We start from the raw sequence: 56,541 nt of genomic DNA on the forward strand, positions 1-56,541 counted from the left end.
ACGGGTGTCTTCCGCACGCTCTTCTACCTGCCCTACCTCGCCCCGCCGGTGGCCGCCACCATGGCCTTCGCCTTCCTGCTCAACCCCGGTACGGGACCCGTCAACTCGATCCTGGAGAAGGCGGGCATCACGGCCCCCGGCTGGTTCAACGACCCTTCGTGGTCCAAGCCCGCCCTGACCCTGCTGGCCCTGTGGGGCATCGGCGACCTCATGGTCATCTTCATGGCCGCCCTGCTGGACGTACCGACGGAGCAGTACGAGGCCGCCGAACTGGACGGCGCCTCGGCCTGGCAGCGCTTCCGGTACGTCACCCTGCCGAACATCTCGCCCATCGTGATGTTCGCCGTGGTCACCGGGGTCATCCAGACCATGCAGTACTACACGCAGCCGCTGATCGCCGGGAAGGTCGCCTCGGGCGTCATCCAGGGCGCCGGCACGCAGTTCGAGCCCGGCTACCCCGACAAGTCGACGCTCACCCTGCCCCAGCTCGTCTACAACCTCGGCTTCCAGCGCTTCGACTACGGCTCCGCCTGTGTGGTCGCGCTCGTGCTGTTCGCCCTGTCCATGGTGTTCACCGCGTTCCTGATGCGGCGCCGGGGCGGTCTCATCCAGGCAGGTGACTGACCGATGACCCAAGTACTCGACACACCGGTGGAGTTGACGGCCGCCGTCTCCCCCGCCGAGCGAACCGCCCGCCGCCGGGCGCTCCTTGAGTGGATCGCGGTCCACTCCCTCGGCGTCGCGGCCGCCCTCTTCTTCGTCCTGCCCTTCGTGTTCGTGTTCCTGACCTCGCTCATGAGCGACACCCAGGCGCTCAGCCGGGACCTGATCCCGCACACCTGGGAGTGGGGCAACTACAGGAAGGTCTTCGACACCCCGGGCTTCCTCACCTGGTGGAAGAACACCCTGCTGTACGCCGGCTTCGGCACGGTGCTCACCGTCGTCTCGTCGATCCCGGTCGCCTACGCCCTGGCCAAGTTCCGCTTCCGCGGCCGGAATCTGTCGCTGATGCTGGTCATCTCGATGATGATGCTGCCGCCGCAGGTCGTGATCATCCCGATGTACCTGTTCTGGGCCAAGCAGCTCGACCTGTCCGGCACCCTGTGGCCGCTGATCATCCCGATGGCGTTCGGCGACGCGTTCTCCATCTTCCTGCTGCGCCAGTTCCTGATGACCATCCCGAACGAGTACCTGGACGCCGCCAAGGTCGACGGCTGCGGGGACCTGCGGACCCTGCTGAAGGTCGTCCTGCCGATGGCGAAGCCGGGCATCGCGGCCGTCGCGCTCTTCCAGTTCTTCTACGCCTGGAACGACTACTTCGGCCCCCAGATCTACACGTCCGAGAACCCGGGGGCCTGGACACTGAGCTACGGCCTGGAGTCGTTCAAGGGCGCGCACCACACCGACTGGAATCTCACCATGGCCGCGACCGTCCTGGTCATGGCCCCCGTGATCCTCGTGTTCTTCTTCGCGCAGAAGGCGTTCGTCGAGGGTGTCACACTCACCGGAGTGAAGGGTTAACCATGAAACTCACCGTGGTCGGCGGAGGGTCGACCTACACCCCCGAACTCATCGACGGCTTCGCCCGGCTCAGGGACACCCTGCCCGTCGAGGAACTGGTCCTCGTGGACCCGGCCGCCGAGCGCCTGGAGCTGGTGGGCGGCCTGGCGCGGCGCATCTTCGCCAAGCAGGGCCACCCCGGCCGGATCGTCACCACGTCCGACCTGGACGCGGGGGTCGAGGGCGCCGACGCCGTGCTCCTCCAGCTGCGCGTCGGCGGCCAGGCGGCCCGCGAACAGGACGAGACCTGGCCGCTGGAGTGCGGCTGCGTCGGGCAGGAGACGACCGGCGCGGGCGGCCTGGCCAAGGCGCTGCGCACGGTTCCGGTGGTCCTCGACATCGCCGAGCGGGTCCGCCGCACCAACCCCGACGCGTGGATCATCGACTTCACCAACCCGGTGGGCATCGTGACGCGCGCCCTGCTCCAGGCCGGCCACAAGGCGGTCGGCCTGTGCAACGTGGCGATCGGCTTCCAGCGGAAGTTCGCCGGACTGCTGGGGGTCTCCCCCACCGATGTGCATCTCGACCATGTGGGCCTCAACCACCTCACCTGGGAGACAGGTGTGCGCCTGGGCGGCCCCACGGGCGAGAACGTCCTGCCCCGGCTGCTCGCCGAGCACGGCGACGCCGTCGCCGCGGACCTGCGTCTGCCCCTCTCCCTGGTCGAGCGCCTCGGCGTGGTCCCCTCGTACTACCTGCGCTACTTCTACGCGCACGACGAGGTCGTCCGGGAACTGCGCACCAAGCCCTCCCGCGCCGCCGAAGTGGCGGAGATGGAGCGGCAACTGCTCACCATGTACGGCGACCCGGCGCTCGACGAGAAGCCGGAGCTGCTGGCGAAGCGGGGCGGCGCGTACTACTCCGAGGCGGCCGTCGACCTCGCCGCCGCGCTGCTCGGCGGGGGCGGCAGCCCCTACCAGGTGGTGAACACGTACAACCGGGGAACCCTGCCGTTCCTGCCGGACGACGCGGTGATCGAGGTACAGGCCGCGGTCGGCGCCAAGGGGCCCGCCCCGCTGCCGGTGCCGGCCGTGGACCCGCTCTACGCCGGTCTCATGGCGAACGTGACCGCGTACGAGGATCTCGCCCTGGACGCCGCCCTGCGCGGCGGACACGACCGGGTCTTCCGGGCGCTGCTCGCCCACCCCCTGGTCGGCCAGCACGCCCTGGCCGACACCCTGACCGACCAGCTGATCGCGCACAACCGGGAGCACCTCGCGTGGGCATGACGTCGACGGAGACCGGTGCCGGGACGGCCGCCGGGTCCGGACCCGCGGGCCTCGTGCTGGCCATCGACGCGGGGAACAGCAAGACCGACGTCGCCGTGGTGGCACCGGACGGCACGGTGACGGGCACCGCGCGCGGGGGTGGGTTCCGGCCCCCGGCGGTCGGCGTCGAGACGGCGGTGGACGCGGTCGCCGACGCCGTGCGGCGGGCGTTCGCCGAGGCGGGCGTCACCTCCGTCCGCCATGTCTCCGCCTGCCTCGCCAACGCCGATCTGCCGGTGGAGGAGGAGCAGTTGGCGGCCGCGCTGCACGCGCGCGCGTGGGGCGCCGGGGTGGAGGTGCGCAACGACACCTTCGCGGTCCTGCGGGCCGGGATCGCCGAACCGCGCGGTGTCGCCGTGGTCTGCGGGGCCGGCATCAACTGTGTCGGCATGCGGCCCGACGGCCGCACCGCCCGCTTCCCCGCCATCGGCCGCATCTCCGGCGACTGGGGCGGCGGCTGGGGCCTGGCGGAGGAGGCCCTGTGGCACGCGGCACGGGCCGAGGACGGCCGCGGCGGGGACACCGCCCTGGCCCGCACCCTGCCCGCGCACTTCGGCCTGGACTCCATGCACGCGCTCATCGCGGCGCTGCACCTGGAGCACATCCCGAACGCGCGGCGCCACGAGCTGACCCCGGTCCTGTTCGCCACGGCCGCGGACGGCGACCCGGTGGCCCGCGGACTCGTCGACCGGCTCGCGGACGAGGTGGCCGCGATGGCGACCGTGGCCCTGACACGCCTCGGACTGCTCGCCGAGGAGACCCCGGTCCTCCTCGGCGGCAGCATCCTCGCCGCCCGCCATCCCCTGCTCGACGACCGCGTCCACGAGATCCTGGCCGTCCGCGCGCCCAAGGCGGTCCCCCGGGTGGTCACCGCCCCGCCGGTCCTGGGCGCGGCACTCCTTGGCCTGGACCACGTACGGGCCACGGGCGAGATCCACGCGCGCGTACGGGCGTTCTACGAACGGGGCTGAGGAGGTCCTCGGGGCAGGCGGCGCCCAGCGCACCGGGACCGTCCATGACCTGGAGCGAAGGGGCGGGAACCAAACGGATCCGGAACACGTGTTCATGAGAAGGGGGGTGGCACGGGGGAATCGTGCTGCGCCGTGATCCGAACAAGATCCAGGCAAGGCCTGTGCGGATGCCGGTACGGGCGGCGATACTTGCCGCCGTGCACGTACACCGGCCGGCCGCGCCCACCGTGTTCCGCGGTGAGCGCGACCGAGCGGATGACCATGGGGGAGGTCGACAGTGACACACCCGCCGAAGGGCAGCGCGGCGCCACCGGGGCAGGGCACGCCCACGATGCCGGCCGTGCCGGCACAGTCCGGATCTCCCCGGCCGCCGGGCGGATCCCCCATGCCCCGGGGCGGGTTCGGGGCCCCGCGGAACGCTCCCCCGGCTCCCGGCGCGGCACCGCGGCGCACGGCGTGGGCCGAGGGTGTGGACCGGCTGCGCGCCGCGGCGACGACGGAGCCGGGGCGGCTGCGGATCATCGGCGCCGTCCTCGCCCTGCTGGTCATCGCGTTCGGCGCGGTCACCGCCTGGCAGATGACGGAGCGTTCGGCCGCCGCGGACAACGTGCTGCACAGCAGCCAGCCGCTGAGCGCGAGCGCCGCCGACATCTACCGCTCGCTCGCCGACGCCAACACCACCGCCTCCAGCGGCTTCCTGGCGGGCGGTCAGGAGACACAGGACACCCGCGACCGGTACGAGCGGGACATCAGGACGGCGGCCGCGAAGCTGATCACCGCGGCCAACAGCTCCGAGCCGGGCTCGCCCTCGGCCGGGACCATCTCCCAGCTCAACGAACTGCTGCCCGAGTACAAGGGCCTGATCGAGCGGGCCCGCGCCAACAACCGGCAGGGCTACCCGCTGGGCGGCGCGTATCTGCGGTACGCGAACGAGAAGATGCAGCACGAGATGCTCCCGAAGGCCGAGCAGCTCTACAACCGGGAGAACCAGCGGCTGAGCGCCGACTACGCCGACGCCAAGCCCTACCCGTGGGCCGCGATCGCGCTCGGAGTCGTCGCGCTCGGCGCCCTCGCCTGGGCCCAGCGGCGCAACTACCACCGTACGAACCGGGTGCTGAACCAGGGCATGGCCGCCGCCACCGCGGCGTCGCTGGCCGTGCTTCTGTGGCTCACCGTCGGCCACACGGTAGCCCGGTCCGGGCTGAACGAGTCCTACGACCACGGGGTCCGTTCCCTGAACGTGCTGCACAGTGCCCAGATCGCGTCCCTGAAGGCCCGCGGCAACGAGAACCTCACCCTGGTCAGCCGGGGCGCCGAGACCAAGACCCTGCCCGACAAGACGAGTGTCGACCTGTACGACTACGACTTCGACCGGGACATGAAGACGCTCACGAAGGGCCTCGCCGAGGCGGCGGACCTCGCGAACGACCGGTCGGGCGAGCAGCCCGTACAGGTCGCGACCGCCAGCATGAAGGTCTGGGTGCAGCGTCACGCGGAAGCCCGTAAGGCCGACAACAACGGCGAGTACCAGCTCGCGCTGGACCGGGTCATCGGTTCCGCCGACAAGAAGCCCACGGGTGAGTGCTTCGACGCCGTCGACACGAACCTGAAGGACGCGCTGACGCACGAGGAGAGCGAGTTCCAGCGGGCGGCGAACGACGGCCTCGGCGCCATGACCGGCCTCCCGGTCGGCGCCGCCGTCCTCGCCGTGCTGGCCGGCGCGGGCGCGGTGCTCGGCATCGGCCGCAGGCTTTCGGAGTACCGGTGAGAGGGGGAGCGGCGATGATCGCACGACGTCTGAGGGCGAGCCTGAAGGGCTGGGGCGGCGTGGGCGCGATGGCGCTCGCCTGTGCGACAGCCCTGGTCTTCGCTCTGCTGCTGCCCGACTCCGCGCTCGGGGACGGCGGCACGGGTGTCGGCGGGCAGGGCGTGGCCCGTGGCACGCAGGCCAAGGCCCCCGAATGCACCGACCCGCAGAACCTGAGCCCGGCCCCGTCGAGCGCGGACGGGCCGACGATCGACGCCATCAAGAACCGCAAGGACCGGCGGCTGATCGTCGGCGTCGACCAGAACAGCTACCACTGGGGCTACCGCGACCCGAACAACCCGGAGGCCGGCAGCAACCTGGAGGGCTTCGACATCGACCTGGTCCACGCGATCGCCAAGAACATCCTGGGCGACCCCGACGCCGTCCAGTTCCGGGCGATTCCGACCAGCCAGCGCATCCCCGCGATCCAGGGCGGCAAGGTCGACATGGTCGTGCGCACCATGACGATCACCTGCAAGCGGCTCGATCAGGTCGCGTTCTCCGCGCCCTACTTCAAGACCGGTCAGCAGGTGCTCGCCCCGGTGAGCTCCGACGTCACCGGGTACGACAAGAGCCTCGCCGGCAAGAGGATCTGCTCGGCCTCGGGGTCCACCGCGAACGAGCGCCTGACGGCGGACCGGGCCCACGGCGGGCTCGTCTCCTCCGCCGTCGTCAGCCCTCCCGTGCCCAACCAGCTCGACTGCCTGGTGCGTCTCCAGCTCGGCGAGGCCGACGCGGTGGTGACGGACGGCGCGCTCGCGGCGAGCCAGGCCGCCCAGGACCCCTCGGTCGAGCTCAAGGGCGGCACCTTCACCACCGAGTTCTACGGCGTGGCGATGAAGAAGGGTTCGGACGACGACCTGGTACGCCGGGTCAACCAGGTCCTCGCCGACTACCGCAAGGACGGCTGGCGGCAGTCGTACGACAAATGGCTCGCCCCGACCCTCGGGCCCGACTCCCCCTCGGAGAACCCGCCCGTTGCCCAGTACAGGCAAGCGACCTGATACGACTGGAGAGTTACCCGGCCGCACCTACCGAGCCGCCGGGAACCGCACGAGAACGAGAGGTGATCGATGGGCGTCACGGGACCCCCCGGGCCGGTGATGGACCGGGACGAGGCGGACCGTGCGCTGGCGCGCCTCGGCGCGGAGCACGAGGCCATCGAGACCTCGCTCCTCGCCCTTCAGGACCACGCGGGCCGCAGACTCCTGGAAGGCGCCGAACTCACCGGCTCGACCAAGGAGCGCTGGGCGGTCGCGGAGGCGTCGATCACCTTGCTGTGGGCGTACTTCGACGCCTACGCGGACGCGCTGCGCTCCGCGCGCGAGATCCGCTCCCGCAGACGCTGGTCCAGCCGTGAGGACCTGGTCGAACTGACCGAGCTGCTGCGCGGTTCGGGCATCACGGTCGCCGGTTCGGCCACGGCCACCGCGAACGCGCCGACCCTGGCCGGCACCGGCAAGCTCAGCGAGCGGTTCTCGCTGGCCGCCCTGGTGGACCGGATGAACGAGCTGTACGCGGCCTCGCTCGACATGGTCGTGACCGCGGACGCCGTGTGGTCCGCGCTGCCCGCCCGGATAGATTTACTGGCCGCTGAGCTCCAGCGCACCCGCGCGCTCGCGCACTCCGTGGGCGTGCGTCCCGGCGAGCACCCCTCGGGCGACGACCTGGAGCGGATCACCCGGACCCTGACCGCCCTGCGCGAGCGTGTGGTCTCCGACCCGCTCGGCTTCTGGGTTCCCGCGCAGGGGAGTTCGGCCCCGGGCGGCGGCCGCCCGGACACCACGGTGTACGACCGGGAGGCGCGCGCCCTGGAGGAGGTGCGCCGGGAGATCGACGCGGTGCTCACCGTGCGGCAGGACGCGGAGGCGCGGCTGGTGAAGCTGCGGGACGTGCTCAGCCGCGCGGACCGCACGCTCGCCGAGGCGCGCAGTGCCCGCGGCGAGGTCCTCGCGAAGATCGCCGCGTCCGAGGTGCCGGCCGTCAGCGGCCCGCCGACGGCGTTGCAGGAGCAGCTGGCGACGGCCGCGGAGTACCGCAGGCACGCGCAGTGGCACCGCCTCTCGCCGCTCCTGGAGGCGCTGGAGGAGAAGGCGGAGGACGAACTCCTGCGTGCCCGCGAGTCGTTGACGGCGGTCACCCAGCCGCTGGCGATCCGTGCGGAGCTGCGCGGCCGCCTCGACGCGTACAAGGCGAAGGTCGCCCGGCACGGCTTCGCCGAGGACCCGTTCCTGGTGGAGCGCTACGACGCGGCCCGGCGCATGCTGTGGAGCGCCCCCTGTGATCTGCGGGTGGCGGAGGAGGCGGTGCTGCGCTATCAGCGGGCGGCGGCCGAGCTGCTGAGCCCGCAGGTGCCCGAGCGGAGCGGGCCCGAGGACCGTGCGGACCGGAGGGGGCCCGACGCGTGAGCGTTGAAGGGGATGCGGGTGTGAGCGAGCAGCCGGTGAGTGAGCGGAACACGTGCGGTCGGCCCGGTTGCGAGGGGTCGTACGAGGACATGGGAGGCGGCGAGCTGTACTGCGACACGTGCGGCCTCGCCCCGGCCGTACCGGCGCCGGGACCTGGTGCGGGCGAACAGCCGGCGGGTGAGCCGCTCACGTGCGATCGGCCCGGTTGTGAAGGGTCCTACGAGGACATGGGAGGCGGCGAGCTGTACTGCGACACGTGCGGCCTCGCCCCGGCCGTACGGGCGCCGGGGTCCTCCCGGTCCGGGAGCGGCCCGCGAGCCGGTGCCGGAGCGGCGGGTCCGGCGTCGTCCGGCGCCCTCGGGGGCGGCCGCGGTTCGCGTGGCTCCGACAGCGCCGGCGTGCGCGGCGGCTCACCCTCCAGCTCGCGTACGTCGTCACGTACGTCGCGCTCCTCGCAGTCGCGGCGCTCGGTCTCCGGCCGCCTGTCGCGGTCGCTGTCGGGCCGCTCGACGGGCCGTTCGGTGTCGGTGCGCAGCTCCGGCTCGGCGGCGTCCTCCTCCGGGCGGGGCCGCCTCGGCGCCGGGCTCGTCGAGGTCCCCGGGGTGCCGCGGCCCGACCCGCGCGGGATGGTCCTGGAGAACCCGGAGGTGCCCGAGCGCAAACGGTTCTGTTCGCGCTCCGACTGCGGTGCGCCGGTGGGGCGTTCGCGCGGCGAGGTGCCCGGCCGCACCGAGGGGTTCTGCACGAAGTGCGGCCACCCGTACTCGTTCGTGCCGAAGCTGCGCACCGGTGACATCGTGCACGGCCAGTACGAGGTGATGGGCTGTCTGGCGCACGGCGGGCTCGGCTGGGTGTACCTCGCCGTCGACCGCGCGGTGTCCGACCGGTGGGTGGTCCTGAAGGGTCTGCTCGACACGGGCGACCAGGACGCGATGGCGGCCGCGATCTCCGAGCGGCGCTTCCTCGCGGAGATCGAGCACGCCAACATCGTGCGGATCTACAACTTCGTCGAGCACCTCGACCAGCGCACGGGTTCGCTGGACGGGTACATCGTCATGGAGTACGTGGGCGGCAAGTCGCTCAAGGAGCTCGCCAACGGGCGCCGCACGGCGGACGGCAAGCGCGATCCGCTCCCGGTGGAGCAGGCCTGCGCGTACGGCATCGAGGCCCTGGAGGCCCTCGGCCATCTGCACAGCCGCAACCTGCTGTACTGCGACTTCAAGGTCGACAACGCGATCCAGACCGAGGACCAGCTCAAGCTGATCGACATGGGCGCGGTGCGCAGGATGGACGACGACGAGTCGGCCATCTACGGCACCGTGGGCTACCAGGCCCCCGAGGTCGCCGAGGTGGGCCCCTCGGTCGCCTCCGACCTCTACACGGTCGCCCGGACGCTCGCCGTCCTCGCCTTCGACTTCCAGGGCTACACGAACGTCTTCGTGGACTCCCTGCCCGACCCGGACAACATCGAGGTCTTCCGTCAGTACGAGTCGTTCTACCGGCTTCTCGTCCGGGCCACCGACCCCGACCCGGCCCGCCGTTTCGCCTCGGCGCAGGAGATGTCCGAGCAGCTGACGGGCGTGCTGCGCGAGGTGGTCTCGCTCCAGACGGGGCGTGCGCGTCCGGCGCTGTCGACCCTGTTCGGGCCGGAGACCAGGGTCACCGACACCGAGCTGTTCGGGAAGGCAGCCGAGGACGTGTCGCGGCTGGGGGCCCGCGTGGTCCCCGTACGGGCGAGGAAGGGCGCGGCCGCGCTGCCCGCGGGGACGAACGGGACCGGGCCGCTGCCGCCCGGTCCGCCGTCCTCCGCCACCCTGGTCAGGCCCGTCGCGGCGGCGGCCACCGCGCTCGCCCTGCCCGTGCCGCGGGTGGACCCGGGCGACCCGAACGCCGGTTTCCTCGCGGGGCTCATCGCGTCCGCGCCCGCGGAGCTGATCGCCGCGCTGCGGGCGGCACCGGCCGCCTCCACGGAGCTGCGGCTGCGGGAGCTGCGGGCCCGCCTGGAGATGGGCGAAACGAACGAGGCCGGCTCGGCCGTCGACGCGCTGGAGGCCGATCACCCGGACGACTGGCGGGTGGTCTGGTACCGCGGCGTCACGGCACTGGCGAGCGGCGAGAACGAGATCGCGGCGCTGTCCTTCGACGCGGTCTACGACGCCTTCCCCGGTGAGCCCGCGCCCAAGCTGGCCCTCGGCGTGTGCGCGGAGGTGCTCGGCCAGCTCGACAACGCCGCCGAGTACTACCGGCTGGTGTGGACGACCGACCCCAGCTATGTGAGCGCGGCGTTCGGGCTGGCCAGGGTGCAGCTCGCGGCGGGGGACCGCCGTGGTGCCGTACGTACCCTGGAATCCGTGCCGGAGTCGTCGATCCACTACACGGCGGCCCGGGTCGCCGCCGTGCGGGCGCGGCTGCGGCAGCGGCCGGTCACGGAGACGGCGGCGCCGCTCCTGGACGATCTGACGGCGGCGGCCGGGCAGGTGGAGGCGCTCGACGGCTTCGGTCTGGACGCGGTGCGGCGCGAGCAGTTGTCGACGGAGGTCCTCGGCTGCGCGCTGGACTGGGTACTCTCCGGTAGCCAGGGTTCCGCTCCGGCTTCCGGACGCGGAACCGCGCTGCTCGGCAGCGAGTTGGACGAACGTGGCCTCCGTTTCGGCCTCGAACGTTCGTACCGGACGCTGGCCCGGCTCGCGCGGGGCGGCGAGGAAAGGATCGACCTGGTGGAACGCGCAAACCGTTACCGCCCCCGGACGTGGGTGTGATTGATGTCCCAGATGCCCCAGCCGACGGCCCTTTCGCGGTGCCCCAGTTGCGAGGAGCCGCTGGACGCGGCTGACCGTTTCTGCGGTGCCTGCGGCTACGACCTGTCGACGGTGTCCGCACCGCCGCGGGATCACCCCACGATCGCCATGAACGGCACATCGGCCGGCCCACCGCCGGCCGCCCCGTCCATGGACTGGCCCCTGGCACACGAGGCCGGCGGCACGGACACGCCCGCGCCGGTCCACCGCGCCGCCGACATCCCGGGCACCGATTCGGGTGGTTCCGAACTGCCGCATCCGGAGCACCCCGAGCACCCCGAAAACTCCGAGCACTCCGAGCACCCCGAGGGGGATCCGGCGGCCGTCCGGCCGGCCGGAGCCAAGCGGCCCGCCGGGCAGCCCTCGGGCGTACGGTTCGACCGGCCGTCGGAGCCCGACGAGTACCCGCTCGCCCCTCCGGCCGACGGCCCGGAACGCGAGGTGCCCGCCGATCCCCGGACCGGCGACCTCCCGGTTCCCCCCGCGGGCGCCAAGCTGTGTGTGGCCTGCCGTTCGGGCCAGGTGGACACCGACGGCTACTGCGAGCACTGCGGGCACGCGCAGCCACGGGAACGGGACCACATGGAACAGGAGTTGGGCGCGGTCGCCGCGGTCAGCGACCGGGGTCTGCGCCACCACCGCAACGAGGACGCGTTCGCGATCTCCTCGACCGCGCTGCCCGACGGCTCCCCCGTGGTCGTCGCGATCGTCTGCGACGGGGTCTCCTCCGCGACCCGCCCCGACGAGGCCTCGCTCGCCGCCTCCCACGCGGCGAACGAGTCGCTCCTCGCGGCCCTTCCGCTGGGAACGCATCCGCAGCAGGCCATGCACGAGGCGATCGTCGCCGCCTCGGAGGCGGTCAACGCGCTGGCCAGCCCGTCCACCGCACAGGGCGAGCACGCACCGCACGTGAACGCGCCCGCCTGCACCATCGTCGGCGCCCTCGTGACGTCCTCCCTGCTGATCGTCGGCTGGGTCGGCGACAGCCGGGTCTACTGGATTCCCGTCGACCGCTCCTCACTGCCGGCCCGGCTCACCGAGGACGACTCGTGGGCCGCGCAGATGGTCGCCGCGGGCCTGATGAACGAGGCGGAGGCGTACGCCGACGAGCGCGCCCACGCGATCACCGGCTGGCTCGGCGCCGACGCCTACGAACTGGAGCCGCACACCGTCTCGTTCAAGCCGGACCGGCCGGGTGTGGTCGTGGTGTGCACCGACGGACTGTGGAACTACGCGGAGTCGGCGGAGGAGATGGCCGAGGCCGTTCCCCTCGACGCCGCCGAGAGGCCGCTGCAGAGTGCCCAGGTTCTGGTCGGCCACGCCCTGGACGGCGGGGGCCACGACAACGTAACAGTGGCCGTCCTGCCGTTCCCCGCCCCCTCCCAGGGGGCAGGATCGGCCTGAGGCCGCGAACGAACGGGGGCGGCCGCGGACCGGAGGGGACCGGTCCGCACACAGTCAGCACCTCCGCCGGGGGCGGAGGCCCGAGGGGGACAAAAGGGCATGGCCAATTTCTCGAAGTCGAACGTGCCGCAGTTCTCGGTCGACGTGTACCAGAACGAGTACCTGCCGGAGGGCGGTCGCGAGGTCAACGCGATCGTCACGGTGAGCGCGACCGGTGGCGGCACCGTCGGAAGCGCGGTCGCCTCGCCGCACCTGTACACGCCGGGCCAGGGACCGGACGCCGCCGTGGCGATCATGGTCGACTGTTCGGGCTCGATGGACTACCCGCCGGCCAAGATGCGCAACGCCCGCGACGCGACGGCCGCCGCGATCGACACCCTGCGCGACGGGGTCCACTTCGCGGTGATCGGCGGCACACACGTCGCCAAGGAGGTCTACCCGGGTGGCGGGCGGCTCGCCGTGGCGGACGCCTCCACCCGCGACCAGGCCAAGCAGGCGCTGCGCAAGCTGAGCGCGGGCGGCGGTACGGCGATCGGCACCTGGCTGCGGCTCGCCGACCGGCTGCTGTCCTCCGCGGAGGTGTCGATCCGGCACGGCATCCTGCTCACCGACGGCCGCAACGAACACGAGTCGCCCGAGGACCTGCGGGCCGCGCTGGACTCCTGTGCCGGACGCTTCACCTGCGACGCGCGGGGCGTCGGCACCGACTGGGAGGTCAAGGAGGTCACCGGGATCGCCTCGGCGCTGCTCGGCACCGCCGACATCGTCGCCGACCCCGCCGCCCTCGCCGCCGACTTCACGCACATGATGGAGACGGCCATGGGCAAGGAGGTCGCCGACGTGGCCCTGCGGGTGTGGACGCCGGTCGGCACCGAGATCAAGTTCGTCAAGCAAGTGGCGCCCACGGTCGGGGACCTGACGGACCGGCGGACCGAGGCCGGACCCCGCGCGGGCGACTACCCGACGGGCTCCTGGGGCGACGAGTCCCGCGACTACCACGTGTGCGTCCAGGTCCCGACGGCCGGGATCGGCCAGGAGATGCTGGCCGCCCGGGTCTCGCTGGTGATCCCGCAGAGCGACGGCAGCGTGCAGAACCTCGGCGCGCAGGGGCTCGTACGGGCCGTGTGGACCGACGACATGACCGCCTCGACCTCCATCAATCCGCAGGTCGCGCACTACACCGGCCAGGCCGAACTGGCACAGGTCATCCAACAAGGTCTGGATCTTCGCAAAGCGGGAGATGTCGACGGAGCAACGGCCAAGCTGGGACGGGCCGTACAGCTCGCCGGAGCCTCCGGAAACGCCGATACTGCGAAACTCCTCGCGAAGGTGGTGGACGTGGTCGACGTCGCGGCAGGTACTGTGCGATTGAAAGCACGTGTCGCGGAGGCCGACGAAATGACCCTCGAGACACGGTCCACAAAGACTGTTCGTGTAAAGAAGTAGCGGGAAGTAGCGAGCCCGGTTCCCGCTGGGATCCGGAGAAACCCGGTCATGACGACCGGAAAAGGAAGGGGGAAGCGCCGACATGCCGACATGCCCGAACGGACACCAGTCGGGTTCCGACGATTGGTGCGAGGTCTGCGGTCACCGCATGGCCGGTACCGTGCCCCCGCTCCCCCCACCGCCGCCGCCCGGCGCCGGTTACGGATACCCGGCGCCCGGTTCGCCGCCGCCGGCCCCCGGCGGCCGGTCCGGCGTGCCCGACGCCAACGCCGAGTTCTGCCCGCAGTGCCGTACGCCCCGTGAGGGCGCGGCGCCGTTCTGTGAGGAGTGCCGGTGGAACTTCCTGACCAACACCGCCACCTCGTACACACCGGCGGCACCGCGTCCGCCGGCCGGCGGTCCGGGCGGTCCCGGCGGGCAGTCGCCGTACGGCGGTCCCGGCGGGCAGTCTCCATACGGTGATCCCGGCGCTCCCGGCGGCCAGAATCCGGCGCCGCGGTTCCCGCAGCCCGGACCGGGACAGCAGGGCGGTCCGGGTGCCGGCGGCCCCGGTCACGACCCGTTCGAGTACCAGAGCTCGCGGCCCTCGCAGATGAACCGGCCCGCCGAACCGATCCCTCCGGGCCCCCAGGCCCAGCCGTACGGCGGCCCCCAGGGCTTCGGCGACCCCCAGGGTTTCGGCGAGCCCTCGCGCCAGGCGGCGCCGTCCGCGCCCGGCGGCCCCGGTGCTCCGCAGCAGGCCTACACCCAGCAGCCCTCCCCGCCGCCCTTCACCCAGGGCGGACCGCCTCGGCAGGGCGGCCCGCAGCCCGGCGGCCCGGCCTTCGGCGGCGGTGAGGACGACTGGGTGATCCCCCCGCCGTCGTCCGGCACGCCCGGCGGTCAGGGCGGTCAGGGCGGCCCGGGCCAGGCAAGCGGCTACGGCTACCAGCAGCCCGGCGCCACCCAGGCTCCGCCCGGTCCCGGCTACCAGCAGCCTCAGCAGCCTCAGCAGCCTCAGCAGCAGCAGCAACAGTCGTTGTCCTGGAGTGCGACCATCGCGCCGGACCGCGAGTACTTCATGGCGATGATGCAGCGCTCCGGTCCCGAGGCCGCGGGCCTGAACCTGCCCGCGTACTCGCCGGAGCTTCAGCGTCCGCTCCTCGGCAACCAGATCACCATCGGCCGCCGCCGGCACTCCACCGGCGAATCCCCGGACATCGACCTGTCGGTGCCCCCGGAGGACCCGGGTGTCTCGCACCAGCACGCGGTCCTGGTCCAGCAGCCCGACAGCACCTGGGCGGTCGTCGACCAGAACTCGACGAACGGGACCACGGTCAACGGCGGCGAGGAGCCCATCCAGCCGTTCGTGCCGGTGCCGCTTCAGGACGGCGACCGGGTGCACGTGGGCGCCTGGACGACGATCACGATCCGACGCGGCTGAGCACCGTCCTGCCGGGCCCGGCACAGTGGCCCGGCAGGTCTCCCGCGCCGGGCCGCCCCTGAGCGCTCCCGGACGCTCGGGACCCCGCGCTCGCACGGCTCAGGGCAGCGGCCAGGTGTACGGACCCTCGGGGTCGTCCAGCCACGCCCGGGCACCCTCCTCGCCGACCGTGACCCCGTACCGCTCGCGCTGCGGCTGTCCCTCGCGCTCCCACAGCGTGCAGGCGTCCTGCGGGTCCAGCCGGCCCGCCGTGAGGGCGAGCAGGAAACGGAACAGATCGTGGCCGCGGGCCCGGCGCGGCACCCCGCCGGTCCGGGCCGGCTCCGGCTCCGGTCCGGGCCGGGTGGCACCGCGCAGCGGCACGAAGAAGGCTGACGTGTGCAGGAAGCGTCCCTCGGCATGACCGGAGTCCCGGACCTCCAGCGCGATCAGGCCGGTGGCCAGCGGCGCGAGGACGCGGGCCCCGGGGCCGCACTGGGCCAGCCAGGGGCGCGGGATCGTGGTCAGCGTGCAGGTGGCGATGATCCGGTCGAAGGGGGCGCGCTCGGGGACCCCGCGCGCTCCGTCGCCGGTGACGACGGTCGGGTGGTACCCGGCGATGTCCAGATGCCGGCGAGCGGCCTCCGTGATCTCCACGTCGAGGTCGACCGTGGTCACCAGGCCGTCGCCGAGACGGTACGCGAGCAGGGCCGCGTTGTAGCCGGTCCCCGCGCCGATCTCCAGGACCGTGTCCCCGTCCCGTACCTCCAGCTCGGCCAGCATCTTGGCCATCAGCGACGGCTGGCTGCTGGAGGAGACCAGTTCCCCGTCCCGTACCCGGGTGGCCAGCGGGGCGTCCGCGTACGCGCCGCGCAGCCAGCGGTCCCGGACCCCCGGGTCCGGGTCCTCGCCCCACAGACGCTCGTAGCCGCCGATCCCGCCGAGGTAGTAGTACGGCACGAACAGGTGGCGCGGGACGGCCTCGAAGGCCTCCCGCCAGACGGGATCGCTCTCCCAGGCCCCGCTCCGCTCGATCACGCGCACCAGGGACGCCCGCGCCGCGTCGGCGAGGTCGTCGGGGCCGGGACCGGTTTCGAGAGCGTGCGCGCCCATACCTCCACTGTGCTGCCGAACGGGCCACGAGGCGAGCGCCGGCCCGTCCGGTCCGGAACCGCCGCGTCCGCCGCGTCGGCTTCGCCGGGTGTGGACCTAAGCCTTGAGTCCTCGGTCGCACCGTCTGAGAACATGGGGACGTGAAAGAGATTCGGCGCGGCACGCTTCAGGAGCAGACCTTCTACGAGCAGGTCGGCGGCGAGGAGACCTTCCGGCGCCTCGTACACCGTTTCTACGAGGGTGTCGCCGGGGATCCGCTGCTGAAGCCCATGTATCCCGAGGAGGACCTGGGCCCGGCCGAGGAGCGCCTCACGCTGTTCCTGATCCAGTACTGGGGCGGCCCGACGACGTACAGCGAGAACCGCGGCCACCCCCGGCTGCGGATGCGGCACGCCCCGTTCGAGGTCGACCAGGCGGCGCACGACGCCTGGCTGAAGCACATGCGGGTGGCCGTCGACGAGCTCGGCCTCTCCGAGGAGCACGAGCACACGCTGTGGAACTACCTGACGTACGCGGCCGCGTCGATGGTGAACACGGCGGGCTGACCGTCGGCCCGCGGCGCCGGACACCGCGCGCCGCGGGCCGGACTGCGGCACTCGGCGCCCAGGATCAGTGAACGCTGACGCCCAGCGAGCCAAGTCCCGCCCGGCGGACGGCGATCGAGCCGAACGGCGTCCGCAGGCGCAGCCACGCACCGGACGAGTACAGCGCCAACGGGCTGTCGCCCGAGGGGACCTGTCCCCCGGCGGAGGCGGGCGCGGGCGGCACGGGCCGCAGGAATCCCAGTGCCTGCGCGGCGTGCGCGGCCCGCACGGGAAGTCCGGTGTCACCGATCGGCCGGGACCATATCTCCCGCCCGACCCGGTCGAGTTCGGCACGGGTACGCAGCTCGGGGGCCAACTCCTCGGTGCGCGACCGGAATTCGGCCACGGCCGCGGCGACCTTCGCCCGCACGGCGTCCGGGGCGGGCAGTCCCGGCTCCGGCCGCCAGCCGCCGCGGGGCGGCAGGACGCCGGCCCACGGGGGCCCGGTGACGGGGGCCGGGACGCCGACGGTGGCGGCCTGCTCCTCGACGGACTCCAGCAGTTCACCGGCGGAGACGGTCACGTCGAGGGTGACGTCGAGCCCGTTCTCGTACGGCTTGGCGAGCCGTGCCGTACGGATCGCGAGGACCTCGAACGACGGCGGCCGGCCGAAGACCGCGAGCGTGGTGCCGTGCGCCTTCAGGCGCACGGCGGCCGCGCGGTCGTAGTGGACGAGCCGGGAGAGGAAGGCGGCCAGATCGGCCGCCTCCCCCGCGTCGGCGAGGTGCAGGACGGTCATGCCGCGACGGCCTCGTCCGCGTCGTCGCGGTACGACTCCAGGAAGTCGCGCTCCTCGGCGGTGATCCGGCGCGGGCGCTGCTGCTCGAAGTCGAACGGCACGATCACCGTCGAGGCCGTGACGTAGACCTGATCAGGGTCCTTGACCTCGTAGGTGATCGTGAAGGACGCCGCCCGGATCTGCGTCACCCACATCTCGATGTCCACCGGCGTGTGCCGGTGGACCAGCTGCCGCTTGTAGTCGATCTCGTGGCGCGCCACCACGGACCCCTGCTTGAAGTCCTTGTCCGGGCGGAACAGAAAGTTGATACGGGCTTCCTCCAGGTAGCGGAGGAACACCACGTTGTTGACGTGGCCGTACGCGTCCATGTCCGCCCAGCGCAGCGGGCAGCTGTAGATGTGGCGCAAGACCGATCAGCCCCGGGTCAGCTTCTTGTAGGTGGCACGGTGCGGGCGCGTGGCGTCCGCGCCGAGGCGCTCGATCTTGTTCTTCTCGTACGACTCGAAGTTGCCCTCGAACCAGTACCACCGCGACTCGCCCTCGTACGCGAGGATGTGCGTCGCGACCCGGTCCAGGAACCAGCGGTCGTGGGAGATGACCACGGCCGCGCCGGGGAACTCCAGCAGCGCGTTCTCGAGCGAGGACAGGGTCTCCACGTCGAGGTCGTTGGTGGGCTCGTCGAGGAGCAGCAGGTTGCCGCCCTCCTTGAGGGTCAGCGCCAGGTTCAGCCGGTTGCGCTCACCACCGGAGAGGACACCCGCGGGCTTCTGCTGGTCCGGGCCCTTGAAGCCGAAGGCGGACACGTAAGCCCGCGACGGCATCTCGACCTGGCCGACGTTGATGTAGTCGAGCTCGTCGGAGACGACGGCCCACAGCGTCTTCTTGGGGTCGATGTTGGCGCGGCTCTGGTCGACGTAACTGATCTTGACCGTCTCGCCGACCTTGATCGCGCCGGAGTCCGGCGTCTCCAGGCCCTGGATCATCTTGAACAGCGTGGTCTTGCCGGCGCCGTTCGGGCCGATGATGCCGACGATGCCGTTGCGCGGCAGCGTGAAGCTGAGGTCGTCGATGAGGACCTTGTCACCGAACGCCTTGGAGAGGTTCTCGACCTCCACGACGATGGAGCCCAGTCGCGGGCCCGGCGGGATCTGGATCTCCTCGAAGTCCAGCTTCCGCATCTTGTCGGCCTCGGCCGCCATCTCCTCGTAACGGGCGAGGCGGGCCTTGGACTTGGTCTGACGGCCCTTGGCGTTGGAGCGGACCCACTCCAGCTCTTCCTTGAGCCGCTTCTGGCGCTTCTCGTCCTTGCGGCCCTCGACCTTGAGGCGGGTGGACTTCTTGTCGAGGTACGTGGAGTAGTTGCCCTCGTAGGGGATCGCGCGGCCGCGGTCCAGTTCGAGGATCCACTCGGCGACGTTGTTCAGGAAGTACCGGTCGTGCGTGACGGCGACGACGGCGCCCGCGTACTTCTGGAGGTGCTGCTCCAGCCAGTTCACCGACTCGGCGTCGAGGTGGTTGGTGGGCTCGTCGAGGAGGAGCAGGTCCGGAGCCTCGATCAGCAGCTTGCAGAGCGCCACGCGGCGCTTCTCGCCACCGGAGAGGTTGGTGACCGGCCAGTCGCCGGGCGGGCAGCCCAGCGCGTCCATGGCCTGCTCGAGCTGCGCGTCGAGGTCCCAGGCGTTGGAGTGGTCCAGGTCGTCCTGGAGCTTCCCCATCTCCTCCATGAGCGCGTCCGAGTAGTCGGTCGCCATCAACTCGGCGACCTCGTTGAAGCGGGCGAGCTTGCTCATCTGCTCGGCGGCACCGTCCTGGACGTTCTCCAGCACCGTCTTGGACTCGTCCAGCTGCGGCTCCTGCATGAGGATGCCGACGCTGAAACCGGGCGACAGGAACGCGTCACCGTTGGAGGGCTGCTCGATGCCCGCCATGATCTTGAGAACGGTGGACTTACCGGCACCGTTCGGACCGACCACACCGATCTTCGCACCCGGGAGGAAGCTCAGGGTGACGTCGTCGAGGATCACCTTGTCGCCGTGCGCCTTGCGCGTCTTGCGCATGGTGTAAATGAACTCAGCCAAGAGAAACCGTCCGGACGCTTGAAATCGGCAGTGGGCAGATACACCCCATCTTGCCTGACGGCTACCCCTCGGGGGAAACCCGTTCGGCGGGGGCGCCCTGACCTGGGGTTCCGCCGTCGAGGTCTGTGGCATGTCTGTCACTGTCGGTCGCCACCGGTCGTCCTCGGCGACCCTCGGACGGCCCAGGGACGGCCCAGCCCTGGCGCACCCGGCTGACGGCAGCACCTTCGACACGCCCCGCTTGAACCTCAGCCGACGACAGTCAGCCACGACGGCGGGCGCGCCGACCGACCACGCACGCGTATGCCTCGCTCAGCCCTCACGGGCCTCAGCCACGCTGTCGCTGCCGTCGACCAGAGCAAGCCGCGACGGCCGGCCCGCGACGACAGAGCCCTCGGCGTGTCGCGGCCAAGGAGCTCGCATACCTTCACGTCATGGACTTCAACATCACCGCGGGGGAGGAAGCCGTCGTGTTCCACGTGGCGAGCCTCGTCCAGGATGGCCTCTCCCCCACGGATGACGACTTGGCGAAGGAGCTGGGTGAAGAGGTTCGCCCAATGCTGCAATCGCTCCTGGGCAAGGGTTGGCTTGTGGTTGACGAGGATCGTGAGCTGGCCTTGTCCCCGATCGCACGGCACGTCGTGTCCAGCCGCAGGGACGCCGAGGGGCCGCAAGCGTCCCAATAGATATGAGCTGTCCAAACCGCTGAGCCATCAGCTTGGGAAGCTGCGGCCATTTGGGGTTGATCCGGGCGCTGACTTGGGTATACGGCCTGGCCGTGGTCTCGTCGGGCTCCGCTGCTCTCACCGTGATTCCCCGCTGTTCCCCGCTCGATCTGGGACGCTGGACGAGCGGCACCTGTGGAGGAACCCGAGCACCTGACGAGGCTACGGCTGACCGCAAGATCCGGGACTTGGCTCTGTCGAGGATCTTGTGAATTCCGCCGATCGAGCATCCTGAGCAGGATCATTGTTGTCCGGTACTACGCAGTGCCACCGCGATGTGGCTATAGCTGGGTATGGAAACTCCGTTGGCCTGCTCGTAACGGACTACCTGTGCGAGCCCGAGCTTCTCCCCAGTGGACAGGGTCCGGTTCCCTGTCCACAAAAGCACCTTCAGTTGCTCGTTCTGGATGGTGAGAAGCGGTTCGACAGGCTCCAACGGCAGGCCGGTACGGACGCACCAATCGGCCACTGCGGTCCAGTAGTCGGTCAGGGTGCTCCAGCAGACTGCACTGCGGGGACCTAGCAGGGCGTACACCTCGTCGGGCGACCAGAGCGTGTCGAGACCGTGCGACACAAGGTTCTGGATGTTCTCCAGCAGCGAGGTGACGAACTCGTAGTTCGCCTCGTCCCCGAGCAGTTCCTCCACGATCGCCAGAACCTCGGTGACCGCGTCGGAGTTGCGCTGGGCGACTCGATAGGCGACCTCTCGACAGACGTCCTGGTCGTTGCCGTCATCTGTCGATCCGGGCCTGATCCCTGCAGCGTCAAGCAGTCGCCGAGATCGCTCGGCCGGCCGTCGGCGCCATGGAAATCGCATCGTGTCTTCTCGTCTTCCGCAGACTCTTCCAAAGACCGTGCGGCCCTGGCGGCCGCTCATCATGACAGGGCTCCCCCGCAGGCCCTATGCCGGGTGGGAGGTTCGGGCGCTGTTGACGATCTTGAGACATCGCAAAGTTCATGGGCTCTGAGGTACGCGTCTGCGCGGGAGATCGTGAGAGTGGCGGGCGCGGACGGTTTCGAACCGCCGACATCCGCCTTGTAAGTTCGGTCGAGCGGCTCCATCTGCCCTGTACGTCGGAGCGGGAAGGCAGCATCGGATCCATGCAGGGCTGCCTCGGTACGTCTCTGTCTCTGCTCGTTGATGTCAGCGATGGATGTCATTGGCTCGTCCGAACATGGTTCGTACGAACCGGCCGCGTGCGGCTGCCTCGTATGGAAGGCTGCGGTGATTCAGCGGCGAAGGGGGAATTGTGTACGTGCCGTCAGAGGGGCCCGTGGACCGCTTCGTGCCGCCGCCTGGACGCCTGCATCTTCTCCACCTCGTCGAGTACCAAGGCGGCCTTCGGCTGTGTGAGGACGCTACGGGCCTGCTTGTCGGTCCGACCGACCGGCGGCTTCAGCGCGCTGGTCTCTACGTGACGAACCTTAGAGGTGTGACGTACCACCAGGCGGCGGCAAGACAAGCTGATCTGCGCCCAGGCCAGCCCTTGCGTCTGGTGCCTGAGCCCGACAACCCTCACGACGCCCATGCTGTAGCGGTCTACCCCAATGGTGAGAGCGACCCAATTGGCTACGTCAACAAGCAGAAAGCCCGTGTTTGGTCTGGGTTGATCGCCGAGGGGGCACAGCTCTCAGCAGTGAGCCTGAGAGGGACGGGTCCGGGAATTAAGTGTGAGGCAGTGGCTGTCCTGGCCGCCGAGCCAAGGGTGGTCGCCCACCTTCTGTCACCACGGCCTGCCTCGCTCCCTCGGCCGGCCTTCCTCCTGTAGTGATCCAGGGACACGCGCTCGACACCATCAGCTTGGGAAGCTGCGGGCTTTTGAGGGTGGTTCGAGCGTTGACCTGGGCGAACAGCCGGGATGCGACTTCGGCTGGCTCGACTGATTTCACCGTGGTTCCCCGCTGTGACCCGCACGATCTGGTGCGGTTGTGGTGCGAGCCGCACAGCGGCGGAGATCGCGCCCGCCTGTTGAGGGAAATGAAGCGGGAGCACACAGCTCCGTCCGCTCGACTCATGGGCAGCGTCTCTGGCAGATCCGCCCAAAGCCGGTGGTATGCGGGCTAGCCTGCTACTCCAATGCTTTGGGGGATGTATGGGACTGCGCATCAACAAGTCGTTCAAGATCGCGCCAGGCGTGCGCATTCGACTCGGCAGCAAGTCGAGCAGCCTGAGTGTCGGAGGCAAGGCCGGGCGGGTCACCGTGAACAGTCGCGGGCGTCGGACCACGACAGTGCGCCTTGCCCCTGGAGTGTCGTACTCCACCTCCACCTCCACCTCTAGCTCTCGCTCGGGCTCTAGCCACACAAAGCCCAAGTCGGCCCGCTCTGTTCCAGAAACCCCAGCGGCCCCTACAGTGAGCGCTCCCCTTGGCCCGCACATCGCACCACGCCGAAAGACGATTGACGGCTGGGTTGCGGCAGACCTTCGTGGCGTCGTCTTCCACCGGCGGGCCCTCGATGACGTGCGCATCCCGTTGGCCCAGCTCATCAGCGCAGAGCTGGACGGTAAGGAACTGACTCTGAAAACTTCAGACGGGGTGACGTATCGCCTGATGCTAAGCACGTTCTCCGCCGCGCGGGATCTCCACTTCGTAGAGACCTTGGCTCGTGCCGCGCGATTGACTCAGAGCTGACCGCAGCAACAATTCGGTCTCCTGCGACACCCGCATTAGGAGTTCGATCGAGCGGCTCTCATACGGCCCTCTTGCCCCTACCGATACGGCGGGCGCGATCACTCAAGGCTGCTTGCGTACAGGGTCGTTGATGTCAGCTGGTGATGTCACGCAGAGGTGATCCAAACGGCTGGCGCTTCCGCAGGGAGTAACGCTGACGAGTTGGTGCGGGGAAGTAGCCCCAGACATCTCAGCACTGGGGGGCATATGAGTGGGATAGTTGATCAGCTGCCAACGCTGATAGGCGTGGTAGTCGGTGGTCTGATGTCCTATGTGGTTGGGGCGCTGACCGAGCGCAGCCGATGGCGTAGACAGCAGGAGACACGGTGGGATGGCCAACTCTTTCAGGCCTACAACGATTACAGCCATGCCGTGAAGGAGTGTGCTGATCGCTACGAACGGCTTGCCGCTTACCGCGGTCTCACTGACCATCCGGCGCCCCTTGAGCCGACTGAGGTGGAACTGGAGCAGGCTGCGAACATCGAAGGCAGGCGGTCGTCCATGGTGGAGGCCCTGAGTCTCCTCACCAACACTGAGACGGCCGAGGCGGTGCAAAGACTCAACAGGTGCGTTTGGCATCTTGAGTGGCTCGCCCGCGGACAGTTGGTTGGTGATCCAGCATCCTGGGCGCAGGCTTTCAGCGACTACCGAGCTGCCCGTGTCACGTTTTACCAGAATGCTCGCCGGAGCCTGCGGATAGTAGAGATTGGTTCCTTGCGCCAGGCACCTTGGCCTCCACCCTGGCGACCGGTTCGAAACCCTTCTGATCCGTAGCTCTAGCCAGTTCGGTCAGCGACGGTCATTCCGGTCGCTCCGAGGACTCTGAGGGACGCCAATGGGCGGTGGCAGTCGCTGGGGTTGCGGTACCGCGCTGCTATACGGCTTGCTTCGCTGCCAGATTCCGGGCGTGAGCTTCGCGTCGTAGTCGGCGATCTGACGGGCCACCGGGACGCTGGTGGTCGTTCGGATCAACCGCTCGTTTCACGATCCACTAGCCTCGGGCTTTCATGAGCCGGCTGAGGGTGGCCAACATGTCCAGGAGTGCTTTGACCTGGGGCGATAGGGCATTCCTGGGTCCTGCTGGGCAGTGAGGGGACCTTCACTCCTCGGGTGAAGACCAGTAGCGGGTGATCGTCGACTGGGGTGTCGGCCCGGAGGTTCCCGGTAACTCTGTGAGGGTCGACCGGTGGGACAGGTGTCCCTGCGACAAAACTCCTTGCTGAGCGGTGGGATGGCGACCTACCGTCGGTCGGCCCACACCGCTCCAGACCCGAAGGACATAGATGTCTTTCCGCCCCGCCGTCGCCGGCGACGCCGACTTCCTCTGGCGCATCCTGCTCGAGGCATACAACTGGAACGGCGATCAGCGGTTCACTGCCGAGCAGCTCGCCGCTGAGCCGCACGCCGCGCGCTACCTCGTCGGCTGGCAGCGCAGGGACGACTTCGGGGTTATTGCAGAGACCGACGCCGGCGAACCGGTCGGTGCGGCCTGGGCGCGGCACCTCCCCGAGAGTGAACCCGGGTACGGTTTCGTCGCTGCGGACGTTCCCGAGCTGACCCTCGGCCTGTTGCCCGAACACCGCGGCCTCGGGCACGGCCGGGCTTTGATGGAGGCGCTGATCCGGGCCGCCGCCGCAGGACCGGCCCCGGTCGCTCGGCTCAGCCTGAGCGTCGAGGACGGCAACCCCGCCGTGCACCTCTACACTGCCCTCGGCTTCACCCGGGTCGGGCGTAGCGGCAACTCGGACACCATGGTTCTGGACGTCCAGACCTGCCCCACGCCACTGAACAATCGTTGATTCCCGCGCCCCGCTTTGCACTTGGTCCGCTTCCTTATCAGGTCGATCGCGGGCCATCATCGCCAGAGGTCGAGCCTTGCTCTGCCTCGGCCGGCCAACCGCTGACGTTCGCCGTTGGCCCCTGCAGTTCGGGCTTGTTGGTGTCAGCCAGTGATCTCAAGAGTCGGGTCGCTTTTGGTATTGACCCGCCGAGAAACTGAAGCACCGCGCCACTCACGAGGAGAGTCACGGCTACGCCAGCAAGGCCCGCGCCCACTGCGAAGGACAACCCGGCAGGCCTCGGCCCGCCATCCAAGGCGAAGCCAGCACCGATCAGGATGAAACCCCAACCAGCCTTCCCGGGGTGCTTGTACTGCGCCCTATGCCGACCGTTCAAGGTCAACATTCCTATGAATGCTATCGAGCAACCGCAAGCCAACATGATCCACGAAGTCATGGCACCCTCCGCGGGGAGAGTACCTCGCCGGTGCCGGAGTCTCTGTGGGGCCCGTGAGCGGTCTTGAAAACCGTCGTGGCGCGAGTCACCGTGGGTTCAAATCCCACACCCACCGCAGATGAACGGCCCCTGACCAGGTAACTCGATCAGGGGCCGTTCACGTGAGCGTTGTCCGCCAGCGACCGCTGTTCCCCGCTGTTTCCCGACCGAACGGGCACGGGAGGGGCACGCGGTCTGAGCAGGTTGGTGGGTGGCAGTGGGGTAGCGCTTGCGCTGGCTTACCCTGATCGGCGTGCTTCTCGCCAATGCCCCGCAGACCAACGACGACCCGATAGCTGGAGGCCTGGGCTTCTTGCTTATCGGCACACTCATGCTGATCTTCGCGTTCTTTACTCGTCGTGCGAGGTGGAAGGCGCTCCGGAAGAAGGGCCCACGATCCGTTCGCGATGGCCTACTGGTCCAGGGCTTTGGTGTGATCGCTGTCGGCCTGGCCATGCTGGTGTACGGCGCTGCAACGCGGTGAACAACTCCGCTGCGGAGTCTCAGTGCCTGGCCCGCCGGGACTGAAGGTCCTGCGTCCTCTCTGCCCCTCGATGCGAACTATGGGCGGGTCGGTCGCTGAGGTCTCCTGAGCTGGTGAACTGGTCATCGAGCGCTGGTAACGGTCGGCTGCGGTCGCCGCAGTTGCTGTACATCCGTGCTGTATTACAGAGGTTCCGGAGTCAGCGGGCCGTCTTCGTGTGCGGGAACCGGCCACTCGTTCACCGCGTCAAGTCCAACTGGTAGAGAGAAGGCGCGCATGAAGAAATTGGCTGTCTCGCTCGGCAGCGGCCTGCTGGTCGCCGGGATCACCGCAGGGGTGTGGTGGAACTGGTTCCACGAGCCCTATGCCCTGGCCGACGCGCCCAAGGTCGACGTGACGGTGCGCGCGGAAAAGTCCAGGTACCCCGACGTACAGGAGACAGCCGAGGACGTCGACACTCTCGTACGGGTCTACGTGCAGCGGCTCAAGGACGGAGACGCGAAGGGAATCGCCGATCTGGCCGGGCCCGCTTTCAAGCAGCCCGGGCCCACCGCAGCCAAGCACGTGCGCGAGTACGGCCGGGCAGCGGGCGGCCCCGTCGAAGTCACCGTGCTGGAGGGAGTCGTCCCATACTTCAACCCGGTGACAGTGACGTACGAACAAACGGGCCAGCGGCAGGAGCTGCTACTGGTGAAGGACGACGGGCACTGGTGGATAGGCCTCGGCGACGGCGACCCCGCGGCGGGCATGTAGTGATAACTGCGGAACTTTGACGTGCAGCCTCATCTTTATCAGGTCGATGACGGGGTCTTGGGGGACTCGAACAACGCGTGCTGAACCTCGATTGGCCATCCCCTGAGATTCGGCGCCGACCGCCGCTGGTCGTCCTTGTTGGTGTCAGCGCTGATGTCAGTTGCCGCACGCGATCTTGACAAGGGCTGCCTTCTACGGACCGCAGCCAGACAGCGGCTGCCTTCTGATTCCGAGCTCCATCGGGAAGGTCGGACAAGTTGGGCCTAGTTTTGATCGCTCGACGGGGTCCCGCGGTAGAGGACACCCGTGCCGTAGTGCGGAGCGATGTCCGGGTGCTCCTCCGGTCGCGGCGCACGTACCTGTGGCGAGAAACGCCCGCTGCATGAGCCAGTAGCTTCGAAGTTCCGCCGTGCCTCAGTCAGGCTGAGCCGGCCGTTCGGGCCGCCTCGGCACTCGTCTGCATCGTGGTCATCCTGACCGTCGTCCTCCCAGAAGCAGACCGGACAGATCTCGTACATTGCACGCTCAGCGAGAGTGACGAAGCCGCAGCAAGGGCAGCAATACGGACCGTTCTCAGCTCGGCCTATGACATCCGCGAACACCATGAGTGCATTGTGCTGTGCGATCGCGCTGCCCTGTGGCCAGGGCAGGCATCCTCGGCTTGTCAGCCCGACGAGACGTGCTCCGTGCACACCCCTTGACCCACGATTCACCCCAGCTCCCATCCCGTCCGCCGTCGACCCACACACCGTGGAGCGGGCGTGGTTCATGGCGTCCAGGTGGAGCGCCCTGCTGGACGAACGACCTGGACGCCATGGGCCGCGTCTGCTCGGCTTTGCCTGGGTTGACGGTGGACGGGATGGGAGCCCCCAACGCTCGCCACGATGTGCCCGCGGCCGGGAGCGGCGCCCCCTTCCACCCGGTGCCGGCCGATCCCCCGCCGGAGGCATGGTCCGTGACCGTGAGCCGCGTACGTCGGGTGCTCGACTCATGACCTCCGGGCCTATCCACAGTGGGCGGGCGTCGGCGCAGCCGGGGCGGAGCGGGCCGAAGGCAGGAGCGGCGCCCCGAGCGGAGCCGGGAGCGCGCCCGGCGGAGCGGAGCGCAGCCGGGGCTTGAACCAGTAGAGAAAATTTGAATCACGTCTTGCTCGCAGGGCCTGGCCTGGGTCAGGCGCTATCGCCGGTTGGTCGACCGGAGGCATCCAGGGCCGAGCGCCTGAGCTGGCACTATGTCCTCTGTGGAAGCTGATGACTCGCGGGAATCCATACCGACGGTGAATATCAGCCTGTGGCACGCGGATGCCGTCGTGCTGTACGACTGGCTAATGAGCACCGATCTGAACACGGTGCCGATCACGCACCCCGCGCAGAAGCAGGCGTTGACGGATCTTCTAGACCGCTTTGAGTGGGCCGCTGACGTCGATGTCACGGCGTGCACGGCTCAGGAGGTCTCTGCTGCGCAAGCGGAGGTTGCCAAGGACATGGGCTGGTAGGGGCTCGGCTGATCCGCATGAATCGGATGGCGCCCCGGTGCTTGCAGTCTGTGCTCGCGTAGGTCAGCGTGCTTTCTGAGCTGGGTGCTTGCCTGGGCTTGGTGTAGAACGCTGGGTATGGGGAGTGAGCGGCAGGAGCGAATGCGGACGCTGGGGGCACGTCTTCGGGCTCTGCGCGTGGATGTCGGCCTGACTGGTGCCGTGTTGGCGCAGCGGGCTGGAGTGGGTCAGCCGACGGTGTCGAAGGTGGAGAACGGGCGGATGGTTCCCAGCCGTGACGTCCTCGACCGTCTGTCCGGAGCTCTCGGCCTGGATGCCTCTGTTGTCGCGGAGTTGCGGGTGGCCCTCGCCGGAGTCGAGTCGGCTCCGTCTGTGGGCGCAGACGACACCCTGTCGGGCTCGAGCCTTTCCGCGAATGCCGTTGTCGACCTGGCGGTGCGCGAGGCCCGGCTCGTTCGGTCGTTCCAGTGCGTTGTCCTGCCGGCCATGCTCCAGAGTGCGGAGTACGCCCGGCACGTCTTCGCGAGCACGCCCGGTGCGGAGGTTGCCGAGGTGGGCAAGGCTGTCGCGGCTCGGGTGGAGCGGCAGAGCGTCTTGTACGAGCCCGGACGGGAATCCGTCTTCGTAGCGACTGAGGGCGCGCTCCGGACGTGGCCCGGCAGTCCGGCCCTGATGCTTGCTCAGCTCGACCGGCTGCTCGCGGTGGCGAGCCTGACCACTGTGCGGTTCGGAGTCCTTCCGTGGGACCGGCCGGTGCCGGGTGTGCCGCGGCACGGCTTCACCTTGTGCGACCAGGAGACGGTGGTCGTGGAGACCTTCCGGGACGAGCGGGCGGAGAAGGATCCGGATGTGTTCGCCTCGTACGAGGAGGCGTTCGCCCAGTTCGAGAGCGCGGCTGTCTTCGGCGATGGAGCGCGGGAACTGCTGATGCGGATCATGAGGGATCTGCGAGTCCTGGCTGAGGACGTCACTCCATAGAGGAATAATTCCTCTGAATGCCTAGAAGCCTGACCACCTCTAGGAATACTCTGCCTGCGTGCTGTCTAGCCCTCTAGACGAGGAGTGTTCCTCTTGCTTGCGAAGTGGTGCCGTCCGTTCCCTGGCCTGCCGCAACAGGTCGCTGAAGCCCGTTACTTCGTCGCCGCTCTGATGGAGGCCGAGGGTCCCCGCATGGTGGAGAACGCTGTCCTGATCGTCAGTGAGTTGGCGTCCAATGCCGTCCGGCACTCCCGGAGCGGCCGCAAGGGCGGCTGGTTCCTCGTGATCGTCGTTCTCGACGACGACCGAGTGCGCATCGAGGTGATCGACGAGGGCGGCTATGACAGGCCGCAGCTGCTCGCCGCCAATGACTGGGAGGAGGAAGGCGGGCGTGGGCTGTTGCTGATGGCGACCTGCGCCAAGGACTGGGGAGTGAAGGAACGGACGCACGGTCGGTGCGTCTGGGCCGAGCTCGCGCGAGCCGGCGCATGATCCCCGCCACTTTGGGCGGCCGCCTTATGTGCCCCGCGGGCGGCGGGTGGTGAGCCCTCGCGGGGTCCCTGGCTATCGGTCCGGCTTCTATGTGGTTGATGTTCGAACGGGGCAGCGTCTCCCGCCCGAACCGTCTAGAGCCCTAGACTCCTGGGTGCGTCTAGGAGGTGTGGGCATGTCGAACGAGTTGCAGCGGATCGCGGCGATCGATGATCCGTACTTGCTGCTGCGTGAGGTCACGACCAGGTTGGCCGACGCGCAGCAGGAAGTTACGGAACTCGCTCGGCTGCGTCGGCGCGTGGTCCAGGACCTGCACGCGCAGGGGCTGTCGTATGCGCAGATCGCCGAAAAGGCAGGTCTGAGCCGCGGGCGGATTCACCAGATCCGGCACACCGGGCCTGCACCGGAGGGCGCCTTCCTGGGCGCGGGCGCCGTCACTGTCGTCACTCCGTTGCGGTGGGACGGCGAGAAGAAGCGGCCGGTCGTCGCCATGGCCGACATGAACTCCGGGAAGAGGCTCGAAGAGCTGGCCAAGTCCTACGGGCTCGATGTCAGCTCCGGGCACGTACAGGTCGGCGGTGAAGTCGACCTCAACCGTGACGGCCTGGTCGTCGTCTGCGGGCCGGGCATGTCCGAGGCCATGAGCGACTTGTACGCCCAGGACCCCGTCCTTGCCTGGGAGCATCCGGACAGTGAGCCGTGGGCCCTGGTGGACCGTCGTACCGGCACGTCGTACGGCGCCGGAGCGGACACCGAGCCATACCGCCCACATGACGTCGGATATCTCGGCCGACTGCCCCGTCCCGACGGGAAGGGCTCGGTGCTCGCCATCGCCGGCATCCACACCGCGGGCTCCCTCGGCGTCGTCCATCTACTCACCTCCGACCTCAACACGCTCTGGGGGCAGGTCGGCGAGCGACACTTCTCCACGCTGGTGAGCGTCGACTACGACCCCGAGACCGACGAGCCGCGGTCCGTCGAACTGCTCTGTCCCCTCTACCTGCACGACGAGGGGGCGACGGCGTGAAGGTCCTCCTCGGCTCGCAGCCGGCCGGACCGTCGCGGGAGAACGAGGATTTCGCCGCCGCCGTTCCCGGTGCAGCCGTCCTCCTCGACGGGGCCGGTGTGGCTGGGGCAGAGACCGGATGCACGCACGGCATCGCGTGGTTCTCCGCGACCCTGGGCGGCCTTCTGCTGAGCGCCATCACCACGCAATCCGCCCGGCCGCTCTCCGAGTGCCTGGCCGACTCGATCCGGGCCGTTCGCTCCCTGCACGGGGACACCTGCGACCTGGCCCACCGGGCCAGCCCGACCAGTACGGTCGTCGCCGTCCGGGCCAGTGCGGGAGTTCTGGAATACCTCGTACTGGGTGACTCGACGCTTCTCCTCGCCGACCTGGACGGGAAAGCGACCGCCGTCACGGACCAACGGTTGGACGAGGTGGGCAAGCGTCTTCGCGCGCCGGTCGACGCGCTGTCCACCGGTTCACCTGAACACGTGGCCGCCCTGGCGGAGTACCGCGACGCCCTGACGAGACTGCGGAATCAGCCGGACGGTTTCTGGATCGCCGGGCCTGACCCGCTGGCGGCCGAGCACGCCTTCACCGGGACGGCGCCAGTGGAGTCACTGACCTCGGTGACGCTGCTGAGTGATGGCGCGACGCGACTCGTCGACCTCTTCGAACTCGCCACCTGGCACGACACGTTGGCAGATGTCGGGTCAGTCGGGCCCGATGGGCTGATCCGCCGTGTGCGGGAGGCAGAGGCGGGCGACCCGGACGGGCGGCGTTGGCCGCGAGGCAAGGCGCAGGATGACGCGACGGTCCTGCATTGGGTTCTGTCGTAACGCCGCTTCCCATGGGTGAATGTGTGACGTCGAGGTGCGGTTCAACGTGGGAACGATGCCTCTTCGCCGACGGAGGCGAGGAGTTCGAACGGGAACTCTGTGTCGACCTGCCCGATCATCAGCCCGAGCCAGCGGTCGGTGGACGGTATCCGCCACGCCAGCATGCTGACGGCGAGACCGCACAAGGAGAACAAAGGCTCGGGAACGGGCTCGGTGTCGGGATAGTCAGGGTCGTCGAGTCCGAGGTACGGCCATAGATCGACCGTGGTCGGATCTCCCCAACGCTTGCTCAGAACGGCAGCCACTGCGGTGAGCTCGACCTCCAGTTCCTGCAGCGCCGCCTCGCTGTCGCCGGGGGTGCGATCCCCCCAGAAATCCTGGGTCGCCCGCAGGATGGCTATGTGGAAGCCGGCCCCGCCCCAGCCGAGTTCCGTCTTCATGTCCCCCTTCCCCTCGGGGAACGGCTGGGTGATCAGAGTGTCGATGATCGACAACTGTTCACGAGTGGAGCCTGCGGGCTGGTTCTGAAGCGGCATGGGGCTGGAGTGTAGGGCTGGCGGCGCAGGGGGTGTCGTTCTGTAGTCACTCGCCGATCCGGTCGGCGCCTCGATGATGCGCTCCGACACTTCGTATACCCCCCTAGACAATTGACGGGGTGTCGGCCTACAGTTGCCGTCAACCCCCCTAGACAGTCAGGGAGGCCCCCCCTTGCGTTGTCTAGGGGGGTATCCAGCCGAGATGGCGCCGAAAAAGCGGCGTCACCGACTCAGTGAGGTCAACAGAATGCGTGTCATCCCCGTGGATACTTCGGCCGCGACGCTGCTCGTCACCAAGCTGCCCGAGGTGAAGGTGAAGGACCGGCAGACGGGCGAGATCGCCGTGGACCCGGTGACCAACGACCGGTTGATGGTGCTGGAGGTGGTGTTCATCGCCCAGGGCGGCTCGGACATGGTCAAGGTGACCGTGCCGGCCAAGGGTGTCGGCGAGGGCCTGGTCATGGGTACGCCGGTGATCCTTTCCGGCTTGGTCGCACGGCCGTGGGAGAGCGAGTTCGGCGGTCGTGCCCGGCACGGGATCGCCTACCGGGCCGATGCCGTCATGGCCAACGTCCCCGCCTCGGTGCAGGGCTGAGCGTCGTGACCGACTCCGTGTGGACGCTGCTCTTAGGGCTGGTGGCCCTGGCCGTGATCTTGCAGGTGCTGCGGCACCGCTTGCCGGTCGTCTTCTGGTGGCTCATCGGCTATCCGGTCATCGCGCTGCGCGTGCTCGCCACCTATCGCGCCACCATGGACGCGTGCGGTCTGACCGTTCCGGCTTCGGCTGTACGGCGAGCGACTGCTCGGATGATGGGGCGGGAGGCGGCGCCCGTTCCGCCGCGCCGGTCGCTTCCCCTGCCCACGGGTTCGGGGCTCGTGATGCGACTGCGCATGGCGACCGGACAGGCTCCGGAGGACTTCGCGGCCTCCGCCGACCGGTTGCGCCACGCTTGGGCGGCACACGCTGTCCACATCCGCCCGACCAAGCCGGGGCGCCTCGAACTGCGGCTCATCGGCTGGGACGTACTGGCGAACGTGCGTCCCGCCCGGCGCCGGCTCTCTGGCGGACCGCTGACTCTGCCTCTCGCCCTGCGGGACGACGGGAGTTGGCACGTGCGGGACTTCCGAACGGTGCCGCACGAACTGATCCTCGGTGCCACTCAGTCGGGCAAGTCCGTCTACCTGCGCAACCTGCTGTGCGGTCTGGCCCGGCAACGGGTCGTCCTCGTCGGCATCGACTGCAAGTGGGGCGTCGAACTGGCGCCGTTCGCGCCCCGGTTGTCCGCGCTCGCCGATACCTCGGACCGTGCGAACGAACTCCTGGACGTCCTCCTGGAGGAGATGGAGGAGCGGTTCCGGCTGATCGGCGTCACCTCCGGAGCGGGCCCGGACGCCGTGCTCACCTCCGACGTGTGGGGCCTACCCGACGCGGTGAGGCCCGTGCCGGTCGTGGTCGTCGTCGACGAAGTTGCGGAACTCTTCCTCGCCGCGAGCCGCGATGACGAGAAGCGCCGGGACGCCATGGTTACCAAGCTGATCCGCATCGCCCAGCTCGGCCGCGCCGCGGGCATCTATCTGGAGGTGTGCGGACAGCGCTTCGGATCCGAACTCGGTAAGGGCGCCACCATGCTGCGGGCCCAGCTCACCGGCCGCGTCTGCCACCGGGTCAACGACGAGTCCTCCGCCAACATGGCCCTTGCCGACATCTCCCCGGAAGCCGCGCTCGCCGCGACCGGCATTCCCGCCGACCGGCCCGGTGTGGCCGTCGTCGGCGACTCCTCGGGCGGCTGGTCCCGCGCCCGCTCACCGCACCTCACGCTGGACGACGCCGCGGCCGTCTGCCGAGCCACCGCGGACCTGGTCCCGGCCCTGCCTCGCCTTGCTGCCTTCCGGAGGGCCGTTGCTCCGCAGGCCGTGGAGAAGCCCACGCCCTCCACCGCTACCGCCCCGCGCCCGGTGACCGAGTAGCAGCACCGCTTCCCCGGTCGGCGTGACCGCCTCGCGCCGCGTCCCTACCCCTCCCATGCCTCGAACCGGAAGGAGTCCGTGCCGATGCGAGCCTTCCCGGCCCGTGTAGACGCCGTGATCATCCAAGCCGTCATCGCAGGCGCCCTGTCCTTCTCCCACCTGCACGACCTGGCCGAAGCGGCCGGACAGGGCGGCTGGAAGGCGTGGGCCTACCCCGTCTCCGTCGACCTGCTTCTCGTCGCTGCCTGGCGGCGGATGCGCGAACAGCAACGTGCCGGGCTCCCGGCCGGTGGGCCTCGGCTGTGGTTCCTGGTCGCCCTCGCGGCGTCCCTCGGCGCGAACATCGCCACCGCCGGACTCCTCGACCTGGATCACGTCCCCGCCCTGCTCCGCGTGGTCGTCGCGGGCTGGCCGGCGGTGGCCTTCTTCGGCGGCACGCTGCTGGCCCACACGCCCCGCACCTCGGACGGCGCCGACCGTAGTGCGTCGACTGGGTCCGAGGTGGGGGAGTCGATGCCGCTCGTCCCCACTCCTGCGATCGTCGAACCGACAGTCAGCGGCCGGGCAGAGCCCGACCCCATTCCGGTCCTGGAGCCCGCGGCCGACTTGGGCCCGGCACCGGTGCCCGCCTCGACCGTCCACCTTCCGCCCGCCCTCGTCGACCGTGCCCAAGCGCTCGCCCGAGAGCTCCACTCTCGTACCGGCGAACCTGCCGACCCCGACACCGTCCGTGCCCGGCTCGGCCTGCCCGCGTCCATGACGCCAGCCGTCGCCGCGCACCTCTGACCAGGGAGACGCCCGCCATGACCCCGCGCTTCCGAGACGTCCGCCGCATCGGCCCCGTACAGGTCGCCTCGTACCTCTCCCGAGGCCGTACGCGACACGTCGCCGCCTGCGCGGCCCCGCGCTGTGACTTCTCCGCCGAGTACGACAGCCGCGCCGCCGCCGAACTCGCCGCCCGCATCCACCGCTGCCGCGCCTGACAGGAGACGACAGACATGCACGTCCCGCTCTGGCTCGCCCTCCTCGCCGTCGGGGCCCTCGGCGTCCGGCTCGCCCGCCCACCGTGGTGGCTGGTCGTCGTGCTCCTCCTAGGCGGCTACCTCGCCGCCGGGAGCTTCCTCGCCCCCGCCATCGACCCCGCCCTCAAGTAGCCCGTACAGAAGGGAGTCCGTTCCATGTTCAAGCCCAAGTACCCGCCCATGGAAACCGCCCCGGTACCCGCCGCGCCGCGCTCGACCGTCCACAGTCCGGTTCCCCTCCAGCATGCTGCGCCTGCTCCTACGGAGGTGGCTTCGAACCGTTCTGCCGTGCAGCTCACCCCGGGAAGCGCACTGACCCTCGTCGTGGGCGGCTCCGCCGTCGTCCTGGTCATGGGGGCCGTCCTGGTCTCCATGCTCCTCGCCGTCGCGATCACCGCCGCTTCCGTAGCCGTCTGCGCCGTCACCGTCCGCTCGATCCTCAAAAGCGACCGCCGCTGACATCACTTCATCCGCACCCTGGCTTACCCATGGCGTCTAGCCCCCTGGACAAGCCAGGGGTCGTCTCGAACTTGTTCCCTCAAGGAGGAACTCGCACATGCGCCCCGAGGCTCCGACCGGAGCCGTCCGCCAACTGGCGGCCCTCGCCCAGCTCGGCGACCTGAGCAGCTACGCGCACCAGATCCAACGACTCGGCGGCTGCGAGCGACCCGTACGGATGGAAGGTCGCCGCCTGGACGTCCTCGCCACCACCGGCGAAATCGTCCGGGAGATCGCCGACCACGACCTTCCCGCCGGACAACTCCTCATCCGCTGCAACAACCGCCGCGCAACCCGCTGCGCCGCCTGCGCCGAGGTCTACCGCAAGGACACCTTCCACCTCGTCACAGCTGGCCTGAGCGGCGGCAAGGGCATCGGTTCCGCGGTCGCCCAACACCCCCGCGTCTTCGCCACCTTCACCGCACCGTCCTTCGGCCCCGTCCACAACCGGCCCGGTGGCGGCCGCTGCCGCTGCGGGCGCCTGCACGCGGACGGAGACGCCGAACTCGGCACCCCGCTGAACGTGGACCGCTACGACTACCGCGCCGCCGTCCTGTGGAACGCCCACGCCGGTGCCTTATGGGCCCGCTTCGTCACGTACCTCCGTCAGCAGCTCGCGTCCCGCGCGGGCATCGGCCGCTCGGAGCTGCGCGACTGCCTCAAGGTGTCGTACGCCAAGGTCGCCGAGTACCAGCGACGGGGCGCCGTCCACTTCCACGCCGTGATCCGCCTCGACGGTCCGGACGGAGCCGAGGACACCCCGCCGGCCTGGGCCACCACCCAACTCCTCACCGACGCCATCCGCTCAGCCGCCGCCCTCGCCGAGACACCCGGCCCGGTCCTGGACGGCCGTGCCCACACCTTCCGCTTCGGCGAACAGCTCGACGTCCGCCCCATCCAGTCCGCCGACTTCACCGGCCCCACCAACCTGAGCAGCCGCGCCGTCGCCGCCTACATCGCCAAGTACGCGACCAAGGGCGCCGAAAGCGCGGGCACCCTGGACCGCCCCATCCGCAACCCCGTCACCGACCTCATCGGCACCGAAGTCACCGACCACGCAAGGCAGATGATCCTCACCTGCTGGCGCCTCGGAGCCCTGCCCGAGCTCGAAGAACTGCGCCTGCGCAAGTGGGCCCACATGCTCGGCTTCCGCGGCCACTTCTCCACCAAGTCCCGCGCCTACTCCGTCACCCTCGGCGCCCTCCGCCAGGAACGCGCCGACCACAACGAAGCACGCACCCGCGAACGCGCCGCCGAAGCGGGCCACCCGCTGCCCGACCCGGACACCGTCCTCGTCCTCTCCCACTGGCGCTTCGCCGGCACCGGCCTGACCGCCGCCGAAACCTGGCTCGCCACAGCACGACACCCCGCCCCCGGAACCGAAGGAGAACCCACACATGGCTAGTAGGCGCCTCGCCGTCGCGGAACCCGTCGTCATTCCGCATGACCTGCCGGTGCGGTACCTGACTCCTGACGACCTGGTGGAGATGTTCGACCTCCCGAGCGTCGAAACGGTCTACCAGTGGCGCCGGAAGCGCACCGGGCCCCGCGGCTTCCGGGTCGGTCGGCACCTGCGCTTCGACCCGGCTGACGTCCGCGCCTGGGTCGAGTCCCTCCGGGAAGGGGCGGCTGCCTGATGGCCGGACACATCCAAGATCGCTGGTACAAAGTCGAGATCGGCGTGGATGGCAAGACCCGCAAGACGAAGAGCGACCGGTACGGCCTCGGTCTCCGCTATCGGGCCCGCTACATCGGCCCGGACGGCACCGAGAAGTCCAGGAGCTTCCCGGACAAGCAGAAGCGCTTGGCCGACGCGTGGCTGACCAACATCGAGGCCGACATGGCGCGCGGCCAGTACATCGATCCCCGGGCCGCACGGACGACCTTCCGCGAGTACACGGACCGCTGGATCGCGGCGCTGACGACCGACCTCACGAGCCGGGCCGCGGTCGAGGGACGGTTACGTCTCCATGCCCTGCCCTATCTCGGCACGCGCCCGATCGGTTCGTTCCAGCCGGAGCACATCCGGGAGTGGAGCCGTCGACTGGAGGAGTCCGTGGCGTCGGCCTCGTACCGGCGCCTGATCTTCGACGCGGTCTCCTCCGTGCTCACCGCGGCCGTGGATGACCGCCTGCTGGCCTCGAATCCTTGCAGGGCCCGCTCGGTCAAGGCGCCTCGTCCCGCGCCGTCACGGGTGCGGCCCTGGTCGGCCTCGCAGGTCTTCGCCGTGCGGGTGGGGCTGCCCGATCGCTACCAGGCCATGACGGATGTCGGCGCGGGGTGCGGCCTCCGCCAGGGCGAGATATTCGGTCTCGCGGTCGACAACCTCGGAGATCTCGGTTGGCTCTACGTCCGACAGCAGGTGAAGAAGGTCCGCGGCTCCCTCGTCTTCGCTCCCCCGAAGCGGGGCAAGCTCCGCGACGTCCCGCTGGATCCCGAAGTGTCCGCAGCGTTGACCGAGCACATGAAGCGCTTCCCGCCGGTCGAAGTGACCTTGCCGTGGGTGACGCCGACTGGGCCCAAGGTGACGCACCGGCTCCTCTTCACGAGCAGCGTCGGCACGGCCCTCTGGAGCAACGGTTTCAACGACGAACGGTGGAAGCCCGCGCTTGCCGCGGCCAGCATCATCCCGACCCCCGAGAAGGGCCAGCGGTACGCGGCGGCCCGCGAGCACGGGATGCACGCCCTGAGGCACTTCTACGCCTCGGTCCTCCTGGACGCCGGGGAGAACATCAAGGCGCTGAGCCTCTACCTCGGCCACAGTGACCCGGGCTTCACGCTCCGCGTGTACACGCACCTGATGCCGAGCAGCGAGACCAGGACCCGGAAAGCCATCAGCGCGATGTACCGGGCCGCCGGTCACGCCCACGACGGCCCAGAGACGGCCCAAGCCGCCTAACACGGCCCCTCATCGACGGGAAACCCGCTGGTGAGGGGCTGTTTCATGCCCTCGTTCGGCAAGTAACACCCCATCTTGCCTGACGGCTACCCCTTGAAGGAAACCCGTTCGGTCGGGGGGCTGTGACCTGGCGGTTCGTCGTCCTCGCCGGTGGCTGATCCGTCACTGGCTGTCGCCGCCGGTCACTGCCGAGCGATCTCGCACAGCCCGGAGACGGCCCCGGCGCCGCTGCTACCGCTTCTGGGCTCGGTACTGCTTGAGCAGAGCCGTGATCTTTGCGCTGTCGGCCGCGCCGTTCAGCTCGACCAGTAGAAGATCGGGACACAGCTCGTAGAGATCGCCCCACCATCGGCGCCCTCGGTTGTCCCAGATCCGGTAGCCGCCCGGCACGCCTCTGGCTACGTACCGACGTCTACTCATGGCTGCTCCCCAGACCGTGACAGCCGCAGGGCTTCGTCACGGACTCCCTTGTCCTGGTCGGCGGCGAGTCTCACAAGCTGGTCCACGAACTCGTCCGTCCGGTCGTCGGCGATCATCCAACTCTGGTAGCCGAACACCTCGCCGTCGAGCTGGTCGGCGGTCCGCCACTCCTCAGCCCGCGACAGCGCCGCCGGCACCGCGCGCAGACCGGCCAGGTCCCTCCGTTCGAGCAAGGCCTGCGCCGTCTCCTGCGTAACTGCGGTGTCGTGGGCGTCCAATAGGAGCCGCTCAAGGACTGGGCCGACCTCTTCCCGCTCGGCCCACGCCGCAAGCTGTCGTCCGGCCACGGCCCTTCGAGACCACGATTCCGATTCCGAGTCACGAAGCGCTGCCGTCCATCGGTCCGCCCCCTGGTCCTGGCTCAATAGCCATACTGCCTGTAGCGAGATCGTGCAGGAAGAGACCAAAGCACAGGTCAAGCGCCGGGAGAAGGCTTGAAAACCGTCATGGCGCGAGTCACCGTGGGTGCAGATCCCACACCCACCGCAGGTGAACGGCCCCTGACCAGCTGCATCGGGCAGTCCCGCTGACCTGCTGCTGAGCGGTGTCATGACCTGAGGGCGCACTTGGTGGGTGATCCGCTGTTCCCCGTGGCTCCCGCAGTATCTGGCACGGGGCGTGTTCAGGCGGGTCAGTCGGTCGTGCCGCGGCCTGGCACGCCGATACGGGACCCGAGGTCGGTGGCGGCGGTCAACGAGTGGGCCGCGGTCCTGAGATCGTTCTCCCATGCCGGGAGCTCGTCGAAGCTGATCCATTCGCTGTAGTCCGCTGCGGCGGAGAGGAAATGTGTCTCCTCCGGGGTGCGGGCTGCGACCGTCATCGACAGCCGGTCGGCCACGCCCTTGGGGCTCAATTCGCCTTTCACGAGACCGAACGCAAGGTTCACGAGGAGGCATCGGCCGGCTGTCTCCTCATCGGGAAGGGGTATGCCGAGTTCGTGCAGGGCTTGGACGTACAGTTCACGGATCTCGGCGTTGTCGCTCCTGCGTGGCAGGCCGGCCAGTTCGCGCAGGGCGGGGGAATCACGCCCGTCGACGAGTGCATGAGCAGCGAGCATCGGGAGCTCCTCGGACGGGAGCACTTCCGCCGCATACTGCCAAGTGCTGTGCTGCAACCTGTCCATGCGTTCATCGTGTGAGCAACGAGACGTCCTGGCCAGCCGATTGCTGTTCTGGCCTCGGCTTCTTCTTGCCCCGGGTCTGTAGGGCCTTCCCTTCGCCCCTGGTCGGACGGGTAAGCACCTCAACTGACCCGCCGTCGGGCGGTCGTTGCCTGTTGTCGCCGAGGGCCCGGGCCAGGGCCCGTCGTGGGACTACGGCCGCCCGGCGAGCATCGTCCGGACGGCAATGCAGGCGGGGCGCCACCCCGTTCGTACGCGACTACCGCACCGTCCCTGACCAACTCACCCTCGGAGCAACACTCTCCGGCAAGTCCGTGTACCTGCGCCACCTCGTGACCGGACTCGCCCCGCAGCCCGTCGCCCTGGCCGGCATCGACTGCAAGCGTGGCGTGGAACTCTCGCCCTTCGCCGCCCGGTTCTCCGCTCTCGCCACCAACCCTGAGCAGGCGGCCGAGCTGCTGCCCGTGCTCATCGGACACTGTGGCTCACTTGATCATTGTCGGTCGCCGTCGCTCTGCCGGGCCGGCGAGGAACGGACACCACCGTGGGAGAAGCCCCGGAATCTCCTCTTCCCGCGCACAACCATTCCGGCGGTTCCATGGTCACACCCGTGTCAGAGGCATCCGAAGCATGCCGCGCCCGGCGCCTCCCAGCCTCCGGTGACGCGCGGCCTCCCACGGCTCATGGGGGTTTGAACCACCTTGCGCAACCGCAGGATCTCCACCGCGACGGCACTCGCCGTCCTCTTCAGTTCGGCGGCGCTGACGGGCCTCGGCTCCACGGCCGCCCACGCCGACGGCAACGCCGTCCTGCCCGTCGCCTCCGTCGCCGACATCGTCGTGGACAGCGTGCACCAGCGGGTCTTCGTCAGCGACCCGACCGGCGGCAAGGTCGTCGCCACCGACTACAGCGGCAACGTCGTCGGAACGCTCGGCTCGCTGCCGCAGGCCGGCGGCCTGGAGCTCTCGGCCGACTCGCAGACGCTGTACGTGGCCGTCCCGGGCAGCGACGAGATCGCGGCCATCGACACGGCCGGCCTCACCGAGTCCGCGCGCTACTCGACCGGCACCGCCGAGGCCCCGACGACGCTCGCCCGCGCCGGCGGGAAGCTGTGGTTCGGCTACGGCACGGCGGCGAACGGGAACATCGGCTCCCTCGACCTCTCGGGCCCGGACGCTGTCCTCGCCGTGGCCCAGGACAGCCGCACCCGCTGGTACTACGCACCCCGGCTGGCGTCCAACCCGGCCGCGCCCGGTGTGCTGGCCGCGGGCGTCCCGGACCTCAGCCCCTCCGCCGTGGCGACCTACGACGTCTCCGGCCCGGACGCTCCCCGGCTCATGGCGCAGGGCCAGGCCGGAAGCAACCTGCGCGACCTCGCGGTGACCCCCGACGGCGACCAGGTCGTCACGGCCAGCGGCTCGCCCTACAGGCACATGGTCCTGTCCACCACCGACCTGAAGGAAGTCGGCAGCTACCCGACCGACCCCTACCCGAACGCTGTCGACATCGCCGCGGACGGCACCGTCGCCGCGGGCATCGACGGCATGTACAAGCCGGACGTCTACATATTCGAGCCCGGTAGCACCGAGCCGGTCCGGAAGTACGAGTTCGCCGACACCGGTTCCGGCACCCTGGTCCCGGACGGACTGGCGTGGGAGCCGGACGGCGACCACCTCTTCGCGGTCACCGAGAGCGACAGCACGTACCGCCTCAACACCCTGAACGCGCCGACCAAGGCCGTCACCACGGTGACGGTGAGCGCGCCTTCCTCGGTGGTTCCCGGCAAGTCGCTGACCGTCACCGGAAAGATCAGCGGCGGCGATCCGCTGCCGGCCGGGACATCACTGACGGTCACCCGTACCGACACGCAGTCGCCGTCCGGCAAGGCGCTGGCCCCGGTCACGACCGCCGAGGACGGCACCTTCACCTTCACCGACACCCCGGCCGCCGAGGGCGACGCGAAGTACACCGTCTCCTACGCGGGCGACACCGGCCACGCCCCAGCATCCGCCACGCGGACCGTAGCCGTCTCCCGCAGCACCACCACGGTGACGGTGAGCGCGCCTTCCTCGGTGGTTCCCGGCAAGTCGCTGACGGTCACCGGGAAGATCAGCGGCGGCGATCCGCTTCCGGCCGGGACGTCGCTGACGGTCACCCGTACCGACACGCAGTCGCCGTCCGGCAAGGCGCTGGCCCCGGTCACGACCGCCGAGGACGGCACCTTCACCTTCACCGACACCCCGGCCGCCGAGGGCGACGCGAAGTACACCGTCTCCTACGCGGGCGACACCGGCCACGCCCCGGCATCCGCCACACGCACCGTAGCCGTCTCCCGCAGCACCACCACGGTGACGGTGAGCGCGCCCGCCACGGCCACCCGCGCCAAGTCACTGACCGTCACCGGCAAGGTCGCCAACGCCGAGGCGCTGCCGGCCGGCACGGTACTCACCGTCAAGCGTACGGACCTGGAGTCGCCCTCCGGCAAGACGCTCGCCTCGGTGAAGACCAAGGCGGACGGCACCTTCTCCTTCACCGACACCCCGCCGGCCGGCGGCGACGTGAAGTACGCCGTCTCCTACGCGGGCGACGCGACCCGCGCCGCGGCTTCGGGCTCCGACACGGTGGCCGTCTCCCGGACCGCCACCACGCTGAGCCTGAACAACAACGGCACGGTGTACTCGTACGACAAGGACGTCACCTTCACCGCGCACCTGGGCACCACCTACAAGAGCCGCACGGTGGAGATCTGGGCCAACCCCTACGGCTCGGACAAGCCCAACGTCCTGGTGAAGAAGGCGACCGTCAACTCCAGCGGAAACGTCTCCGCCGTGGTGGACATGAAACGGGACACCACCATCTCCGCGGTCTTCGCCGGTGACGCCCGCACCGCCCCGAAGTCGGTCAAGGTCACCGCGTACGCCAAGGTGAATGTCTCCACCTCTCTGGCGAAGTACTACAAGACGGCCAAGGTCAGCGCGAACTCCTCGACCTACTACTGGTACCACAAGAGCACGGCCCCGCTGTTCACCACCGCGATGAGCTCCTACGCGGGCCGTCACTACCGGCTGGACATCGACGTCTACGTCGAGGGCCAGTGGATCCGCGGCTACGAGGAGTACTTCGAACTGGGCGCCAACGGCAAGAGCGTCCTCGACCTCGGCACCTTCGACAAGGCGGGCACGCGCGTCCGTATCCGGTCGGCCTACATCAACGACTCCTCCGGCGACGACGTCAACTCCACCACCTACAGCTCCTGGAAGTACATGTACTTCACCAACTGACCCGCGTCTCCGGGCCGTCGCTCACGCCCACGACGGCCCGGAGACGGCCCGAGCCGCCTGACACGGCCCCTCATCGACGGGAGAACCCGCTGGTGAGGGGCCTTTTCCGGTAGCCGTTTCCGGTAGCCGAACGTCACCGACCGCCGTCGCCGCACAGACACGGGCGCGCCACCCCGTGTGACCCTCCGCGCCCTCGCCTCGTGCCCGGCCCGCCCGTGGAGGACACTTCTTCTAGGGGCTCATCCAGTCCGCTCTTCCAGGGGCTCAACCAGTCCACTGAGGGCTTCACCAGGGGGCAGCGCCTTCGGAGGTGATCGCGATGACACAGATGACAGCGATGCAGGCACGGACCACGGTCGGCTGGCACGTCGAGATGGAATTCCAGGAGGACGACCACCGCACCCGCGCGGCCGCCCTGCTGCGGCTCCCCGACGGCAGCGAGGTACGCGCCCACGGATACGCCAGCCGCCACCCCTCCGACTCGAACCAGCCCCGGGTCGGCGAGGAGGTCGCGGGCGCCAGGGCCCTGAACGAGCTCGCCATGCAACTGCTGACCAAGGCCCACGACGAGATCGACGCGGCATCGGGCAGGACGTCCCACACCCTGAGGTGACCGGCACCCGCCCTCCACTCTCCCGGAGCTGTCGAAACTCCCCGGAGCTGCCGCGCGAGCACGACCCGTCACGAGAGCTGTTCCGCTCCGGACCCCTGGACCTGGCGGAGTTGTCCGGGGGTGTTGTCCGGGGGTCGTCGCCTGCCCCGAGGCTGACCAAGGCGGACAGCTTAAGGACGTTTCCACAAATCCCGCACAGATTCTGCGCGACTCCTCCATATACGGTTTCGTGGGCACTACAGTCACTCGCGCACCGATCACCGCGCGACGCCGGGCACCAGGCGGCCGGGTGGGGGTGTCGGCACACCGAGTTGCATTGTTCTGGGGGGATTCATGCGTGAAATGGTCAAAGGGTCGAATGTTTCGCTCGCCGCTCTGAGCGAGAACATCGACTCGGTGATCGTCAGCCTGGGCTGGGGAAGCTCGACCGGCGAAGGGGATGCCGATGTGTCCGTCCTCCTGCTGGACGCGAACGGCAAGGTCCGCAGCGACGCCGACTTCTGCTTCTACAACAACCCGGTTGCCGCGGACGGAAGCGTGCAGCTTCTGGGCAAGACGCCGACGGCGGACGGCGACGAGGACCGAATCAGCTTCGACCTGACCGCTGTGTCCCCCGAAGTCGATCGCATCGTCCTGGCCGCCAGCCGTTACGAGGGCGCCCGCTTCGGTGAACTGGACCGCGTGAAGCTGGCGTTGGCGGACGGCGGAGGTGAGGAACTCCTCCACTTCGCCATCGACGACGCCGACTCGGTGAGCGCGATCATCTTCGGCGAGCTGTACCGGCGGGCCGAGGAGTGGAAGTTCCGCGCCGTCGGCCAGGGTTACGACGCGGGTCTCGCCGGTCTGGCCGCGGACTTCGGGGTCGACATCGACGACGACGCGGCGGCCGAGGCGGCACTGGACGAGGCAGCCGACGACGATCAGCCGGACATGACGGCGGAGGCATCGGAGTCGGCATCGGTATCGGTATCGGCATCGGCCGGCGAACCCCAGCCGCGAGACACGCTGGCGGCGGTCCCTTCCCCTCGCCGGCCGGAAACCGAGCCCCAGCCGACGAAGGCGACGGCGCGGCCTCGTACGGCCAAGAAGAAGGTCACCCTGCCCAGGGCGGTCAAGAGGACGCTGGCCGAGAACGAGTCGTGGAGGGACGCGCGGCTCTTCCCGGCGTCGGCGCTCAAGAGCGACCGGGAGCGCGAGACGCGTGCGACCTCGGTGCTGCTGTCCGTGATGGCTCAGGTGCCGGAATTCGGCAGGAGACTCACCGCCGCCTTCGGAGCACCGGCCGGCCGCATGGAGACCTTCACCGAGGTCACCCTGCCGCACGGCGACACCCCCCGTCGCCCCGACGGAGTGATCCGGGTCGAACGGGCCGGCAAGCTGTGGACGGCACTGGTCGAGACGAAGACCAACGGCAGCGCGCTCAAGGCCGAGCAGGTCCAGGCGTACATGGACATCGCCGCGCGCCGTGGCTACGAGGCCGTGATCACCCTGTCGAACGATGTCGCGCTGGAAGGCAGCCCGCTCGTCGAGGTCAAGATCGACAAGAGGCGCAAGCACAAGGTGGCCCTGTGGCACCTGTCGTGGGCGGAGGTCGCCCATCAGGCGCAGCTGTTGATCAGGCACGAGGGCGTCGGCAACGCGGCGCACGCCTGGCTCCTCCAGGAACTGCTGCACTATCTGCGGCACGAGAACTCCGGCTGCCACGGCTTCCAGAACATGGGGCCGGCCTGGGTGCCGGTACGCAACGGGATCGACGACGAGACCCTGTGCCAGGGAGACTCGCGCGCGCTGGAGGTCGTCGAGAGCTGGGAACGCCTCGTACGCCAGGTCTGCCTGCGGCTGGGCGGCGAACTGGGCCAGAAGGTACTGCCTGTCCAGCGCACCCGACGCGGAACCGACCCGAAGGCGGTGCGCGGCCTTCTCGCGGATCAGCTCTGTCTCGACGGGCGGCTTCAGGCGGAGCTGCGCATCGAGGGGACCCCCGGCGTCCTGGCGATCAGTGCGGACCTGCGTACGGGCAGGCTCCGTACCTCGATCGAGATCCCGGCACCCGAGCAGGGCTACCCGTTGTCGTGGGCGAAGCGACTGGTCCGGCACCTGGCCGAGGCGCCGGCGGATCTTCACGTCGAGACCCTCGTCGAAGGGGAAGCGGCGGGCCCCCGGGGAACGCTCGAACGCCTCCGCCCCGAGCCGGCCGACATGCTGCCCAAGGAGCCCGCCTCCCGGATCACCGGGTTCCGGCTGTCCCTCCTCAAGAGCATGGGAAGCACGCGCGGGAACGCGGAGTCGGGCTTCATCCGCAGCGTCGACGAAGCGGTACACCGCTTCTACACCGGGGTGGTGATCCACCTGGACGGTACGACATCTCGCCGGACACCTTCCAAGGACGGCGCGACGACGGGCTGAGCCCGGCGACCCGGACGAGGCGGTCCCGGCGACGGAGGCACACGCGCCCGCTGCCGCCCGGGCGAACCGGCCAGGCATGTTCGTGACGGGAAGGGGGCCCAGCCGGGAGAACACGGCCGGGCCCCCTTCCTGCCCGCCCCGGGAGGTTCCATACGGCCACCGGCAGGCCCTCGGGGTCGACACGCGGCGCGCTGCTGTGCGTCATCACCGGCCGGCTGGACGGCCACCGGTGGCGGATCTCATTCGGCGGCCGATGCGGTTGCCGACTCACCGAGCTCCCCGAAAGCAATGGGCCACTGAAAACCTCGACCGACCGCATGTCTCCCACTCGATCAAAGGCTCTTGCGCGGGAGGCTCATTGCCAGAAGCGTTCGTCGATCACGATCTGCGCAGGCGCGGCGCTATCGGTCGTGCAGGATGGGGCCTGCGGAGAGTTCCGCGAGAGTGATGGCGCTGATGGCCATCCTGGTGGGCAACTCGCCGGCGTCGATCCCCTTACGCAAGAGCTGACGAGGACCGTTGTCGCCGCGACGCAGTGCTGTCTGCACCCACGATGATGGACAAGACGCTTGCCCTGAGAACGATGTACATCGAGCCAGAAACAAAGATGACCAGCGTTTCCGCTGGTCAATGGGCATTTGCGCCCCCGGCAGGACTCGAACCTGCGGCCAAGCGCTTAGAAGGCGCCTGCTCTATCCACTGAGCTACGGGGGCCGGGTGTGTCGGCCTGTGTCCTGGTGCCCGGGTGTGGGCGGATCCGTGACCTTGCCGGGGACAAGGATAGGGCTCCCGCATCCCTGCCCCTCATACTGCGCCTCCGTGGCTCGATGTGGAGGTTCAGTGAAGCGGTCCTGATAATCGCAGGCGGGTACGAATCGTGCACCGCTTTTGGCGTCTCGCGCATCGGGTGTTGTGCACTCGTTATGCCTGCGCCCCAGTCATCCCTTCCGCCCCGTCTGTCCTGTCGGCGCGCAGGCATACCCATATGCTTCAGAAAGACTCCAAAATTGGGCATTCTTCGCATGTGGTGACCTTGGACGTACGGCCTCAGCTGCTCGACGCACTTTCCGCCCTGCGCGACCGTGTCGCCGCCGCACGCTTTCCGCTGCCCCTGGCAGGAGCTCCACGAGCGCGTGCCAACCGCGACGAACTGCTCGCACAGCTCGACGACTATTTGGTGCCCCGGTTGAGGGAACCCGAAGCACCCCTTCTCGCCGTCATCGGAGGGTCCACCGGTGCCGGCAAGTCCACCCTCGTCAACTCCCTTGTGGGGCGCCGGGTCAGCGAAGCGGGCGTGCTGCGCCCGACGACCCGTACCCCGGTGCTGGTGTGCCACCCGGAGGACCATCACTGGTTCAGCGGCATGCGTGTACTGCCCCAGCTCACGCGCGTGTGGATGCCCCATCAGGAACCCGGCGACGATCTGCCCGCCGGCGCCAAACACGGGGAGCGGGTGCTGCGTATCGAGACCTCCGACACGCTCCCCCGCGGCCTCGCCCTCCTCGACGCGCCCGACGTCGACTCCCTGGTGGCCGAAAATCGAGTGCTGGCCGCCGAACTGATCTGCGCGGCCGACATCTGGGTGATGGTCACGACAGCCGCGCGGTACGCCGACGCGGTGCCGTGGCACCTGCTGCGTACCGCCAAGGAGCAGAAGGCGACCCTGGTGACGGTCCTGGACCGGGTGCCGCACCAGGTGGTGTCCGAGGTCTCGCGGCAGTACGGCGCGCTGCTCGCCAAGGCGGGACTCGGTGAGGCGCCCCGCTTCACCGTGCCCGAACTGCCCGAGTCCGCCTGGGGCGGCGGTCTGCTGCCCGCCACGGCCGTCGCACCGCTGCGTACGTGGCTCACGCAGCAGGCCCAGGACCCGGGAGCCCGCCACGGGGCCATGGCCCGTACGGCCCATGGCGTCCTCGACTCCCTGAAGGCGCGGATGCCGGAACTGGCCAGTGCCACCGCCGCGCAGTACGCCGCCGCGACACGGCTCACCGCGGCTGTCGACGCGGCGTACGACAGTGAGCACACGCGCGCGAAGGGGCGTCTGCAGGCCGGGGCCGTGCTCTCCGGGGACGCCCTCAAGCGCTGGCGCGCCTATCCCCTCGACTGCAGCGCCGAGGAATTGCTGGACGCACTCGTGGAAAGCCTGTCCGCCCTGCTGCTGTGCTCCGTCGCGGCCGCCGACGAACGCGTGGACGACGCCTGGCGCCGTGAACCGGCCTCGGGCGCTCCGGGGCTGACGGACCGTGATCCGGCGCTGGAGAGCGCGGAGCACAGGATCGGCCTGGCCGTACGACGCTGGCGACGCGTCCTTGAGGAGTACGCCGAGGACGAGGTGCGCGGCCTCGACAAGAGTGTCGCGCCGGACTCCGCGGTGGTGGCCGCTCTGGTCGCCACCGCGCTCCTGGGCGGGCGCAGGGCGCGCAGCGCGGGTGAGGGACTGGCCGAGCGGATCGGGGCCCACGGCGCGCTGCGGCTGCGCGACAAGGGCGGCCGGCTGCTCACGGACCTCATCGACAAGGCCCTCCAGACCGAACGCGAGCGCCGGCTCGCACCCCTCGAATCGCTCGACGTCCATCCCGAACCCCAGGCCGAGCTCATCGCCGCGCTGTCCGTACTGCAGAAGGAGAGGTGACCGCGGTGACTGCCGTCACTGACCACACGGATCAAGCCGACCGTCCCGGAGACGGACGTCCCGAGGACAGTCGTCCGGAGAACGGCCGTCCCGCGGAGGACCACTCCGAGGACGGCGTCTGCGAAAACACCCCCTCACGAGCAGACGCCCCTTCACGAGCGGGCGCCACTTCCCGAGCGGGCGCCTCGGGCGACGAGCGCACCGACCTCGACGACCGCGACCGGGCAACCGGGGGCGCCAGTGGTTCTCAGGAAAGCCGCCCGGACGACGGTCGGGCCGGTGCGGCACCTTCCGGGGCCCGGCCCCTGGAGGGCACCAGGGAGGCCGGAGGGGACGGTGAGGGGGGCGACGGCGGCAAGGTGGCGCGGAGCGACGGTGCGGCCGGACAGGGAGGCTCCCAGGACGCGTCCGGAACGGAGTCCCGCGCGCGTGGGGAGGGCGACGACCCGGCGCACGCGGAGGACGGCCCCGTCTGGGACGACGGCCTCATCGCGCGACGCGTGACCGAGGCAGCCCCGGCCCGGTACCAGGCGGCGTCGGCGGAGGCCAAGGCCACCGTCCCGTCGGTGCCCGCGCCCCTCGCGTACGACGGGCCGCTGCGCTCGCGCCTGGACGCGCTCCGTGAACTGGTCGGTCTCTCGCGCGCCCGGCTCGACAGCGGAACGCTCGCCGAGGCGGGCCGGGTCCTGGACGAGGCGGCGGCCCGCCGCAGGCTCTCCGGGGAACACACCGTCGTCGCGATCGCCGGAGCCACGGGCAGTGGCAAGTCGCAGCTCTTCAACGCGCTCGCGGGTGTGGCGATCTCGGAGACCGGCGTACGCAGGCCGACCACCTCGGCCCCCATCGCCTGCACCTGGAGCGACGGCGCGGCCACCCTGATCGACCGGCTCGGCATCCCGGGGCGGCTGCGCAGACGGCCGTTGCAGAGCGCGGAGGCGGAGGCCCAGCTGCGTGGCCTGGTCCTGGTGGACCTGCCCGACCACGACTCGGCGGCCGTCCAGCATCGCGAGCAGGTGGACCGGGTCCTCAAGCTGGTCGACGCGGTCATCTGGGTGGTGGATCCGGAGAAGTACGCGGACGCAGTCCTCCATGAGCGCTATCTCCGGCCGCTGGCCGGGCACGCGGAGGTCACCTTCGTGGTCCTCAACCAGGTGGACCGGCTCCCCGGCGAGGCCGCCGATCAGGTGCTCGACGATCTGCGGCGGCTGCTCGACGAGGACGGCATCGCGCTCGGCGAGTACGGCGAGCCGGGCGCCACCGTCCTCTCGCTGTCCGCCCTCACCGGAGCCGGGGTCCCCGAACTGCGTGAGTGTCTCGGCCAGTTCGTGGCGGAACGCGGCGCCGCCGCACGACGGATCTCCGCCGATCTCGACGCGGCCGCCGCACGGTTGCGGCCCGTCTACGCGACGGGACGGCGGGTCGGGCTCAGCGAGGAGGCGCGGGACGAGTTCGCGGACCGGCTCGCCGACGCGGTCGGCGCCGTGGCGGCCGGTGAGGCCGCCGAACGGTCCTGGCGCCGTAACGCCAACCGCGCCTGCGGCACGCCCTGGCTGCGGCTGTGGCGCTGGTATCTGGAGCGGCGCGAACCCCCGACCGGGCGTCTGCCCGTGCGCGCTCCGGCGGACGAGGAGGCCACCGCCCGCCAGCGCGTCGAACAGGCGGTGCGGACGGTGGCCGACCGGGCCGCGTACGGGCTTCCCACACCCTGGGCGCTGGCGGTGCGCGAGGCGGCCGTACGGGGCGCGCAGGGGCTGCCCGAGGCGCTGGACGACATGGCGGCGCGCGCGGCGGCACCGGCGGGACGGCCACCGAGGCCCGGCTGGTGGCCCGTCGCGGTACTGGCACAGGCCGCGATGACGATCGTCCAGGTCATCGGCGGGCTCTGGCTGGTGGGCCAGATCGTCGGGGTCATGTCTCCGAATCTCGGGGTTCCGGTGCTGCTGATGGTGTCGGGCATCGTCGGCGGCCCGGCCGTCGAGTGGGCCGGAAGGATGGCGGCCCGCGGGCCGGCGCGGCGCTACGGCCTGGAAGCGGAGAGACGATTGCGCGAGGCGGCCGCCGGTTGTGGAAGGGCCCGGGTGCTGGATCCCGTGGCGGCGGAGTTGCTGCGGTATCGCGAGGTGCGGGAGCAGTACGGGCGGGTCATGGGGACGGCGACGGCGGGTACCCCGGTCGGGTGACGCGGTTTTCCACAACCGTCCGTCGGCCCACAGCGCCCAGCGGGCCCGGCCGGGCGGAGGCAGTCTGATCCCGCGGCGATCGCAGCGCATGCGTTCGCCGCGGCAGACGCATCCGCACGGGAGGGATTCACGATGAACGAGACGATGGTGTGCGCGGTGGGCAACGTGGCGACACGGCCCGTGTACCGGGAATTGGCGAACGGCGCGTCGGCGCGGTTCCGGCTGGCGGTGACCTCGCGGTACTGGGACCGCGAGAAGAACGGGTGGACGGACGGGCACACCAACTTCTTCACGGTGTGGGCCAATCGCGCGCTCGCCACGAACGTGGGAGCGTCGGTGTCGGTGGGGGATCCCGTCATCGTGCAGGGCAGGCTGAAGGTGCGCACCGAGACCCGCGACGGGCAGAGCTGGACGTCGGCGGACATCGACGCGGTGGCGATCGGCCACGACCTCTCCCGCGGTACGTCGGCCTTCCGGCGCCCGTCCAAGGAGGGCGAGCCGACTGCGACGCAGCGCCCCGAGCCCAGTTGGGAGTCGGTCCCGGACGCCCCGCCGGAGGGAGTGTCCCCATCGCGTCCGGAACCGGCCGGGGTGACGTGATGTCAGCGAGGGCCACGGTCTGACCGAACTGCGGCCTATCGACAAATACATGGCGAACAGTCCTTATGGATTTGTCGATAGGCCCAGCTCACGAAGTGATCGCGATAACGATTCCGAGTCAGATCGGCTATCGGACGACAGGACCGGGGGGGAGCGATGCGGCGCTTCTTTAGGATGCCGAACACAGCTCTCGGGGCTTCTGATTCTGCTGGCGGGACCGTCCCCCATGTCAAAGGGTCCTGCGCGAAGGGGAATTCTGTGTCTTCTGCGTTCTCGGTGTTGTCCGCGCGCGGGCGAGGGGCAGCCCGTCTCGCCGCCGCGGCCCTGGTGTGGGGGCTCGCCGCAACGGGAACGATCGCCGCAGCCGGTACGGCCGCCGCGGAGGAGATCCCGCAGAACCAGGGCGGAGCGACCGCCACCATAGGGGACCTGAAGACGTACGGGTCGGCGGTCATTCACGAGAACGGCGAGGACTCCTGGGTCTCGGCCGGCCTGTTCGAGATGTCCGTCGAGAACGGCGGCATGCTGCAGACCTACGGCATCGACCTCCACAACCCGACCCAGCGGGACGCCAGATACCAGGAGACCCCCTGGAGCGGCACATCACTGAGCGGCAACAAGGACGCGGGCCGGATCCGCTGGATCCTCCAGAACTCCTACCCGCAGGTGAACGACCTGGCGGCGCTCGCCGAGAAGGCCGGTGCCACCGGTCTCACCGAGCAGGACGCGGCGGCAGGCACCCAGGTGGCGATCTGGCGGTACTCGGACGGCGCCGACGTGGACGCCGCGGACCCGCAGGCGGAGAAGCTCGCGGACTATCTGCAGAAGAACGCGCGGGACCTGGCGGAACCCGAGGCCTCGCTGACGCTCACCCCCGCCGCGGTGTCCGGCCACCCCGGTGAGCGGCTCGGCCCGGTCACGGTGCACACCAACGCCGGCAGCGTGACGGTGACACCGCCGACGGACATCGCCGCCGGCGGAGTGAAGGTCGTCGACCAGGACGGCAGGGCGATCACCTCGGCCGCGGACGGGAGCCGGCTCTTCTTCGACGTGCCGAAGGACGGCGCGGACGGTTCCACCTCCCTCACCGTGCAGGCTTCGACGACGGTGCCGGTCGGCCGCGCCTTCACCTCGGAGACCCGCAGCCAGACACAGATCCTCGCCGGCTCCAGCGAGTCCACCGTCTCCGCGACGGCGAGCGCGAAATGGGCGGCGAAGGGCGCGATACCCGCCCTGTCCGCCCAGAAGAACTGCTCGAAGGGCGGTGTGGACATCACGGCCGCGAACAAGGGCGACGCGGCGTTCACGTTCGAGCTGATGGGCGTCGAGCACACCATCGCGGCGGGCATATCCGAGACGCTCCTCATCCCGCTGCAGGAGGACCAGGCGTACGACTTCACGATCGGCGCCACGGACGGCGGCGGGCAGCGGTTCAAGGGCATCCTGGACTGCAAGACCCAGGGCGGTCCGAGCGACATCTCGGCGCAGACCTTCAGCGAGCCGAGCCCGGCGTCGGTGGGAGGCGCCGGCGGGGGCACCGACCTCGCCGAGACCGGCGGCTCCGGACTGACTCCGGTCATCGCGGGCGCGGCCATCGCCCTCGTCGTGATCGGCGGCGCCGTGGTGGTCCTCGTCGGCAGGAAGCAGACACCGCCGCAGGTCTGACGTCCCGGCACCTGGGCCGGACCGGGACCGGGGTGATCAGCCGCCCCGCCGACGGGAGTCGACGGGGCGGCGGCCGCACCAAGGGTGCGGCGTCAGTACCGGACTAGGGCTGGGCCTTCCGGATGCGTACGACGGCGAAGGCCGCCGCGAGCAGACCGAGAACGCCGACGATCAGACCCGCGGTGCCCAGGGCGCGTGCCGTGGAGTCACTGCCCTTGTCGCTCGCGGTCGATTCAGCGGCGGCCGAGGACGAAGAAGAGGACGACGAGGACGAGTCGGAGCCGGAGCCGGAGGCCCCTGTCCCGGCCGAAGCGGGCTCCTCCCCCGCGCCCTCGGCGGTGAGCGCGAGCGCCGGAGCCGGGCTCTCCGGCTCCTCCTCGCCCTTCTGCGGCTGCTCGATCCAGCGGACCACCTTGCCGTCCGAGTAGGTCTGGAGCGTCTTGAAGGTCAACTGGTCGACGTCGTCCGGGAGCTGGCCGAAGGCGACCTGGAAGTCCTGGAACTCGCCGTGGCGGATCCGGCCGCCGGTCCAGGTGATCTCGGAGACCGCGTCGGTGATCGTGCCGTCGTCCGTCTTGACGGGCTTCTTCAGCTTGACGGTCGTCGCCCTCGCGGTCCAGCCCGCCTGCGGGGTGACGAGGACACCCAGGACCGGGTGATCGGTGGGCAGGAAGATCTGCACCTTGGTGGTGCTGGCGGTGTCCTCCTCGTTGGGGACACGGAAGCTCAGGAGGCCGTCCGTGGCTCCCTTGGCGTAGCTCTCGGGGTGGACCGTCACGTGCGCGAAGGCCGCGCCCGCGGCGGTCAGGACGCCGACGGCGGCGAGGGCGGCGACGGTGCCGGTGCGGCGCAGGGTGGTGCTGATCGGGGACATCGGGGGAACTCCGTACTGAAGGGAAATATGGTCAGGGCGTGTGAGCGAGCCCTGCCGGCGGTCCCCGGCGCGAGACGGCGTGACGCAGCAGCGGCCGGCCGAGCGGCCACGGCTCGGCGGCCTTCCGGCGCACGACATCTCCGTACGGCCGTACCGGAGACAGTCCCGTCCTCGTCCTCCACCATGCGGCGAGCCCCGGGACGAACGTCACCGCCCGGCGCAGCAGGGACCACAGGGCGGCCTCGCCGCGCCGCAGCCACCACGTCGCCAGCAGAGCGGCGGCGACATGCGCGGCCGTGGCGTGCGGGGTCAGGGCGTGTGCGGCCGGGTGCGCCATGTGTATCCCGTGCATGTTCATCGCCATGCGCGGCCGGGCGGCCTCGAAGCCGAGGTGGAGTCCGGCCTGCGCGACCAGCATGGCGCCGCCTATCCCGGACAGGGACCGTTCGCGGCCGCCCAGCACACAGCCGGTGGCGAAGACGGCCAGCAGTCCGGCGCCCTCCGCCCACAGAGGCGGCGCCTGCCCGGTGGCGAGCGCGTGCCCCCCGGCGGCCAGCAGCACGCACAGGACGGCGAACACCGCGGCGCGCAGACTCCGTACCGCTGGCGACGCATTCATAGTGCCCAGATACTGCCATGGGGAGGGAGTGACCGTCGCGGCTTCCCCCCGCGGTCCGCCGTCGTGGTCCGCCCGGCTCCGCGTGCCACGGCTCGGGTAGGGTCCGGCTGAGCCTGGGAGGGACCCGACATGCGTCTTCGCTGTGCCGTGCTGGACGACTATCAGAGCGTCGCGACCCGGATCGCCGACTGGTCGCCCGTCGCGGACACCGTGGAAGTAACCGGTTTCGACGGGCACTTCGGTGACGAGGACGCGCTGGCGGCCGCGCTGGCGGACTTCGACATCGTCGTCACACTGCGCGAACGCGTGCCCTTCCCGGCGTCCTTGCTGGCCCGGCTGCCGCGGCTGAAGCTGCTCATCGCCTCCGGGATGCGCAACTCGGTGATCGACTACGCCGCCGCCGAGGCGCACGGGGTGACCGTGTGCGGCACGCCGAGTTCCTCGGCGCCGCCGGTCGAGCTGACCTGGGCCCTGCTGCTCGGCCTCGCGCGGGGGATCGTCACGGAGAACAACGCCCTTCGGGCGGGCGGCCCTTGGCAGAGCACCGTCGGCGCCGATCTGCACGGCCGGCGGCTCGGCCTGCTCGGGCTGGGCAAGATCGGCGGCCGGGTGGCCCAGGTGGGGCTCGCCTTCGGCATGCGGGTCGCCGCGTGGAGCCAGAACCTCACCGCGGAACGGGCCGGGGAGGTGGGGGTGGACCTCGCGGCCTCCAAGGAAGAGCTGCTGGCGGACAGCGACTTCGTCTCCGTCCACCTCGCGCTCGGCGACCGCACCCGGGGGCTCGTCGGCGCCGCCGAACTGGCCCTGCTCAAGCCGACCGCCTACCTCGTCAACACCTCGCGCTCGGCGATCGTCGACCAGGACGCCCTGTTGGCCGCGCTGCACGCGGGGCGTATCGCAGGGGCGGGCGTCGACGTGTTCGACGCCGAGCCGCTGCCCGCCGGCCATCCGATGCGCTCGGCCCCTCGCCTGCTCGCCACCCCGCACCTCGGCTATGTGTCGCGGTCCAACTACGAGACGTACTACGGGGCGGCCGTCGAGAACATCCAGGCGTTCCTGGCGGGCACACCCCTGCGCCGCCTCGGCTGACCGCGCCCGCCCGATCACCGGCTCGGCCGATCACCGGTCCGCCCGATCACCGGCCTGGACGAACGGCCGCTCGTCCGGCCCCTGTTCGAACAATGATCCCCCGGCGGAACGCCCGTGACCAGGTGCGGACGGACGCGTTGAACGGGAAGTGCGGTCGCGTCCGAGCCATCGCACTCATCGAGTCGAAGGAGAACGTGATGTCTCGCATCGCGAAGGCCGCCGCAGTCGTCGTGGGCACGGGTGCCGTTGCCCTCAGCGGGGCCGGAATGGCCATGGCTGACGCCGGCGCCCAGGGCGGGGCCACCGGCTCGCCCGGTGTCCTGTCGGGCAACGTCATCCAGGCCCCGATCCACATTCCGGTCAACCTGTGCGGCAACACGATCAACGTCATCGGTCTGCTGAACCCGGCCTTCGGCAACACCTGCGTGAACGGTGACGCCGACTTCAAGGAGCACAAGGCGGCCAAGAAGCACGGATCCAAGAAGCACCACGAGGTCAAGAAGCACCACGAGGCCCGCGGCTACGGCAACTGAGCCCAGCACACCGCGCCCAGCACGCGCGAGGCCCCCGGCGGGACGTCACCGCCGGGGGCCTCTCCGTTGCCTGTGCCGTGGCGCCGGTGCCTGCGCTATGGCTATGGCTATGGCTATGGCTATGGCTATGGCTATGCGTACCGGTAGATGTGGCTGTGGTCCTCCATCGATTCCGGCGTCACGCCCCACGGGGGCATCTTCTCGCGCCGGGCGACGATGCGCCGGTACTG

54 protein-coding genes, 1 tRNA gene and 1 pseudogene (2 of these 56 running past the window's edge) are annotated in these 56,541 nt (G+C 69.9%); 42 read left to right on the plus strand and 14 right to left on the minus strand.

The window, feature by feature from the left end; genetic code table 11:
* The 11 genes from OG410_RS15585 to OG410_RS15635 form a co-directional block, all read left to right on the plus strand.
* Positions 1–624 carry the 3' portion of a carbohydrate ABC transporter permease gene (locus OG410_RS15585; protein ID WP_329299698.1) on the plus strand. The gene continues 318 nt to the left of window position 1, outside the view, so 624 of the gene's 942 nt are visible here — the last part of the coding sequence; the start codon falls outside the window, past its left edge; its stop codon occupies positions 622–624.
* A gap of 3 nt (positions 625–627) precedes the next feature.
* Positions 628–1,521 carry a carbohydrate ABC transporter permease gene (locus OG410_RS15590; RefSeq protein ID WP_329299699.1) on the plus strand — a complete coding sequence of 298 codons (894 nt, stop codon included), beginning with the start codon at positions 628–630 and terminating at the stop codon, positions 1,519–1,521.
* A gap of 2 nt (positions 1,522–1,523) precedes the next feature.
* Positions 1,524–2,789, plus strand: coding sequence for a 6-phospho-beta-glucosidase (locus OG410_RS15595; protein ID WP_329299700.1), 1,266 nt, complete (start codon positions 1,524–1,526; stop codon positions 2,787–2,789).
* The gene (locus OG410_RS15600; protein WP_329299701.1) at positions 2,786–3,799 is read left to right on the plus strand and encodes an N-acetylglucosamine kinase; all 1,014 of its coding nucleotides are present in this window, start codon (positions 2,786–2,788) and stop codon (positions 3,797–3,799) included. Before OG410_RS15595 ends, OG410_RS15600 begins: the two co-directional genes overlap by 4 nt.
* Before the next feature lie 277 nt (positions 3,800–4,076).
* A complete protein-coding gene (locus tag OG410_RS15605; protein WP_329299702.1) occupies positions 4,077–5,567 on the plus strand; it encodes a hypothetical protein in 1,491 nt (496 codons plus the stop codon).
* A gap of 14 nt (positions 5,568–5,581) precedes the next feature.
* A complete protein-coding gene (locus OG410_RS15610; protein WP_329299703.1) occupies positions 5,582–6,610 on the plus strand; it encodes a glutamate ABC transporter substrate-binding protein in 1,029 nt (342 codons plus the stop codon).
* A gap of 69 nt (positions 6,611–6,679) precedes the next feature.
* Positions 6,680–8,014, plus strand: a complete 1,335-nt coding sequence (locus tag OG410_RS15615; protein ID WP_329299704.1) for a hypothetical protein — start codon at positions 6,680–6,682, stop codon at positions 8,012–8,014.
* An 89-nt stretch (positions 8,015–8,103) separates the two neighbouring features.
* Positions 8,104–10,773: a tetratricopeptide repeat protein gene (locus OG410_RS15620; RefSeq protein WP_443063889.1), complete on the plus strand. Its 2,670-nt coding sequence runs from the start codon at positions 8,104–8,106 to the stop codon at positions 10,771–10,773.
* A 3-nt stretch (positions 10,774–10,776) separates the two neighbouring features.
* Positions 10,777–12,216 carry a protein phosphatase 2C domain-containing protein gene (locus OG410_RS15625; RefSeq protein WP_329299706.1) on the plus strand — a complete coding sequence of 480 codons (1,440 nt, stop codon included), beginning with the start codon at positions 10,777–10,779 and terminating at the stop codon, positions 12,214–12,216.
* Between the two features lie 99 nt (positions 12,217–12,315).
* Positions 12,316–13,662, plus strand: coding sequence for a VWA domain-containing protein (locus OG410_RS15630; protein ID WP_329299707.1), 1,347 nt, complete (start codon positions 12,316–12,318; stop codon positions 13,660–13,662).
* 82 nt (positions 13,663–13,744) lie between these two features.
* A complete protein-coding gene (locus OG410_RS15635) occupies positions 13,745–15,085 on the plus strand; it encodes an FHA domain-containing protein (RefSeq protein WP_329299708.1) in 1,341 nt (446 codons plus the stop codon).
* Positions 15,086–15,184: 99 nt separating this feature from the next.
* Here OG410_RS15635 and OG410_RS15640 read toward each other — a convergent pair whose 3' ends face one another.
* A complete protein-coding gene (locus tag OG410_RS15640; protein ID WP_329299709.1) occupies positions 15,185–16,177 on the minus strand; it encodes a methyltransferase domain-containing protein in 993 nt (330 codons plus the stop codon).
* Positions 16,178–16,317: 140 nt separating this feature from the next.
* Here OG410_RS15640 and OG410_RS15645 point away from each other — a divergent pair, with 140 nt between their 5' ends.
* A complete protein-coding gene (locus tag OG410_RS15645; protein ID WP_329299710.1) occupies positions 16,318–16,722 on the plus strand; it encodes a globin in 405 nt (134 codons plus the stop codon).
* Between the two features lie 64 nt (positions 16,723–16,786).
* Here OG410_RS15645 and OG410_RS15650 read toward each other — a convergent pair whose 3' ends face one another.
* Genes OG410_RS15650 through ettA form a run of 3 tightly spaced genes read right to left on the minus strand, consistent with a single transcriptional unit; the run spans position 16,787 to position 19,578 of the window.
* Positions 16,787–17,500 (minus strand): hypothetical protein, encoded by a 714-nt coding sequence (locus tag OG410_RS15650; RefSeq protein WP_329299711.1) that lies wholly within the window; start codon positions 17,498–17,500, stop codon positions 16,787–16,789.
* Positions 17,497–17,907: an acyl-CoA thioesterase gene (locus tag OG410_RS15655; RefSeq protein ID WP_329299712.1), complete on the minus strand. Its 411-nt coding sequence runs from the start codon at positions 17,905–17,907 to the stop codon at positions 17,497–17,499. The genes OG410_RS15650 and OG410_RS15655 overlap by 4 nt, the downstream gene beginning before the upstream one ends.
* A 6-nt stretch (positions 17,908–17,913) precedes the next feature.
* Positions 17,914–19,578: an energy-dependent translational throttle protein EttA gene (ettA, locus tag OG410_RS15660; RefSeq protein ID WP_329299713.1), complete on the minus strand. Its 1,665-nt coding sequence runs from the start codon at positions 19,576–19,578 to the stop codon at positions 17,914–17,916.
* Positions 19,579–20,012: 434 nt separating this feature from the next.
* On the opposite strand from ettA, the gene OG410_RS15665 reads away from it, so the two are divergent.
* A complete protein-coding gene (locus OG410_RS15665; RefSeq protein ID WP_329299714.1) occupies positions 20,013–20,264 on the plus strand; it encodes a hypothetical protein in 252 nt (83 codons plus the stop codon).
* Positions 20,265–20,544: 280 nt separating this feature from the next.
* Here OG410_RS15665 and OG410_RS15670 read toward each other — a convergent pair whose 3' ends face one another.
* Entirely contained in the window at positions 20,545–21,120 is a 576-nt protein-coding gene (locus tag OG410_RS15670) for a hypothetical protein (RefSeq protein ID WP_329299715.1), read from the minus strand.
* Between the two features lie 598 nt (positions 21,121–21,718).
* Here OG410_RS15670 and OG410_RS42595 point away from each other — a divergent pair.
* The 5 genes from OG410_RS42595 to OG410_RS15690 all read left to right on the plus strand — a co-directional run bounded on the left by OG410_RS42595 (position 21,719) and on the right by OG410_RS15690 (position 26,486).
* Entirely contained in the window at positions 21,719–22,072 is a 354-nt protein-coding gene (locus tag OG410_RS42595; protein ID WP_443063890.1) for an HIRAN domain-containing protein, read from the plus strand.
* A 324-nt stretch (positions 22,073–22,396) separates the two neighbouring features.
* Complete coding sequence (locus tag OG410_RS15675) at positions 22,397–22,936, plus strand: DUF4236 domain-containing protein (RefSeq protein ID WP_329299716.1); 540 nt, start codon at positions 22,397–22,399, stop codon at positions 22,934–22,936.
* Positions 22,937–24,258: 1,322 nt separating this feature from the next.
* Positions 24,259–24,774 (plus strand): GNAT family N-acetyltransferase, encoded by a 516-nt coding sequence (locus tag OG410_RS15680; RefSeq protein WP_329299717.1) that lies wholly within the window; start codon positions 24,259–24,261, stop codon positions 24,772–24,774.
* Positions 24,775–25,502: 728 nt separating this feature from the next.
* Positions 25,503–25,733: a hypothetical protein gene (locus tag OG410_RS15685; protein ID WP_329299718.1), complete on the plus strand. Its 231-nt coding sequence runs from the start codon at positions 25,503–25,505 to the stop codon at positions 25,731–25,733.
* A 276-nt stretch (positions 25,734–26,009) separates the two neighbouring features.
* Complete coding sequence (locus tag OG410_RS15690; protein ID WP_329299719.1) at positions 26,010–26,486, plus strand: hypothetical protein; 477 nt, start codon at positions 26,010–26,012, stop codon at positions 26,484–26,486.
* Positions 26,487–26,749: 263 nt separating this feature from the next.
* Here OG410_RS15690 and OG410_RS15695 read toward each other — a convergent pair whose 3' ends face one another.
* Entirely contained in the window at positions 26,750–27,478 is a 729-nt protein-coding gene (locus tag OG410_RS15695) for a CPCC family cysteine-rich protein (RefSeq protein ID WP_329299720.1), read from the minus strand.
* A gap of 248 nt (positions 27,479–27,726) precedes the next feature.
* Here OG410_RS15695 and OG410_RS15700 point away from each other — a divergent pair, with 248 nt between their 5' ends.
* The 5 genes from OG410_RS15700 (at position 27,727) to OG410_RS15720 (ending at position 31,296) form a co-directional block, all read left to right on the plus strand.
* Positions 27,727–27,981 carry a hypothetical protein gene (locus OG410_RS15700; RefSeq protein WP_329299721.1) on the plus strand — a complete coding sequence of 85 codons (255 nt, stop codon included), beginning with the start codon at positions 27,727–27,729 and terminating at the stop codon, positions 27,979–27,981.
* 117 nt (positions 27,982–28,098) lie between these two features.
* Positions 28,099–28,959, plus strand: coding sequence for a helix-turn-helix domain-containing protein (locus OG410_RS15705; protein ID WP_329304136.1), 861 nt, complete (start codon positions 28,099–28,101; stop codon positions 28,957–28,959).
* A 93-nt stretch (positions 28,960–29,052) separates the two neighbouring features.
* On the plus strand, positions 29,053–29,451 hold the full coding sequence (locus OG410_RS15710) for an ATP-binding protein (protein WP_329299722.1): 399 nt from the start codon (positions 29,053–29,055) through the stop codon (positions 29,449–29,451).
* Between the two features lie 175 nt (positions 29,452–29,626).
* Positions 29,627–30,478: a sigma factor-like helix-turn-helix DNA-binding protein gene (locus tag OG410_RS15715; protein ID WP_329299723.1), complete on the plus strand. Its 852-nt coding sequence runs from the start codon at positions 29,627–29,629 to the stop codon at positions 30,476–30,478.
* Positions 30,475–31,296, plus strand: a complete 822-nt coding sequence (locus OG410_RS15720; RefSeq protein ID WP_329299724.1) for an integrase — start codon at positions 30,475–30,477, stop codon at positions 31,294–31,296. Before OG410_RS15715 ends, OG410_RS15720 begins: the two co-directional genes overlap by 4 nt.
* A gap of 41 nt (positions 31,297–31,337) precedes the next feature.
* Here OG410_RS15720 and OG410_RS15725 read toward each other — a convergent pair whose 3' ends face one another.
* Positions 31,338–31,832: a hypothetical protein gene (locus OG410_RS15725; protein ID WP_329299725.1), complete on the minus strand. Its 495-nt coding sequence runs from the start codon at positions 31,830–31,832 to the stop codon at positions 31,338–31,340.
* A gap of 247 nt (positions 31,833–32,079) precedes the next feature.
* Here OG410_RS15725 and OG410_RS15730 point away from each other — a divergent pair, with 247 nt between their 5' ends.
* The 9 genes from OG410_RS15730 (at position 32,080) to OG410_RS15770 (ending at position 38,219) form a co-directional block, all read left to right on the plus strand.
* Positions 32,080–32,427, plus strand: coding sequence for an SCO3933 family regulatory protein (locus tag OG410_RS15730; RefSeq protein WP_329299726.1), 348 nt, complete (start codon positions 32,080–32,082; stop codon positions 32,425–32,427).
* A 5-nt stretch (positions 32,428–32,432) separates the two neighbouring features.
* Positions 32,433–33,800: an FtsK/SpoIIIE domain-containing protein gene (locus OG410_RS15735; RefSeq protein ID WP_329299727.1), complete on the plus strand. Its 1,368-nt coding sequence runs from the start codon at positions 32,433–32,435 to the stop codon at positions 33,798–33,800.
* Between the two features lie 84 nt (positions 33,801–33,884).
* Positions 33,885–34,586 carry a DUF2637 domain-containing protein gene (locus OG410_RS15740; RefSeq protein WP_329299728.1) on the plus strand — a complete coding sequence of 234 codons (702 nt, stop codon included), beginning with the start codon at positions 33,885–33,887 and terminating at the stop codon, positions 34,584–34,586.
* A gap of 17 nt (positions 34,587–34,603) precedes the next feature.
* The gene (locus OG410_RS15745; protein ID WP_329299729.1) at positions 34,604–34,783 is read left to right on the plus strand and encodes a mobile element transfer protein; all 180 of its coding nucleotides are present in this window, start codon (positions 34,604–34,606) and stop codon (positions 34,781–34,783) included.
* Positions 34,784–34,798: 15 nt separating this feature from the next.
* Positions 34,799–34,954 carry a hypothetical protein gene (locus OG410_RS15750; protein WP_183117007.1) on the plus strand — a complete coding sequence of 52 codons (156 nt, stop codon included), beginning with the start codon at positions 34,799–34,801 and terminating at the stop codon, positions 34,952–34,954.
* A 24-nt stretch (positions 34,955–34,978) separates the two neighbouring features.
* On the plus strand, positions 34,979–35,281 hold the full coding sequence (locus OG410_RS15755; protein WP_329299730.1) for a SpdD protein: 303 nt from the start codon (positions 34,979–34,981) through the stop codon (positions 35,279–35,281).
* Positions 35,282–35,378: 97 nt separating this feature from the next.
* A complete protein-coding gene (locus OG410_RS15760) occupies positions 35,379–36,725 on the plus strand; it encodes a replication initiator (protein ID WP_329299731.1) in 1,347 nt (448 codons plus the stop codon).
* On the plus strand, positions 36,718–36,957 hold the full coding sequence (locus OG410_RS15765) for a helix-turn-helix transcriptional regulator (RefSeq protein ID WP_329299732.1): 240 nt from the start codon (positions 36,718–36,720) through the stop codon (positions 36,955–36,957). Before OG410_RS15760 ends, OG410_RS15765 begins: the two co-directional genes overlap by 8 nt.
* A complete protein-coding gene (locus OG410_RS15770) occupies positions 36,957–38,219 on the plus strand; it encodes a tyrosine-type recombinase/integrase (protein WP_329299733.1) in 1,263 nt (420 codons plus the stop codon). Before OG410_RS15765 ends, OG410_RS15770 begins: the two co-directional genes overlap by 1 nt.
* A gap of 231 nt (positions 38,220–38,450) precedes the next feature.
* Here OG410_RS15770 and OG410_RS15775 read toward each other — a convergent pair whose 3' ends face one another.
* From OG410_RS15775 to OG410_RS15785, 3 genes are all read right to left on the minus strand, one after another.
* Positions 38,451–38,639, minus strand: coding sequence for a hypothetical protein (locus OG410_RS15775; protein ID WP_329299734.1), 189 nt, complete (start codon positions 38,637–38,639; stop codon positions 38,451–38,453).
* Positions 38,636–38,986, minus strand: a complete 351-nt coding sequence (locus tag OG410_RS15780) for a hypothetical protein (RefSeq protein ID WP_329299735.1) — start codon at positions 38,984–38,986, stop codon at positions 38,636–38,638. The genes OG410_RS15775 and OG410_RS15780 overlap by 4 nt, the downstream gene beginning before the upstream one ends.
* Positions 38,987–39,330: 344 nt before the next feature.
* Positions 39,331–39,756, minus strand: a complete 426-nt coding sequence (locus OG410_RS15785) for a hypothetical protein (protein WP_329299736.1) — start codon at positions 39,754–39,756, stop codon at positions 39,331–39,333.
* Positions 39,757–40,049: 293 nt separating this feature from the next.
* On the opposite strand from OG410_RS15785, the pseudogene OG410_RS15790 reads away from it, so the two are divergent.
* The 4 genes and pseudogenes from OG410_RS15790 to OG410_RS15805 form a co-directional block, all read left to right on the plus strand.
* Positions 40,050–40,292 (plus strand): annotated as a pseudogene (locus OG410_RS15790) (FtsK/SpoIIIE domain-containing protein); the annotation flags it as partial.
* A 228-nt stretch (positions 40,293–40,520) separates the two neighbouring features.
* Positions 40,521–43,100 carry an Ig-like domain repeat protein gene (locus OG410_RS15795; protein WP_329299737.1) on the plus strand — a complete coding sequence of 860 codons (2,580 nt, stop codon included), beginning with the start codon at positions 40,521–40,523 and terminating at the stop codon, positions 43,098–43,100.
* Positions 43,101–43,428: 328 nt separating this feature from the next.
* Positions 43,429–43,713 (plus strand): DUF1876 domain-containing protein, encoded by a 285-nt coding sequence (locus OG410_RS15800; protein ID WP_326790949.1) that lies wholly within the window; start codon positions 43,429–43,431, stop codon positions 43,711–43,713.
* Between the two features lie 333 nt (positions 43,714–44,046).
* Positions 44,047–46,119, plus strand: a complete 2,073-nt coding sequence (locus OG410_RS15805; RefSeq protein WP_329299738.1) for a TerD family protein — start codon at positions 44,047–44,049, stop codon at positions 46,117–46,119.
* Between the two features lie 641 nt (positions 46,120–46,760).
* Here the strand turns inward: OG410_RS15805 and OG410_RS15810 are convergent.
* Positions 46,761–46,833, minus strand: a tRNA-Arg gene (locus tag OG410_RS15810).
* 271 nt (positions 46,834–47,104) lie between these two features.
* Between OG410_RS15810 and OG410_RS15815 the strand changes: the two genes are divergently transcribed.
* The 4 genes from OG410_RS15815 (at position 47,105) to OG410_RS15830 (ending at position 53,196) form a co-directional block, all read left to right on the plus strand.
* On the plus strand, positions 47,105–48,751 hold the full coding sequence (locus OG410_RS15815) for a dynamin family protein (RefSeq protein ID WP_329299739.1): 1,647 nt from the start codon (positions 47,105–47,107) through the stop codon (positions 48,749–48,751).
* 5 nt (positions 48,752–48,756) lie between these two features.
* Entirely contained in the window at positions 48,757–50,931 is a 2,175-nt protein-coding gene (locus OG410_RS15820) for a GTPase (protein ID WP_329299740.1), read from the plus strand.
* Positions 50,932–51,063: 132 nt separating this feature from the next.
* A complete protein-coding gene (locus OG410_RS15825) occupies positions 51,064–51,531 on the plus strand; it encodes a single-stranded DNA-binding protein (protein WP_329299741.1) in 468 nt (155 codons plus the stop codon).
* Positions 51,532–51,789: 258 nt separating this feature from the next.
* Positions 51,790–53,196 carry a thioester domain-containing protein gene (locus tag OG410_RS15830; RefSeq protein WP_329299742.1) on the plus strand — a complete coding sequence of 469 codons (1,407 nt, stop codon included), beginning with the start codon at positions 51,790–51,792 and terminating at the stop codon, positions 53,194–53,196.
* A gap of 103 nt (positions 53,197–53,299) precedes the next feature.
* On the opposite strand, the gene OG410_RS15835 is transcribed toward OG410_RS15830, so the two are convergent.
* Together OG410_RS15835 and OG410_RS15840 are read right to left on the minus strand one after the other, a co-directional pair.
* On the minus strand, positions 53,300–54,070 hold the full coding sequence (locus tag OG410_RS15835; RefSeq protein ID WP_329299743.1) for a YcnI family copper-binding membrane protein: 771 nt from the start codon (positions 54,068–54,070) through the stop codon (positions 53,300–53,302).
* Positions 54,071–54,101: 31 nt separating this feature from the next.
* Positions 54,102–54,689, minus strand: coding sequence for a hypothetical protein (locus tag OG410_RS15840; protein WP_329299745.1), 588 nt, complete (start codon positions 54,687–54,689; stop codon positions 54,102–54,104).
* 129 nt (positions 54,690–54,818) lie between these two features.
* Here OG410_RS15840 and OG410_RS15845 point away from each other — a divergent pair, with 129 nt between their 5' ends.
* Positions 54,819–55,778, plus strand: a complete 960-nt coding sequence (locus tag OG410_RS15845) for a D-2-hydroxyacid dehydrogenase family protein (protein WP_329299746.1) — start codon at positions 54,819–54,821, stop codon at positions 55,776–55,778.
* A gap of 197 nt (positions 55,779–55,975) precedes the next feature.
* Positions 55,976–56,311 (plus strand): chaplin, encoded by a 336-nt coding sequence (locus tag OG410_RS15850; protein WP_329299747.1) that lies wholly within the window; start codon positions 55,976–55,978, stop codon positions 56,309–56,311.
* A 131-nt stretch (positions 56,312–56,442) separates the two neighbouring features.
* Here OG410_RS15850 and OG410_RS15855 read toward each other — a convergent pair whose 3' ends face one another.
* Positions 56,443–56,541 carry the final stretch of a tyrosinase family protein gene (locus OG410_RS15855; protein ID WP_329299748.1) on the minus strand. It continues 768 nt past the right edge of the window, so 99 of the gene's 867 nt are visible here — the last part of the coding sequence; the start codon falls outside the window, past its right edge; it ends in the stop codon at positions 56,443–56,445.

The organism is Streptomyces sp. NBC_00659 (assembly GCF_036226925.1).
GTDB lineage: Bacteria > Actinomycetota > Actinomycetes > Streptomycetales > Streptomycetaceae > Streptomyces.

Excerpts from the sequence above, each read along its gene's own strand:
- OG410_RS15740 (WP_329299728.1), top strand. The coding sequence starts at position 33,885 with ATGCGAGCCTTCCCGGCCCGTGTAGACGCCGTGATCATCCAAGCCGTC.
- OG410_RS15690 (WP_329299719.1), top strand. The coding sequence starts at position 26,010 with ATGAAGAAATTGGCTGTCTCGCTCGGCAGCGGCCTGCTGGTCGCCGGG.
- OG410_RS15715 (WP_329299723.1), top strand. The coding sequence starts at position 29,627 with ATGTCGAACGAGTTGCAGCGGATCGCGGCGATCGATGATCCGTACTTG.
- OG410_RS15765 (WP_329299732.1), top strand. The coding sequence starts at position 36,718 with ATGGCTAGTAGGCGCCTCGCCGTCGCGGAACCCGTCGTCATTCCGCAT.
- OG410_RS15595 (WP_329299700.1), top strand. The coding sequence starts at position 1,524 with ATGAAACTCACCGTGGTCGGCGGAGGGTCGACCTACACCCCCGAACTC.
- OG410_RS15845 (WP_329299746.1), top strand. The coding sequence starts at position 54,819 with ATGCGTCTTCGCTGTGCCGTGCTGGACGACTATCAGAGCGTCGCGACC.
- OG410_RS15770 (WP_329299733.1), top strand. The coding sequence starts at position 36,957 with ATGGCCGGACACATCCAAGATCGCTGGTACAAAGTCGAGATCGGCGTG.
- OG410_RS15745 (WP_329299729.1), top strand. The coding sequence starts at position 34,604 with ATGACCCCGCGCTTCCGAGACGTCCGCCGCATCGGCCCCGTACAGGTC.
- OG410_RS15785 (WP_329299736.1), bottom strand. The coding sequence starts at position 39,756 with ATGCTCGCTGCTCATGCACTCGTCGACGGGCGTGATTCCCCCGCCCTG.
- OG410_RS15630 (WP_329299707.1), top strand. The coding sequence starts at position 12,316 with ATGGCCAATTTCTCGAAGTCGAACGTGCCGCAGTTCTCGGTCGACGTG.
- OG410_RS15840 (WP_329299745.1), bottom strand. The coding sequence starts at position 54,689 with ATGAATGCGTCGCCAGCGGTACGGAGTCTGCGCGCCGCGGTGTTCGCC.
- OG410_RS15640 (WP_329299709.1), bottom strand. The coding sequence starts at position 16,177 with ATGGGCGCGCACGCTCTCGAAACCGGTCCCGGCCCCGACGACCTCGCC.
- OG410_RS15805 (WP_329299738.1), top strand. The coding sequence starts at position 44,047 with ATGCGTGAAATGGTCAAAGGGTCGAATGTTTCGCTCGCCGCTCTGAGC.
- OG410_RS15755 (WP_329299730.1), top strand. The coding sequence starts at position 34,979 with ATGTTCAAGCCCAAGTACCCGCCCATGGAAACCGCCCCGGTACCCGCC.
- OG410_RS15665 (WP_329299714.1), top strand. The coding sequence starts at position 20,013 with ATGGACTTCAACATCACCGCGGGGGAGGAAGCCGTCGTGTTCCACGTG.
- OG410_RS15610 (WP_329299703.1), top strand. The coding sequence starts at position 5,582 with ATGATCGCACGACGTCTGAGGGCGAGCCTGAAGGGCTGGGGCGGCGTG.
- OG410_RS15675 (WP_329299716.1), top strand. The coding sequence starts at position 22,397 with ATGGGACTGCGCATCAACAAGTCGTTCAAGATCGCGCCAGGCGTGCGC.
- OG410_RS15825 (WP_329299741.1), top strand. The coding sequence starts at position 51,064 with ATGAACGAGACGATGGTGTGCGCGGTGGGCAACGTGGCGACACGGCCC.
- OG410_RS15590 (WP_329299699.1), top strand. The coding sequence starts at position 628 with ATGACCCAAGTACTCGACACACCGGTGGAGTTGACGGCCGCCGTCTCC.
- OG410_RS15775 (WP_329299734.1), bottom strand. The coding sequence starts at position 38,639 with ATGAGTAGACGTCGGTACGTAGCCAGAGGCGTGCCGGGCGGCTACCGG.
- OG410_RS15620 (WP_443063889.1), top strand. The coding sequence starts at position 8,104 with ATGGGAGGCGGCGAGCTGTACTGCGACACGTGCGGCCTCGCCCCGGCC.
- OG410_RS15680 (WP_329299717.1), top strand. The coding sequence starts at position 24,259 with ATGTCTTTCCGCCCCGCCGTCGCCGGCGACGCCGACTTCCTCTGGCGC.
- OG410_RS15695 (WP_329299720.1), bottom strand. The coding sequence starts at position 27,478 with ATGAGTCGAGCACCCGACGTACGCGGCTCACGGTCACGGACCATGCCT.
- OG410_RS15615 (WP_329299704.1), top strand. The coding sequence starts at position 6,680 with ATGGGCGTCACGGGACCCCCCGGGCCGGTGATGGACCGGGACGAGGCG.
- OG410_RS15650 (WP_329299711.1), bottom strand. The coding sequence starts at position 17,500 with ATGACCGTCCTGCACCTCGCCGACGCGGGGGAGGCGGCCGATCTGGCC.
- OG410_RS15850 (WP_329299747.1), top strand. The coding sequence starts at position 55,976 with ATGTCTCGCATCGCGAAGGCCGCCGCAGTCGTCGTGGGCACGGGTGCC.
- OG410_RS15600 (WP_329299701.1), top strand. The coding sequence starts at position 2,786 with ATGACGTCGACGGAGACCGGTGCCGGGACGGCCGCCGGGTCCGGACCC.
- OG410_RS15815 (WP_329299739.1), top strand. The coding sequence starts at position 47,105 with ATGCTTCAGAAAGACTCCAAAATTGGGCATTCTTCGCATGTGGTGACC.
- OG410_RS15635 (WP_329299708.1), top strand. The coding sequence starts at position 13,745 with ATGCCGACATGCCCGAACGGACACCAGTCGGGTTCCGACGATTGGTGC.
- OG410_RS15725 (WP_329299725.1), bottom strand. The coding sequence starts at position 31,832 with ATGCCGCTTCAGAACCAGCCCGCAGGCTCCACTCGTGAACAGTTGTCG.
- OG410_RS15750 (WP_183117007.1), top strand. The coding sequence starts at position 34,799 with ATGCACGTCCCGCTCTGGCTCGCCCTCCTCGCCGTCGGGGCCCTCGGC.
- OG410_RS15835 (WP_329299743.1), bottom strand. The coding sequence starts at position 54,070 with ATGTCCCCGATCAGCACCACCCTGCGCCGCACCGGCACCGTCGCCGCC.
- OG410_RS15705 (WP_329304136.1), top strand. The coding sequence starts at position 28,099 with ATGGGGAGTGAGCGGCAGGAGCGAATGCGGACGCTGGGGGCACGTCTT.
- OG410_RS15625 (WP_329299706.1), top strand. The coding sequence starts at position 10,777 with ATGTCCCAGATGCCCCAGCCGACGGCCCTTTCGCGGTGCCCCAGTTGC.
- OG410_RS15800 (WP_326790949.1), top strand. The coding sequence starts at position 43,429 with ATGACAGCGATGCAGGCACGGACCACGGTCGGCTGGCACGTCGAGATG.
- OG410_RS15730 (WP_329299726.1), top strand. The coding sequence starts at position 32,080 with ATGCGTGTCATCCCCGTGGATACTTCGGCCGCGACGCTGCTCGTCACC.
- OG410_RS15760 (WP_329299731.1), top strand. The coding sequence starts at position 35,379 with ATGCGCCCCGAGGCTCCGACCGGAGCCGTCCGCCAACTGGCGGCCCTC.
- OG410_RS15670 (WP_329299715.1), bottom strand. The coding sequence starts at position 21,120 with ATGCGATTTCCATGGCGCCGACGGCCGGCCGAGCGATCTCGGCGACTG.